The 57,200-nt window shown below is 71.3% G+C and carries 48 protein-coding genes (1 of these 48 running past the window's edge); 32 read left to right on the plus strand and 16 right to left on the minus strand.

Going from position 1 to position 57,200, the window contains the following annotated elements:
• A protein-coding gene (locus AC2XR2_RS35540) for an SGNH/GDSL hydrolase family protein (RefSeq protein ID WP_491517289.1) crosses the window boundary here: on the minus strand, window positions 1-866 show its 5' portion. It extends 904 nt beyond the left edge of the window; the window shows 866 of its 1,770 coding nt (coding positions 1-866); its start codon is at window positions 864-866; the stop codon falls past the left edge of the window.
• A gap of 163 nt (window positions 867-1,029) precedes the next feature.
• On the opposite strand from AC2XR2_RS35540, the gene AC2XR2_RS35545 reads away from it, so the two are divergent.
• Entirely contained in the window at window positions 1,030-1,437 is a 408-nt protein-coding gene (locus AC2XR2_RS35545; protein ID WP_330263545.1) for a DUF6278 family protein, read from the plus strand.
• Window positions 1,438-1,563: 126 nt separating this feature from the next.
• Complete coding sequence (locus AC2XR2_RS35550) at window positions 1,564-2,310, plus strand: amino acid ABC transporter ATP-binding protein (protein WP_381301132.1); 747 nt, start codon at window positions 1,564-1,566, stop codon at window positions 2,308-2,310.
• Between the two features lie 170 nt (window positions 2,311-2,480).
• Here AC2XR2_RS35550 and AC2XR2_RS35555 read toward each other — a convergent pair whose 3' ends face one another.
• A complete protein-coding gene (locus AC2XR2_RS35555) occupies window positions 2,481-4,046 on the minus strand; it encodes a CocE/NonD family hydrolase (RefSeq protein WP_491517290.1) in 1,566 nt (521 codons plus the stop codon).
• 116 nt (window positions 4,047-4,162) lie between these two features.
• On the minus strand, window positions 4,163-4,921 hold the full coding sequence (locus tag AC2XR2_RS35560; RefSeq protein ID WP_330263542.1) for a hypothetical protein: 759 nt from the start codon (window positions 4,919-4,921) through the stop codon (window positions 4,163-4,165).
• Window positions 4,922-5,065: 144 nt separating this feature from the next.
• Here AC2XR2_RS35560 and ggt point away from each other — a divergent pair, with 144 nt between their 5' ends.
• Window positions 5,066-6,862, plus strand: a complete 1,797-nt coding sequence (ggt, locus tag AC2XR2_RS35565; protein WP_491517291.1) for a gamma-glutamyltransferase — start codon at window positions 5,066-5,068, stop codon at window positions 6,860-6,862.
• Window positions 6,863-6,916: 54 nt separating this feature from the next.
• On the opposite strand, the gene AC2XR2_RS35570 is transcribed toward ggt, so the two are convergent.
• The 3 genes from AC2XR2_RS35570 to map form a co-directional block, all read right to left on the minus strand.
• Window positions 6,917-9,424, minus strand: a complete 2,508-nt coding sequence (locus AC2XR2_RS35570; protein ID WP_449349274.1) for an ATP-dependent Clp protease ATP-binding subunit — start codon at window positions 9,422-9,424, stop codon at window positions 6,917-6,919.
• Window positions 9,425-9,658: 234 nt separating this feature from the next.
• A complete protein-coding gene (locus tag AC2XR2_RS35575; RefSeq protein ID WP_491517292.1) occupies window positions 9,659-10,324 on the minus strand; it encodes a sporulation protein in 666 nt (221 codons plus the stop codon).
• Window positions 10,325-10,369: 45 nt separating this feature from the next.
• The gene (map, locus tag AC2XR2_RS35580) at window positions 10,370-11,137 is read right to left on the minus strand and encodes a type I methionyl aminopeptidase (RefSeq protein ID WP_491517293.1); all 768 of its coding nucleotides are present in this window, start codon (window positions 11,135-11,137) and stop codon (window positions 10,370-10,372) included.
• A gap of 33 nt (window positions 11,138-11,170) precedes the next feature.
• On the opposite strand from map, the gene AC2XR2_RS35585 reads away from it, so the two are divergent.
• The 9 genes from AC2XR2_RS35585 to AC2XR2_RS35625 all read left to right on the plus strand — a co-directional run bounded on the left by AC2XR2_RS35585 (window position 11,171) and on the right by AC2XR2_RS35625 (window position 22,596).
• Entirely contained in the window at window positions 11,171-11,422 is a 252-nt protein-coding gene (locus AC2XR2_RS35585) for a helix-turn-helix domain-containing protein (protein ID WP_381301123.1), read from the plus strand.
• Window positions 11,423-11,556: 134 nt separating this feature from the next.
• Window positions 11,557-13,524, plus strand: a complete 1,968-nt coding sequence (locus AC2XR2_RS35590; RefSeq protein WP_491517294.1) for a hypothetical protein — start codon at window positions 11,557-11,559, stop codon at window positions 13,522-13,524.
• 181 nt (window positions 13,525-13,705) lie between these two features.
• Window positions 13,706-14,548 carry a nitrilase-related carbon-nitrogen hydrolase gene (locus AC2XR2_RS35595; protein WP_330263535.1) on the plus strand — a complete coding sequence of 281 codons (843 nt, stop codon included), beginning with the start codon at window positions 13,706-13,708 and terminating at the stop codon, window positions 14,546-14,548.
• Window positions 14,545-15,834 (plus strand): aspartate aminotransferase family protein, encoded by a 1,290-nt coding sequence (locus AC2XR2_RS35600; protein WP_449350985.1) that lies wholly within the window; start codon window positions 14,545-14,547, stop codon window positions 15,832-15,834. Before AC2XR2_RS35595 ends, AC2XR2_RS35600 begins: the two co-directional genes overlap by 4 nt.
• A gap of 23 nt (window positions 15,835-15,857) precedes the next feature.
• On the plus strand, window positions 15,858-17,420 hold the full coding sequence (locus AC2XR2_RS35605; protein ID WP_381301115.1) for a PucR family transcriptional regulator: 1,563 nt from the start codon (window positions 15,858-15,860) through the stop codon (window positions 17,418-17,420).
• 155 nt (window positions 17,421-17,575) lie between these two features.
• The gene (locus tag AC2XR2_RS35610) at window positions 17,576-18,418 is read left to right on the plus strand and encodes a nitrilase-related carbon-nitrogen hydrolase (RefSeq protein WP_125193952.1); all 843 of its coding nucleotides are present in this window, start codon (window positions 17,576-17,578) and stop codon (window positions 18,416-18,418) included.
• A gap of 31 nt (window positions 18,419-18,449) precedes the next feature.
• Window positions 18,450-19,844, plus strand: coding sequence for a dihydropyrimidinase (hydA, locus tag AC2XR2_RS35615; protein ID WP_381301114.1), 1,395 nt, complete (start codon window positions 18,450-18,452; stop codon window positions 19,842-19,844).
• A gap of 11 nt (window positions 19,845-19,855) precedes the next feature.
• Window positions 19,856-20,875 (plus strand): TIGR03842 family LLM class F420-dependent oxidoreductase, encoded by a 1,020-nt coding sequence (locus AC2XR2_RS35620; protein ID WP_491517295.1) that lies wholly within the window; start codon window positions 19,856-19,858, stop codon window positions 20,873-20,875.
• 164 nt (window positions 20,876-21,039) lie between these two features.
• Complete coding sequence (locus AC2XR2_RS35625; protein WP_491517296.1) at window positions 21,040-22,596, plus strand: NCS1 family nucleobase:cation symporter-1; 1,557 nt, start codon at window positions 21,040-21,042, stop codon at window positions 22,594-22,596.
• Between the two features lie 42 nt (window positions 22,597-22,638).
• Here the strand turns inward: AC2XR2_RS35625 and AC2XR2_RS35630 are convergent, their stop codons facing one another.
• Together AC2XR2_RS35630 and AC2XR2_RS35635 are read right to left on the minus strand one after the other, a co-directional pair.
• A complete protein-coding gene (locus AC2XR2_RS35630) occupies window positions 22,639-23,304 on the minus strand; it encodes a hypothetical protein (protein ID WP_491517297.1) in 666 nt (221 codons plus the stop codon).
• 186 nt (window positions 23,305-23,490) lie between these two features.
• Window positions 23,491-24,495 (minus strand): carboxymuconolactone decarboxylase family protein, encoded by a 1,005-nt coding sequence (locus tag AC2XR2_RS35635; protein ID WP_491517298.1) that lies wholly within the window; start codon window positions 24,493-24,495, stop codon window positions 23,491-23,493.
• Between the two features lie 167 nt (window positions 24,496-24,662).
• Here AC2XR2_RS35635 and AC2XR2_RS35640 point away from each other — a divergent pair, with 167 nt between their 5' ends.
• Genes AC2XR2_RS35640 through AC2XR2_RS35650 form a run of 3 tightly spaced genes read left to right on the plus strand, consistent with a single transcriptional unit; the run spans window position 24,663 to window position 27,344 of the window.
• Complete coding sequence (locus AC2XR2_RS35640) at window positions 24,663-25,829, plus strand: sensor histidine kinase (protein ID WP_491517299.1); 1,167 nt, start codon at window positions 24,663-24,665, stop codon at window positions 25,827-25,829.
• Window positions 25,826-26,488: a response regulator gene (locus AC2XR2_RS35645; protein ID WP_356460013.1), complete on the plus strand. Its 663-nt coding sequence runs from the start codon at window positions 25,826-25,828 to the stop codon at window positions 26,486-26,488. The genes AC2XR2_RS35640 and AC2XR2_RS35645 overlap by 4 nt, the downstream gene beginning before the upstream one ends.
• Before the next feature lie 37 nt (window positions 26,489-26,525).
• On the plus strand, window positions 26,526-27,344 hold the full coding sequence (locus AC2XR2_RS35650; RefSeq protein ID WP_491517300.1) for a class I SAM-dependent methyltransferase: 819 nt from the start codon (window positions 26,526-26,528) through the stop codon (window positions 27,342-27,344).
• Between the two features lie 52 nt (window positions 27,345-27,396).
• On the opposite strand, the gene AC2XR2_RS35655 is transcribed toward AC2XR2_RS35650, so the two are convergent.
• Window positions 27,397-28,392 (minus strand): phospholipase D-like domain-containing protein, encoded by a 996-nt coding sequence (locus tag AC2XR2_RS35655; RefSeq protein WP_491517301.1) that lies wholly within the window; start codon window positions 28,390-28,392, stop codon window positions 27,397-27,399.
• 274 nt (window positions 28,393-28,666) lie between these two features.
• Between AC2XR2_RS35655 and AC2XR2_RS35660 the strand changes: the two genes are divergently transcribed.
• The 6 genes from AC2XR2_RS35660 to AC2XR2_RS35685 all read left to right on the plus strand — a co-directional run bounded on the left by AC2XR2_RS35660 (window position 28,667) and on the right by AC2XR2_RS35685 (window position 38,633).
• On the plus strand, window positions 28,667-30,496 hold the full coding sequence (locus AC2XR2_RS35660) for a gamma-glutamyltransferase family protein (protein ID WP_491517302.1): 1,830 nt from the start codon (window positions 28,667-28,669) through the stop codon (window positions 30,494-30,496).
• Between the two features lie 104 nt (window positions 30,497-30,600).
• A complete protein-coding gene (locus tag AC2XR2_RS35665; protein ID WP_330263524.1) occupies window positions 30,601-31,446 on the plus strand; it encodes an inositol monophosphatase family protein in 846 nt (281 codons plus the stop codon).
• A gap of 188 nt (window positions 31,447-31,634) precedes the next feature.
• Window positions 31,635-33,047, plus strand: coding sequence for a phytoene desaturase family protein (locus AC2XR2_RS35670; RefSeq protein WP_330263523.1), 1,413 nt, complete (start codon window positions 31,635-31,637; stop codon window positions 33,045-33,047).
• A gap of 77 nt (window positions 33,048-33,124) precedes the next feature.
• Entirely contained in the window at window positions 33,125-33,634 is a 510-nt protein-coding gene (locus AC2XR2_RS35675) for an O-acetyl-ADP-ribose deacetylase (RefSeq protein ID WP_491517303.1), read from the plus strand.
• 184 nt (window positions 33,635-33,818) lie between these two features.
• Entirely contained in the window at window positions 33,819-34,514 is a 696-nt protein-coding gene (locus AC2XR2_RS35680; protein WP_491517304.1) for a hypothetical protein, read from the plus strand.
• A gap of 258 nt (window positions 34,515-34,772) precedes the next feature.
• Entirely contained in the window at window positions 34,773-38,633 is a 3,861-nt protein-coding gene (locus AC2XR2_RS35685) for a glycoside hydrolase family 2 TIM barrel-domain containing protein (RefSeq protein WP_491517305.1), read from the plus strand.
• A 62-nt stretch (window positions 38,634-38,695) separates the two neighbouring features.
• On the opposite strand, the gene AC2XR2_RS35690 is transcribed toward AC2XR2_RS35685, so the two are convergent.
• Window positions 38,696-39,070, minus strand: coding sequence for an ArsR/SmtB family transcription factor (locus AC2XR2_RS35690; protein WP_330263519.1), 375 nt, complete (start codon window positions 39,068-39,070; stop codon window positions 38,696-38,698).
• 35 nt (window positions 39,071-39,105) lie between these two features.
• Between AC2XR2_RS35690 and AC2XR2_RS35695 the strand changes: the two genes are divergently transcribed.
• The 4 genes from AC2XR2_RS35695 (at window position 39,106) to AC2XR2_RS35710 (ending at window position 44,362) form a co-directional block, all read left to right on the plus strand.
• Window positions 39,106-41,442 carry a heavy metal translocating P-type ATPase gene (locus tag AC2XR2_RS35695; protein WP_491517306.1) on the plus strand — a complete coding sequence of 779 codons (2,337 nt, stop codon included), beginning with the start codon at window positions 39,106-39,108 and terminating at the stop codon, window positions 41,440-41,442.
• A 49-nt stretch (window positions 41,443-41,491) separates the two neighbouring features.
• Complete coding sequence (locus tag AC2XR2_RS35700; RefSeq protein WP_491517307.1) at window positions 41,492-43,030, plus strand: AlkA N-terminal domain-containing protein; 1,539 nt, start codon at window positions 41,492-41,494, stop codon at window positions 43,028-43,030.
• A gap of 9 nt (window positions 43,031-43,039) precedes the next feature.
• Entirely contained in the window at window positions 43,040-43,522 is a 483-nt protein-coding gene (locus AC2XR2_RS35705; protein ID WP_491517308.1) for a methylated-DNA--[protein]-cysteine S-methyltransferase, read from the plus strand.
• A 72-nt stretch (window positions 43,523-43,594) separates the two neighbouring features.
• Window positions 43,595-44,362, plus strand: a complete 768-nt coding sequence (locus tag AC2XR2_RS35710; protein WP_491517309.1) for a DeoR/GlpR family DNA-binding transcription regulator — start codon at window positions 43,595-43,597, stop codon at window positions 44,360-44,362.
• A 29-nt stretch (window positions 44,363-44,391) separates the two neighbouring features.
• On the opposite strand, the gene AC2XR2_RS35715 is transcribed toward AC2XR2_RS35710, so the two are convergent.
• Window positions 44,392-45,129 carry an SIR2 family NAD-dependent protein deacylase gene (locus tag AC2XR2_RS35715; protein WP_381308082.1) on the minus strand — a complete coding sequence of 246 codons (738 nt, stop codon included), beginning with the start codon at window positions 45,127-45,129 and terminating at the stop codon, window positions 44,392-44,394.
• Between the two features lie 219 nt (window positions 45,130-45,348).
• On the opposite strand from AC2XR2_RS35715, the gene AC2XR2_RS35720 reads away from it, so the two are divergent.
• A complete protein-coding gene (locus AC2XR2_RS35720) occupies window positions 45,349-45,561 on the plus strand; it encodes a hypothetical protein (RefSeq protein ID WP_381308084.1) in 213 nt (70 codons plus the stop codon).
• Window positions 45,562-45,576: 15 nt separating this feature from the next.
• On the opposite strand, the gene AC2XR2_RS35725 is transcribed toward AC2XR2_RS35720, so the two are convergent.
• From AC2XR2_RS35725 to AC2XR2_RS35740, 4 genes are all read right to left on the minus strand, one after another.
• A complete protein-coding gene (locus tag AC2XR2_RS35725; protein WP_491517310.1) occupies window positions 45,577-46,818 on the minus strand; it encodes a sugar transferase in 1,242 nt (413 codons plus the stop codon).
• On the minus strand, window positions 46,815-47,654 hold the full coding sequence (locus AC2XR2_RS35730) for an RNA polymerase sigma factor (protein ID WP_491517311.1): 840 nt from the start codon (window positions 47,652-47,654) through the stop codon (window positions 46,815-46,817). The genes AC2XR2_RS35725 and AC2XR2_RS35730 overlap by 4 nt, the downstream gene beginning before the upstream one ends.
• Before the next feature lie 273 nt (window positions 47,655-47,927).
• On the minus strand, window positions 47,928-48,425 hold the full coding sequence (locus tag AC2XR2_RS35735; RefSeq protein WP_491517312.1) for an NUDIX domain-containing protein: 498 nt from the start codon (window positions 48,423-48,425) through the stop codon (window positions 47,928-47,930).
• Window positions 48,426-48,474: 49 nt separating this feature from the next.
• The gene (locus tag AC2XR2_RS35740) at window positions 48,475-49,548 is read right to left on the minus strand and encodes an ADP-ribosylglycohydrolase family protein (protein WP_491517313.1); all 1,074 of its coding nucleotides are present in this window, start codon (window positions 49,546-49,548) and stop codon (window positions 48,475-48,477) included.
• A gap of 168 nt (window positions 49,549-49,716) precedes the next feature.
• Between AC2XR2_RS35740 and AC2XR2_RS35745 the strand changes: the two genes are divergently transcribed.
• Window positions 49,717-50,835, plus strand: a complete 1,119-nt coding sequence (locus AC2XR2_RS35745) for a glycerate kinase (RefSeq protein WP_491518562.1) — start codon at window positions 49,717-49,719, stop codon at window positions 50,833-50,835.
• A 43-nt stretch (window positions 50,836-50,878) separates the two neighbouring features.
• Here the strand turns inward: AC2XR2_RS35745 and AC2XR2_RS35750 are convergent, their stop codons facing one another.
• Window positions 50,879-52,075 (minus strand): PucR family transcriptional regulator, encoded by a 1,197-nt coding sequence (locus tag AC2XR2_RS35750; RefSeq protein WP_491517314.1) that lies wholly within the window; start codon window positions 52,073-52,075, stop codon window positions 50,879-50,881.
• 181 nt (window positions 52,076-52,256) lie between these two features.
• On the opposite strand from AC2XR2_RS35750, the gene AC2XR2_RS35755 reads away from it, so the two are divergent.
• Genes AC2XR2_RS35755 through AC2XR2_RS35775 form a run of 5 tightly spaced genes read left to right on the plus strand, consistent with a single transcriptional unit; the run spans window position 52,257 to window position 57,054 of the window.
• Complete coding sequence (locus tag AC2XR2_RS35755; RefSeq protein WP_491517315.1) at window positions 52,257-53,051, plus strand: ABC transporter ATP-binding protein; 795 nt, start codon at window positions 52,257-52,259, stop codon at window positions 53,049-53,051.
• Between the two features lie 11 nt (window positions 53,052-53,062).
• On the plus strand, window positions 53,063-53,827 hold the full coding sequence (locus tag AC2XR2_RS35760; RefSeq protein WP_381308106.1) for an ABC transporter ATP-binding protein: 765 nt from the start codon (window positions 53,063-53,065) through the stop codon (window positions 53,825-53,827).
• Window positions 53,824-54,714, plus strand: coding sequence for a branched-chain amino acid ABC transporter permease (locus tag AC2XR2_RS35765; RefSeq protein ID WP_491517316.1), 891 nt, complete (start codon window positions 53,824-53,826; stop codon window positions 54,712-54,714). Before AC2XR2_RS35760 ends, AC2XR2_RS35765 begins: the two co-directional genes overlap by 4 nt.
• A complete protein-coding gene (locus AC2XR2_RS35770) occupies window positions 54,707-55,786 on the plus strand; it encodes a branched-chain amino acid ABC transporter permease (protein WP_381308098.1) in 1,080 nt (359 codons plus the stop codon). Before AC2XR2_RS35765 ends, AC2XR2_RS35770 begins: the two co-directional genes overlap by 8 nt.
• Window positions 55,783-57,054 carry an ABC transporter substrate-binding protein gene (locus tag AC2XR2_RS35775; RefSeq protein WP_491517317.1) on the plus strand — a complete coding sequence of 424 codons (1,272 nt, stop codon included), beginning with the start codon at window positions 55,783-55,785 and terminating at the stop codon, window positions 57,052-57,054. The genes AC2XR2_RS35770 and AC2XR2_RS35775 overlap by 4 nt, the downstream gene beginning before the upstream one ends.
• Window positions 57,055-57,200: the final 146 nt, after the last annotated feature.

The following is a 57,200-nucleotide window of genomic DNA, read 5'->3' on the forward strand; positions in this document are numbered from 1 at the left end:
ACCGGTCTCTCCCGGGCCGCGGCGCCCACCGCCCGCACCGCCACACTCGCGGCGCCGATCCGCACCGGCGCCGCCGCGAAGGTGTTGTCGAACCGCAGCCGCACCCGGGGCCCGCCCACCGAGGTGTGCACCACGAGCCGCAGCGTCCGGTCGGTCCACGGCCCCACGGCCTGGAGGTTGGAGGTCGCGGCAGTCCAACTCCCGCTCCAGCCGCCTTCCTTGGCCCGCACCGACAGGGCGAAGACATGCATGCCGGGCGCCCGGGGCAGCCGTACCGAAGCCACCTCGCGGTCCGGGGCCAGCGGTACGGTCACGACGTACAGCCGTGCCTGCTCGGTGAGTTGACCCTCGGGCGTGTTCACGTGCGGCAGCGCGACCGCCTTCGTGGCGAGCGGGCCGCGCCGCCAGTCGGGGACCGACAGCCGGTAGGCCGAGCCGCCGCCGTCGGCGTAGGTCACGGTGCCGGAGCCCTCGACGGGTCCACCGCGCGTGCCCGTGGCCAGAAAGGCAAGGGCGTTTCCGCGGCCGCTCACGCGCACGTCCTGCCCGGCGGCCCGGACATGGTCGGGAGCGCCGGCCGGCCGGTCCGGCCAAGTCAGCCTTGCCGCCTGCACGGTGAGGGTGCGGCCCGGGGTCCAGCCGGCGGCGGCGAGGTCCTGGGCCGAGAGGGAGGCGCCCGAGCCGTCGAGGTCGGCCTCGCCGGGGCGGGCGTCGTCGCTGACGGCGGTGCTGTCGAAGAGCCGCTCCAGGGGCAGCGGCACCGAACTCTGCCGCACGAGCGACTCCGCCCCCGCGGCCACGCCTCCCGGCGCAAGGGCCGCGCACAGAGCGAGAACCACCGCACCACCACGGACACCTCGGTGCACAGAAGCCTCCTCGGACTCACAGGGCACAAAAACCGCATCGCGACACTAAGGAGACATCCGTGGCAGGTCAACGCGCCATGCGCGAAGGCGGCGTGAACTCGACCGGGAACGACGGTCCGCGCGCCTGTGGTGCAGGCGACCGGGTGAGTGACACGCTGGGCGTATGAAGATCCCTTTTCTGGGCGGCCGGAGTGAGAAGCCCGGGACCCGCGACGCCGAGGGCATCGCCGAACTGCTCGCCGAGTGCGAGCTGCTGCGCTCCCATGCCTCCCGGTCGGGCGTCGAACTCGACGACACGGAGGCGTCGTTGGAGGCGCTCGACCAGTTGGTGCCCGGCTGGCGCGACGACGAGGAGGTCCTGCTCTGGCTCGGCAACGACGCCGGGCTCTATCTCGGCACGGTCATCGTGCGGACCGTCCCCGGGGCGGCCTGGGATCTGCGGTCGGACGGACAGCCCGTGATCCGGCTGGAGTCCGGCCGTGAGTTCGATGTCGTGGCCGCCGGTCACGAGTGGGCCGGCAGCGGGGTGCCCGAGCTCTCCCAGCTCTACGCGGAGGTCGCCGAGGAGTGAATCCATGGCCGTAAGTACGGCGTAAATACGGCTAATGACCGAAAAGTGCGTGTCGTTCTTTATGTGCGATCTTGCCTCGATAGGTTGCGGCAACCACGACACAGCTGAGAGTGAGTAGGGCTGGGCATGGCCGTCGTCGATCCGTTGATCGAACTGCGTGACGTCAACAAGTACTACGGGGAGCTGCATGTCCTGCAGGACATCAACCTCACCGTCGGCAAGGGGGAGGTGGTCGTGGTCATCGGCCCTTCGGGGTCGGGCAAGTCCACGCTCTGCAGGACGATCAACCGCCTGGAGACCATCAAGTCCGGTTCCATCACGCTCGACGGGCAGCCGCTGCCCGAGGAGGGCAAGGCCCTCGCGAAGCTCCGTGCCGAGGTCGGCATGGTGTTCCAGTCCTTCAACCTGTTCGCCCACAAGACGGTCCTGCAGAACGTCTCCCTGGGGCAGATCAAGGTCCGCAAGCGGAAGAAGGAGCAGGCCGACCGGCGCTCCCGTGAACTCCTCGACCGGGTGGGCCTGGCCGACCAGGCCGACAAGTACCCCGCCCAGCTCTCCGGCGGCCAGCAGCAGCGGGTGGCCATCGCCCGCGCCCTCGCCATGGAGCCCAAGGCCCTGCTGTTCGACGAGCCGACCTCGGCCCTCGACCCGGAGATGATCAACGAGGTCCTGGAGGTCATGCAACAGCTGGCCCGGGAGGGCATGACCATGGTCGTCGTCACCCACGAGATGGGCTTCGCCCGTTCGGCCGCCAACCGCGTGGTGTTCATGGCGGACGGCCGTATCGTCGAGGACCGCGCCCCGGACGACTTCTTCACCCACCCGGACAGCGAGCGTGCCAGGGACTTCCTCTCCAAGATCCTCAAGCACTGAGAGGGGCGACGGCCATGCTCCCGAGCCTCGACTACGATGGTCCGTTCACCCCCACGGCGATGGCGGCCGGGCCCCCGGGGACGCCGCTGCCGGGTGGGGGTCCCCCCACGGCCCTTGAACCGTAGGGGGCAGCGGTCACAGAGCCATACCCGCCCGGCGCCGGCCGGAGATCACTGCTCGCGCAGCGGAATCGACACGTACGACGGGTCGTTCGCCGACGAGGAGAAGGTCAGCTGAGCGCCGGACGGGTTGTGCTCGATGTAGAGCGGGTCGACCGTGTCGACCACCAGGGCGAGACGGTGCCCTGCCGGGACGTCGTAGGCCGTGGAGAACAGCTCCAGGTCGACGTCGAACGGCTTCCCGGGCGTCCGCCCGTGGAAGGTGTACGGCGCGTGGGAGACCAGCTTGCCGAGGCCGAGCGGCCCCACGTCGTACAGGTAGGCGACGAGGGTGCCGCTCTCCTTGGTGGGAGTGAGCGTGGTGTGCAACTCGGCGGTGCCGCGCACCTGTTGGGCGGTGGCGTACTTGCCCGACTGCCATACGGCGGCCCAGCGGCGGGGCAGCAGGGGGATCGAGGCGACCGGGGGAACCCGGGCGATCTGGTCGAGGATGCTGGACAGGAAGACGATCCCGCCGTCCGCGCCCGAGTTCACGTTGGTGTGGATCGTGGTGGTGCCCGCCAGGGCGATCTTCTTCCGTGTGGCGCCGACGGACTTCCAGTCCGGGTAGCCCTCGTAGCCGCCCGTGGAACGGGACTTGAGCCGGACCGGCTCCTCGCGGTCGATCCCGTTGTCCTCGCCCTTGAGGTAGTGGTCGAACCAGCGCTCGGTGTCGGTCCACACGTCGTTGGGCAGGCCGAACAGCCCGGTGAGCTCGGCCGTGGCGTGGTCGCCGGGCCGGAACTCCAGTCTCTTCGGGCCCGTCAGCTTCTCGTAGAAGTCGGCGGACTGGTTGGGCGCGAAGACCGTGTCGCCCCACGCGTTGGCCATCATGACCGCGGCGCCGTTCCGGTTGAGTTGGTCGACGTAGGTCGCGGCAGAACGTTTCTTCCCCCAGTCGATCATCTCCTGTTCCTTCGACAGGTTGGACGCGTAGAAGTTGTCGAAGATCTGCCGGATCTCGGGACTCTGACGGCCGGTGACCAGGCTCGCGCCGTCCAGTACGGCCCCGGCCTGGACGTGCTGGGTGCGGCCGGAGTAGATCGAGTCGATCAGGTCGGCCCAGCCGCTCAGGGCGGCGACCGCCTTGACGCGCTTGTCCTGGGCGGCGGTGATCAGGCTGATGCCGGCGCCGTACGAGACGCCCGCCATGCCGATGCGCCGGGCGTCGGACGGGGTGTTGGCGAGTGCCCAGTCGATGACCCTGGACGCGTCGGCTATGTCGGGCGGGCCCGCGACTTCTATCTCCCCGCCCGACTGCCAGAACCCGCGCACGTTGTAACTGACCACGATGTAGCCGGAGTTCGCGAGCTTCTGGGCCTGGGCGAGGTACTCGACCTGAGGTAGCCCCCAACTCGTGGGCAGGACGAGCAGCGGGTAGCGCCGGGTGCCGTCGGCTCCGGTGGGTGTGACGACGTTGGCCTTGAGGACGGTGCCGCCGTCACCGGCGATGTCGACGAAGCGGACGGCGTCCGCCGCCTGGGCGGTCGGGGCGAGTCCGAGGGCGCTACCGGCGATCAGAGTCGCGGAGACGGCGCCCACGGTGGTCGTACGCAGGGCCTTGCGAGGGTGTCCCACGGGTCACTCCCTACTCGTGTCAGTGCAAAGTGACCAGACGGTAACCTCGCCCGCTTACCGCAAGTAACCCGTCGGTAAGTTACGTGGGAGTAACGATTGTTGTGGTGTGAATCAATTCAGGAGGCGCGGTGGGAGTTCCGTGGAGCCGCGGCCGCCGGAAGCGGTGTCTTGGCCTCCCGGGTCACGTCCGCGACCAGCTCCACGACATCCGGCCCGTACGCCCCCGAGTTGACCACCCGCAGCAGCAGCACGAAGGTGCTGTCGCCGTACTTGCGGGTCAACCGCTCGTGGTTGCGGGCGAGATAGCGGGTCGCGGCCTGGTTGGTGATCGCGGTCTGGCCGCAGAAGAGGAACACCGGCCGGGTGCCGTTGCTCTGCTCGACGGTGAGCCGGCCGAGCAGGGCGTACTCGGACTTGCCGACCTCCACCCGGTAGCGCTCGGTGCCCACCTGGAAGGCGCCGCGGTCGGGGCTCGGCTCGGCGTCGACGTTCACCCGGACACCGGGCAGCAGGGAGGAAAGGTGTGCCGCCATACGGCGGTTGGAGGCCGGGCCGCCCACACAGAACTCGGTGCGCTCGCCGAAACCCTGGCGTGCCGCGTCGTGCGGGAGGACCTGGGCGTGGGCGTTGCAGTCCTTGATGAGCGCGGCGAGTTCTAGCAGCGCGAACACGTCGTAGCGCATCACCGCGAGGTCCGGGCCGCTCGCGCCGCGGTTGACGACCAGCAGCGACTCGGAGTTGTCCGGCAGCCCGAAGAAGGCCTGCTTGCGGCGGAGTTTCCGCTTCCACAGGTAGGTACGGGCAAGCCAGCCGAGCGTGGCGCTGATGCCGGCCGCCACCACGCCCAGGACGATGTTGCGCACGTCGTCATTCATGTGCGCGCATGCTAGCGGGCCGACACCACTGGTACGTACCGGTGTTCGAAGTGTGGCATTCGCATGACACCTGTCCCGAGGAGGGGTGTCGGTGCCCCGGGGATGTGGTTACGCTGCGCGGACGGTCCTGGACTGGAGGTACGGATGCGTCGCCCTGTCGCGCGGAAACTGTCGGTCCTGGCGGTCTCGGCCGCCGTGGTGTCGGTGGGGGCGGCAGCGCCGCCGCAGGCCACCTCGGCACCGCAGAAAGTACCCGTCGCCGTCGGCTACGGGGGTGCCGTCTCCAGCGTCGACGCGGACGCCTCCGCCGCCGGCATCGAAGTCCTCAGGAAGGGCGGCAACGCGGTCGACGCGGCCGTCGCCACCGCCGCCGCGCTCGGCGTCACCGAGCCGTACTCCTCGGGCATCGGCGGGGGCGGCTACTTCGTCTACTACGACGCCAAGTCCCGCAGCGTCCACACCATCGACGGCCGCGAGACGGCACCGCTGACCGCCGACGAGAACCTGTTCGTGGAGAACGGCAAGCCGCTCGCCTTCGCCGACGCCGTCAGCAGCGGACTGAGCGTCGGAACGCCGGGCACCCCCGCCACCTGGGCCACCGCGCTCGGCAAGTGGGGCAGCAGATCCCTCGGCACCGTCCTCAAGCCCGCCGAGCGGATCGCGCGGAACGGGTTCGTCGTCGACGACACCTTCCGTTCGCAGACCGCCTCCAACGAGACGCGGTTCCGGTACTTCCCCGACACCGCGAAGCTGTTCCTGCCCGGCGGTCAGCTGCCGGTCGTCGGGTCGACCTTCAAGAACCCCGATCTCGCCCGCACCTACGCGGAGTTGGGACGCAAGGGCGTCGGCGCGATCTACCACGGCGACCTCGGCGACGACATCGTCGACACCGTGAACCACCCGCCGGTGGACCCGGCCTCGGGCTGGAACGCACGGCCGGGTGACCTCTCCGAGAAGGACCTCGCCGCCTACCGGGCCAAGCTCCAGAAGCCCACCAAGACCTCCTACCGCGGGCTCGGCGTCTACTCCATCGCGCCCTCCTCCTCCGGCGGCACGACCGTCGGTGAGGCCCTCAACATCCTTGAGCACACCGACCTTTCGAAGGCCAGTGAGGTCCAGTACCTCCATCACTTCATCGAGGCCAGCCGGATCTCCTTCGCGGACCGGGGGCGCTGGGTCGGCGACCCCGCCTTCGAGGACGTACCGACGAAGGGGCTGCTGTCACAGAAGTTCGCCGACTCGCGGGCCTGTCTCATCAAGGACGACGCGGTGCTCACGAGCCCGCTGGCGCCCGGGGACCCGCGGCATCCCGGGGACTGCGCGAACCGGGGGACGGCGGCTCCGACGACGTACGAGGGCGAGAACACCACGCATCTGACGGTGGCCGACAAGTGGGGGAACGTCGTCTCCTACACGCTGACCATCGAGCAGACCGGCGGCAGCGCGATCACCGTGCCCGGGCGCGGGTTCATCCTCAACAACGAGCTGACGGACTTCTCGTTCACCCCGGCGAACCCTGCCGTGCACGACCCGAACCTGCCCGGCCCCGGCAAGCGGCCGCGGTCGTCGATCTCGCCGACGATCGTGCTCGACCGCACCAACAAGCCTGTGGTGGCGCTGGGTTCACCCGGCGGGGCGACCATCATCACCACCGTGCTCCAGGTGCTGACCGAGTTCGTGGACCGTGGGCTGCCGCTGGTGGACGCGATCGCGGCGCCTCGGGCGAGCCAGCGGAACGCTGCGCAGACCGAGCTGGAGCCGGCGCTGTACAGCAGTGGGGTGCGGTCTCAACTGGAGGCCATCGGGCACTCGTTCAAGCTGAATCCGGAGATCGGGGCGGCTACGGGTGTGCAGCGGTTGCCTGGTGGGAAGTGGCTGGCGGCTGCTGAGACTGTTCGGAGGGGCGGGGGGTCTGCGCAAGTGGTGTACCCCGCGCCGTAGTTCGCCGCGGGCGCGTGGGGGCTGGTCGCGCAGTTCCCCGCGCCCCTAAAAGCCTCACGTGAACGTCAGCGTGCCTGCTGAGGCGTCCACCGTGACCTGGTCGCCGTCCTTGATGGTGCCGTTCAGCAGCAGGCGGGACAGCTGGTTGTCCACCTCCCGCTGGATCGTGCGGCGCAACGGGCGGGCGCCGTACTCCGGTTGGTAGCCGCGTTCCGCGAGCCAGTCGACCGCGCTGTCCGTGAAGGTGACCGTGACGCCCTGCGCCCGGAGCAGGCGGCGGGTGCTCTGCAACAACAGCTCGGTGATCTGCCGTAGTTGCTCGCCCGTGAGCTGGCGGAAGACGACCACCTCGTCGATGCGGTTCAGGAACTCCGGGCGGAAGTGGTCCCGCAGGGGGCGCAGGACCTGCTCCCGGCGGGCCTCCTCGTCCGTGCCGCCCGACCCGAAGCCGATGCCCGCGCCCCGCCGCGTGATCGCCTCCGAGCCCAGGTTGCTGGTCATGACGATCACCGTGTTGGTGAAGTCGACCGTGCGGCCCTGGGAGTCGGTGAGGCGGCCGTCGTCGAGGACCTGGAGGAGGATGTTGAAGACGTCCGGGTGGGCCTTCTCCACCTCGTCCAGGAGGAGCAGCGAGTACGGATGCCTGCGGACGACCTCCGTCAGCTGGCCCGCCTCCTCGTGCCCGACGTAGCCGGGCGGGGCGCCGATCAGACGGCTGACGGTGTGGCGCTCCTGGTACTCGCTCATGTCGAGGCGGACCATGCGCTCCTCGCTGCCGAACAGGGACTCGGCCAGGGCACGGGCCAGTTCGGTCTTCCCGACGCCGGTCGGGCCGAGGAAGAGGAAGCTGCCGATCGGCCGGTCCGGGCTGGCGAGGCCCGCGCGGGAGCGCAGGACCGCGTCGGAGACGACGCGTACGGCCTCGTCCTGGCCGACCACCCGCTCGTGCAGGTGCTGCTCCAGGCCGAGCAGCCGGTCCTTCTCCTCCTCGGTGAGGCTGCTGACCGGGATGCCGGTCAGCCGGGACACCACGTGGGCGACGGCCTCGGCGGTGACCTCCAGGTGCTGGCCCTCGTCGGCCTCGTCGCCCCCGGTGGCCTCGGCGATCCGCTGCTTCAACTCGGCGATACGGTCCCGTAGTTGTGTGGCCTGCTCGTACTGCTCGTCGGCGACCGCCTGGTCCTTGTCCCGGCTCAGCTGCTCGACCTCGCGCTCCAGGGCCCGTACATCCGTGCCCTTGGTACGCGCCCGCAGCCGTACGCGTGCTCCTGCCTGGTCGATGAGGTCGATCGCCTTGTCCGGCAGCCGGCGGTCGGTCAGGTAGCGGTCGGAGAGCTCGACGGCCGCCACCAGCGCCTCGTCGGTGTAGCGGACCTGGTGGTGGGCCTCGTAGCGGTCGCTGAGGCCGCGCAGGATCTCGATCGCGTCCGCCGCGGTGGGTTCCGGGACCAGGATCGGCTGGAAACGGCGGGCCAGGGCCGCGTCCTTCTCGATCCGGCGGAACTCCTCCAGCGTGGTCGCGCCCACGATGTGCAGCTCGCCGCGGGCCAGGGCGGGCTTGAGGATGTTGCCGGCGTCCAGGGAGCCGCCCTCGCCGCCCCCGCCCGCGCCGACGACGGTGTGCAGTTCGTCGATGAAGACGATCAGCCGGTCGGAGTTGTCGCGGATCTCGCCCACGATGTTCGTCAGGCGCTCCTCGAAGTCGCCCCGGTATCGGGTGCCGGCGACCACGCCGGTCAGGTCGAGGGCGAAGACCCGCCGCCCGGTCAGTACGTCGGGCACGTCCCCGTCGACGATCCGCTGGGCCAGGCCCTCCACGATCGCGGTCTTGCCGACGCCCGCGTCCCCGATGAGCACCGGGTTGTTCTTGCCGCGCCGGGACAGCACCTCGATGGTCTGCTCGATCTCGTCGTCCCGGCCGATCACCGGGTCGATACGGCCCTGGCGGGCGAGGTCGGTGAGGTCGCGGCCGTACTTGTCGAGGGTGGGGGTGCTCGTGGTGCGCTGTGCCTCGGCGCGGGGCTGTCCGGCGTCCGGGGCCGCCTCGGGAGGCAGACCGGTGGGGGCGAAGCGGGCCGAGTTGAGGATGTGGCCGGCCGCCGAGTCCGGGTTCGCGGCCAGGGCGCTCAGCACGTGCTCCGGGCCGATGTAGCCGGCGCCCCGGGCCCGGGCCAGTTCGTGCGCGTCCAGCAGGGCCCGCTTGGCGGCCGGGGTCAGCGACAGCGAGGTCGGCGGCGGTGCCTCCTCCGGCCGGTGCTGGACCGGGCCGGAGCGTTCGTCGATCTCCGAGGCCAGCGAGTCGGGATCGGCGCCTGCCCGGCTCAGCAGGGTCCGGGTCGGCTCGGCGGCGAGCGCGGCCCGCAGCAGGTGCTGGGTGTCCAGGTCCCGGCTGCCGTGCTCGGCGGCGTACTGCGCGGCCCCCTGCACCAGCTCCCGGGCCGGCTGGCTCAGCAGCTGGCCGATGTTGATCTGCCGGGGACCGGGACGCGGTCCGCCGAAGAAACGGGCGAGGAACTCTCCGAAGGCGTCATAGCCTTCCGATCCGCTGAATCCGCTGGTCATGGCGTTCCCATCCGGCAACCCCGCGCGGGCCGGGGTGCCCTCGCTGATCGATGTGCCGGGGCCGGGTAACCCGGGTGTCAGCCGGTTACACCTTCGCACGGATGGGGGAGTGGGGCACTTTCAGTGGTTGTCGAGCAGCGCGAGCTCGCCGAGGGACTTGCGGATACGGGGGATCCAGTCGGTCTGCCCGACCTCGTGATGCGCGGCGGTGAAGCGGCGGGCAGGCGGCTTGTCCTACCAGTCGCGCTCATCGAGCGCCGCGCGCCGTACATGGATCAGGGCCCCGACGATGTTGGTCTGGAAGACGACCTCCAGCTGCTCCGGCCGCCCCGCACCGGGCGCCCGGTCGGTGAGGACGAAGCCCTGGTAGAAGCCCCGGTGCTGCTCCGTGTTCGGGACGTAGGAGTCGACGACGTACGCCGAGTCGTAGAAGTAGCCTTCCTCCGCGAAGGCGTCCATGACGGCCTCGTGCAGGGGCAGCGCCGAGACGTGCAGCAGGTCGTTGTCCACGTCGGTGGGGTCATGGTTCCAGTCGCGGTAGAGCTGGCTCTTCACCGAGAGCACGACTCCCAGGGCCTGGCCGCCGAGTTCGCTCACCGGGGTCTCCCAGGAGAGCCGTTCCGTGAAGGTCAGCCGCTTCTCCTCGCCCCTGCCCAGGGTGAAGTGCGACGGCTGGGCGGCGCAGGTGTCGAACTCGTAGTCCCGCTCCTCGCCGTCGTAGCCCATGCAGCGGACCGACAGGCGCAGGTGGACGGAGTGGAAGGGGGTGTCGCGCGACCCGCCCCTGAGAACGACCTCTCCTCGCACGTCCCCGCCCGGATACACCGGTCCCAGGATCTGCGTGTCCACCTCGACCGCCGCGTCCGGATCCCCGATTCCGAACAGCCGCTTGAATCCCACGTACGCCCCTCCCCGAGCCCGCGATGATCAGGGATGCACACTGACTCAGCGTGCCGTCAGTACGCGTGGGCCCTGGTCGGTGATGGCCACGGTGTGCTCGACGTGTGCCGCCCGTGAGCCGTCGTTCGTCTTCAGGGTCCAGCCGTCCGGCGCCGCGTGGTACGCGTCGGTGCCGCCCGCGATGAGCATCGGCTCGATCGCGAGCACCATGCCGTGCCGCAGGGCGAGCCCCCGCCCGGGGCGCCCCTCGTTGGGGACCGGCGGGTCCTCATGCATACGGCGGCCGATGCCGTGGCCGCCGAAGTCGTCCATGATGCCGTAGCCCCCGGCCCGGCACACCGTGCCGATCGCGTGCGCGATGTCCCCGATGCGGTTGCCCACGACCGCGGCCTCGATCCCGGCCGCCAGGGCCCGCTCGGCGGTCTCGATCAGCCGTACGTCCTCGGGGCGCGGCCGGCCGACCGTGAAGCTGATCGCCGAGTCGCCCGCCCAGCCGCCGAGTTGGGCACCGCAGTCGATCGAGACGAGGTCGCCGTCGCGCAGCCGGTAACCGGTCGGGATGCCGTGCACGATCGCGTCGTTCACGGAGGCGCAGATGACGGCGGGGAAGGGGGTGGTGGCGAAGGTGGGCCGGTAGCCGAGGAAGGGCGAGGACGCCCCCGCCTCCCGCAGCACCCCGCGCGCCACCTCGTCCAGCTCCAGCAGGGACACGCCCACGTCAGCGGCCTTCTCCACGGCTGTCAGGGCACGCCCGACGACCTGTCCCGCCTCGTGCATGGCATCCATCGATGTGTCCGTCTTCAGTTCCACCATGCCAATTACTATACCGGTATTAGAATGGGGGACATGGTGCGCACCCCTCTCACCCCCGAAGAACGCGAACGCGGCGAGCGGCTCGGTCGGCTGCTGCGCGAGGCGCGTGGCGGCCGCAGCATGACCGAGGTCGCGGCGAGCGCCGGGATCTCCGCGGAGACCCTCCGGAAGATCGAGACCGGGCGGGCGCCGACCCCGGCGTTCTTCACGGTCGCCGCGCTCGCCCGGGCGCTCGGGCTGTCGATGGACGAGCTGGCCCAGCTCTGCGAGTTGGCGCGTGTGTGAAGGGAGTTCGCTCAGTGGTCGGGGCCGCGCCAGGAGACTCCTGCTGCTCCTTTGAAAACTCCCCGTAGCCCGTTCGTAACACTGCTGGTGTTCGCTTACGGACCGGAGTGCTCCGGTCTAACGGGAGTTGAGCGATGGCAGTGGATCAACTCCCGGGTCAGGTGCGGGAGTTCGTGGCCTACCTGGACGGTGTGCTGGCGCGTCTGGATCAGGGCGCCGGCTGGTGCGCGGTGTTCTGGCAGCGCGATCCGGACGGTATGCAAGCGTGCCTCGACGGCCGTGAGATCCCGCCCTGGGATGTGGTGGAGGCGCTCCTCCAGGACCTCGGTGTGGCCTACGGCTCCGAGGCGGCCCGCGCCGAGGCCGAACGGGCCCGCCCCCTGCACGCCGCCGCGCAGGCCGCCCACGACGCCCGGCCCGGCGGCCGGGACGCCCTCGGTGACCGCTTCGACGTCATGCTCCGCGAACAGCGCTATGCCGCGGAACGGCAGGCCGAACTGGGCCGTCGGCTCGCGTCGGCCACCACCCAGGAAGAGGCCGACGCCCTCCGTCTCGACCTCGCCTGGGCCCGCGACGACCACGAACGCGCGGTCCGCCGCTGCGCCGAACTCCAGTCCCGCATGACCGCGTTGGACCACCGCACGATGGGCGACCGGGCCGATGTGATCCGACGGGGGCGAGTGAGGGACGAGGGCGCGCTCCGCCGGGACCAGGCCGTGGGGCAAGAGGCATTCCGGCGGGTGCGGGTGGAGGACGCCGGGTCGGTCCACCGAGGCCACGACGGGGACGGAGGGTCGGGGGAGCGGGCCTGGGCCGACGGGCGGGTGAGCGGGGGCGCCGGGGCCGGTGAGCGCGGGGCCGCGGCCCACGGCGACGACTTCGTGGAGGGCGGTCACGGGGGTGGCGCGCGGAGAAGCGGTGTCTTCGGGGGCCGCGTGCGCGGGGGCGGCCGAGGGGACGGTGCACGCGTTGACAGCGACCAGGGAGCAGGTGACCACCTGGCACGCGCCCACAGTGCGGAGGCCGTCCGTCCCGGCGACGCCCCCGGTGCCGGGTTCCCGGACATACCCCAGCAGCGCGGCACCGCCCCTGCGGCGGCCCCGGAGACGGCCGGCACCTCCCACGCACCGCAGCGACCCGCCCCCGCGCCCGCCCCGGCCACCTCGCCTGGACCCGGAGCCACCGAAGGGGCCCACCCCGGATACGGAACACACCAGCCGAGCAGGATCGACGCGTTCGAGAGGGCGTACGACCCCCAGCAGGCGCCGACCGAAACCACCTCCGACCACGCACACGGTGCCGACACCCCCCGACAGTCACCCTCCGCCCCCCAGCCCCCGCCGCCCCCCGCCGCCAAGCAGCGCAAGCGGCGCCGCGGTGGTGCCCGTTTCGCCGGGGTGGGGGAGGCGGAGGCCGGGGGCGTTGTCGTACCGCCGACCGCCGTACCGGATCTGCCCGCCGCGCCCGCCCGACGGGGCCGTACTCCACGCGGCGCGCGCTTCGCCGGAGCGGGAGCGGTCGATGCTGCGGACGGGCGGACGCAGGCGCAGGCCGCCCCCATGGACACCGGGGACACGGCGTTGCGGGAGACCGCCGACACCGTCGCGACGCTGGTGCGGCTGCGCTCCGAGGGCCGTACCGGCGAGGCGCACGCCCTGCTCGTGGAGGTCGCCCACTGGCCCGCCGACCGCTTCCCGCTGCTCGCCGCGGAGCTCCAGCGCGCCGGGCTCGGCGCCGACTGGGCGACGCTGCTCTGGGAGGCCGCCTCGCTGCCCGCCGAGCGGCTGGTGGCCGCCGCGGACGCCCTGGTCGCGGCCGGACGGAGCACCGACGGGGAGCAGGTGCTGCGCCAGGGCGTCGCACGGCCCGCCGGGGAGATCGGCGCGGCCGTCCTTGCGCTGGTCGCCGAGGGGCGGCGCCGCGAGGTCTCCGCGCTCCTCGACGCGTACGTCCGCGTCCGCACCCCCGAGGAGGCCGCCCGCAGCGCCGAACCGGACCCGCGGACCCTCGTCCCGCTCCTCCTCACGGCCGCGAAGGCCGTCTCCCAGGAGCGGCACTGGGACCTGGTGCATGCCCTGCGCGTCGCCGGATTCTCCACCTGACAGGTCCCCCACAACCCCGCCGACCGGGCACGTCGCTCCTCCACTGGAGTGTGAAACGTGATCGACTTCGCGGGTTAACGACGATGGTCTTGGCAAGCCTCTCCAGGAGGCTTACGTTCGTCCCTCTACGGTCTGATCTACGGGCGTAGAGGCTCTGACGTCCCCGCCGAAGGAGCAGCTCATGGCCAACGTCGTACGTGCCGCTCTGGTCCAGGCCACCTGGACCGGCGACACCGATTCCATGGTGGCGAAACACGAGGAGCACGCCCGCGAGGCGGCCCGACAGGGCGCGAAGATCATCGGGTTCCAGGAAGTGTTCAACGCCCCCTACTTCTGCCAGGTCCAGGACCCCGAGCACTACCGCTGGGCGGAGCCGGTGCCGAACGGCCCCACCACCACGCGTATGCAGGACCTCGCGCGCGAGACCGGCATGGTGGTCGTCGTGCCGGTGTTCGAGGTCGAGCAGTCCGGGTTCTACTACAACACCGCGGTCGTCATCGATGCCGACGGCAGCGTCCTCGGCAAGTACCGCAAGCACCACATCCCGCAGGTCAAGGGCTTCTGGGAGAAGTACTACTTCAAGCCCGGCAACCTCGGCTGGCCGGTCTTCGACACGGCCGTGGGCAAGGTCGGCGTGTACATCTGCTACGACCGCCACTTCCCGGAGGGCTGGCGGCAGCTCGGCCTCAACGGCGCTCAGCTCGTCTACAACCCGTCCGCCACCCACCGGGGCCTGTCCTCGTACCTGTGGCGCCTGGAGCAGCCCGCGGCCGCCGTCGCCAACGAGTACTTCGTCGCCGCCATCAACCGGGTCGGCGTCGAGGAGTACGGCGACAACGACTTCTACGGCACGTCGTACTTCGTCGACCCGCGCGGCCAGTTCGTCGGGGAGACGGCGAGCGACAAGGAGGAGGAACTGGTCGTCCGCGACCTGGACTTCGACCTCATCGAGGAAGTGCGGCAGCAGTGGGCCTTCTACCGCGACCGCCGCCCCGACGCCTACGAAGGGCTGGTGCAGCCGTGACCAAGGACCTGCTGGGACGCCACCGGGCCGTGCTGCCCGACTGGCTCGCCCTGTACTACGAGGAGCCGCTCGAGATCACGCACGGCGAAGGCCGGTACGTGTGGGACTCCGAGGGCAACAGGTACCTCGACTTCTTCGGCGGCATCCTCACCACGATGACCGCGCACGCCCTGCCCGAGATCACCAAGGCGGTGAGCGAGCAGGCCGGGCGGATCATCCACTCCTCGACCCTGTACCTGAACCGGCCGATGGTCGAACTCGCCGAGCGGATCGCCCAGTTGTCCGGCATCCCGGACGCCCGGGTCTTCTTCACCACCTCCGGCACCGAGGCCAACGACACCGCCCTGCTGCTCGCCACGACCTACCGGCGCAGCAACACCATCCTGGCGATGCGCAACAGCTACCACGGCCGCTCCTTCAGCGCGGTCGGCATCACCGGCAACCGCGGCTGGTCGCCCACCTCGCTGTCCCCGCTCCAGACGCTGTACGTCCACGGCGGCGTGCGCACCCGCGGCCCGTACGCCTCGCTCAGCGACGACGACTTCATCGCGGCCTGCGTCGACGACCTGAAGGACCTCCTCGGCCACACCCGCCCGCCCGCCGCGCTGATCGCCGAGCCGATCCAGGGCGTCGGCGGCTTCACCTCCCCGCCCGACGGCCTCTACGCCGCCTTCCGCGAGGTGCTGCACGAGCGGGGCATCCTGTGGATCGCCGACGAGGTGCAGACCGGCTGGGGCCGCACCGGCGACCACTTCTGGGGCTGGCAGGCACACGCGCAGTCCGGTCCGCCGGACATCCTCACCTTCGCCAAGGGCATCGGCAACGGCATGTCCATCGGCGGGGTCGTGGCCCGCGCCGAGATCATGAACTGCCTGGACTCCAACAGCATTTCGACCTTCGGCGGCACCCAGATCACCATGGCGGCCGGTCTCGCGAACCTGTCGTACCTGCTGGAGCACGACCTCCAGGGCAACGCCCGGCGGGTCGGCGGGCTGCTGATCGAGCGGCTGCGGGCCGTCGCCGCGCAGGTCCCGGGCGTACGGGAGGTGCGTGGGCGCGGGCTCATGCTCGGCGTCGAGCTGGTCAAACCCGGCACCGACGAGGCCGATCCGCAGGCCGCGTCCGCCGTCCTGGAAGCCGCCCGCGCCGAGGGGCTGCTGCTCGGCAAGGGCGGCGGGCACAACACCAGCGCCCTCAGGATCGCCCCGCCCCTGTCCCTGACCGTCGCGGAGGCCGAAGAGGGCGCCGCGATCCTCGAACACGCTCTGAGGAGCACCATCCAGTAGGCCCACAGCGAGGGAACACCGTCATGAGCACCACCTTGGAGCCCCTGGAGTCCTCGGCGCCGACTCTGTCGGTCCGTCAGGTCCTCATGCTGGAGCGGGTCCTGGCCGGGGAACCCGAGGTGGTGGCCGGTGCCGGGCAGCTCGACCGGGCCGTGCGCTGGGTGCACGTGGCCGAGGCCGCCGACGTCGGGGTGATGCTCAGCGGCGGCGAGATGGTCCTCACCACCGGAGTGCTGCTCGCGGGTGACGAGAACAAGCAGGCCGAGTACATCCAGTCCCTGCACCGCGCCGAGGCCGCGGCCGTGGTCCTCGGGCTCGGCCGCGCCTTCCCGGCCCCGCCGGACGTGATGCGCCGGGCCGCCGAGCGGTGCGGGCTGCCCATGGTCGTCCTCCACCGGCCCTTCCCCTTCGCGGAGTTGACGGAAGAGGTCCAAGCCCGCCTGGTACGGCGGAAGTTCGCCGCCGTCAGCATGTCCGAGGCCGTCCGTACCGCCCTCACCGGACTCATCACGGCAGGGGCCCCGCTCCAGCGGATGCTCGACGAGATCGCCCACCACAGCGGCTGCCCCGTCGTCGTCACCAACCTCGCCCACCGCGTCCTCGCCACCGCGGGGGAGCGGTCCGCGGTCGACGACGTGCTGCGTGACTGGGAACGCATCGCCCGCCAGGCCGGCCTCAGCGCGGGCGACGGCTGGATCCGCGCCGAACTCGGCGGGCGCGGGGAGCGCTGGGGCCAGATCATGCTGTGCGGCTACCGCGGCGACACCGCCACCGGACGCCTGCTCGCCGACCGTGCCGCCGAGTCGCTCGTCCTGCACCGCATGCTCGGCGGCACCTCCGCCCACACCTGGGAGGAACAGTCGGCGCAGAGCCTGCTCACCGACCTGGTCAGCGGGGTCGTACCGGCACGGCAGCTGCTGCCTCGCGCGCGGGCTGCCGGGCTGCCGGTCAACCGCCGCACCTTCGTGCCGCTCGTCGTACGGGACGGCGATCCGGCCGAACTTGACCGCGTGCTACGGCTGTTGGGGCTGCCCGGGATCGTCGCCGAGCTCGCCGACGGCGCCACCGCCGTCCTGCTCAGCCTGGCCCGGGACCAGGACGCCACCGTGCTCACGGCGAACTTCGCGGCCCGGCTGACCGGGACGGTCGTGGCGGCGGCCGACCCCCGCACGGCCTGGGACGACGTGCCCGCCGGTATGCGCGAGGCCCGGCACGTCGCCGACGCCGTCGCGTCCGGGGTGCTCGACCTCCCGGCCGTCGTACGCCTCAAGGACGTCCATCTGCGGGGCCTGATCAGGCTGTTGCGGGACGACCCGCATGTGCAGTCCTTCGCGGAGCGCGAGCTGGACGGGCTGCTGTGCGACGCGGGCTCCGGGTCCGCGGACGATCTGCTCGCCGTGCTGCGCACCTATCTCGCCACCGGCCGCAACAAGTCCCGCACCGCCCAGCTCCACCACGTCTCCCGCCCCGCGCTCTACCGGCGCCTGGAGGCGATACAGGGCCGGCTCGGCGTCGACCTCGACGACTTCGAGCAGGCCGCCTCGGTGCACATCGCGCTCCTCGCGCACGACGCGCAACAGAGCTGAAACACGCCACGACCTGGGAAAACGGCGGTGAAACATGGGCCCACGAAAGGGTGACACCGTGGCACGCCACGCCCCCGCAGACGTGACACCGTGCAACTCAAAGCCGCTTTTCCGACTTCCTAGTCTTCTCGCACACCGAGCGACCGGAGGTCCCGATGAGCAGAGTGATTCGTGCCGCCCTCTTCCAGACCGCGTGGACGGGCGACAAGGAGTCGATGATCCAGGTACACGAGCAGGCGGCCCGGGACGCGGCCGCGCAGGGTGCTCAGGTCCTGTGCTTCCAGGAGCTGTTCTACGGGCCCTACTTCTGCCAGGTCCAGGACAAGGCGTTCTACGAGTACGCCGAGCAGATCCCGGACGGGCCGATCGTCAAGCGGTTCCAGGCGCTGGCCAAGGAACTGGGCATCGTCCTGATCCTGCCGATGTACGAGGAGGAGCAGCCCGGCGTCCTCTACAACACCGCCGCCGTGATCGACGCGGACGGCTCGTACCTCGGCAAGTACCGCAAGCACCACATCCCCCAAGTCCCGGGATTCTGGGAGAAGTTCTACTTCCGCCCCGGCAACCTCGGGTGGCCGGTCTTCGACACCAAGGTCGGGAGGATCGGCGTCTACATCTGCTACGACCGCCACTTCCCGGAGGGCTGGCGGGCGTTGGGCCTCGCGGGTGCCGAGATCGTCTTCAACCCGTCGGCCACCTCGCGCGGTCTCTCGGCCTACCTCTGGCAGCTGGAGCAGCCGGCGGCGGCCGTCGCCAACGAGTACTTCGTGGGCGCGATCAACCGGGTGGGCGTGGAGGAGCTGGGCGACAACGACTTCTACGGCACGACGTACTTCGTCGACCCGGAGGCCCAGTTCGTCGGCGAGGTGGCGAGCGACAAGGAGACCGAACTCGTCGTACGGGACCTGGACATGGCCAAGCTGCGGGAAGTCCGCGACCGCTGGCAGTTCTACCGCGACCGCCGTCCGGACGCGTACCCGCCGCTGACCGCACCCTGACCGAACCGACCACCCTGGCAGGAGAGGGAACATGAGCAGCCGTACCGTCATCAGCGGTGGTCTCGTCATCACCGCGTCCGACGAGATCCACGCAGACGTGCTGATCGAGGACGGCCGCATCGCCGCCCTCGCCGTGCCCGGTACCCAGAGCTGGACCGCGGACCGCACGATCGACGCCACCGGGAAGTACGTCATCCCCGGTGGTGTCGACGCCCACACCCACATGGAGCTGCCGTTCGGCGGCACCTTCGCCTCCGACACCTTCGAGACCGGCACCCGGGCCGCCGCCTGGGGCGGCACGACGACCATCGTCGACTTCGCGGTGCAGAGCGTCGGCCACACCCTGCGCGAGGGCCTGGACGCCTGGCACGCCAAGGCCGAGGGCAACTGCGCCATCGACTACGGCTTCCACATGATCGTCTCCGATGTGAACCAGGAGACGCTCAAGGAGATGGACCTGCTGGTGGAGGAAGGGGTCACCTCCTTCAAGCAGTTCATGGCGTACCCCGGCGTCTTCTACTCCGACGACGGCCAGATCCTGCGCGCCATGCAGCGCTCCGCCGAGAACGGCGGCCTGATCATGATGCACGCCGAGAACGGCATCGCGATCGACGTGCTGGTGGAACAGGCGCTGGCCCGCGGGGAGACGGATCCGAGGTATCACGGAGAGGTCCGCAAGGCCCTCCTCGAAGCCGAGGCCACCCACCGTGCCATCAAGCTCGCGCAGGTCGCGGGCGCTCCGCTCTACGTCGTGCACGTCTCGGCCATGGAGGCAGTGGCCGAGCTGGCACGCGCACGCGACGAAGGGCTCAACGTCTTCGGCGAGACCTGCCCGCAGTACCTGTTCCTGTCGACGGACAACCTCGCCGAGCCGGACTTCGAGGGCTCGAAGTACGTGTGCTCGACGCCCCTGCGTCCGAAGGAGCACCAGGCCAAGCTGTGGCAGGGCCTGAGGACCAACGATCTCCAGGTCGTCTCCACCGACCACTGCCCCTTCTGCTTCGTGGGCCAGAAGGAGCTCGGCCGGGGCGACTTCTCGAAGATCCCCAACGGCCTCCCCGGCGTCGAGAACCGCATGGACCTGCTCCACCAGGCCGTCGTCGACGGGCACATCTCGCGCCGCCGCTGGATCGAGATCGCCTGCGCCACCCCGGCCCGGATGTTCGGCATGTACCCGAAGAAGGGCACCATCGCCCCGGGCGCCGACGCGGACGTCGTCATCTACGACCCGAACGCGGAGCAGATCGTCTCCGCCGAGACCCATCACATGAACGTCGACTACTCGGCGTACGAAGGAAAGCGCCTGACCGGCCGGGTCGAGACGGTTCTCTCGCGCGGCGAACTCGTCATCACCGAGCGGGAGTACACCGGGCACGCCGGGCACGGCGCCTACACCCCCCGCTCCACCTGTCAGTACCTCAACTAGGAGTGGCGCCAATGGACTTCGGACTCGTCCTGCAGACGGATCCGCCCGCCTCGAAGGTCATCAGCCTGATGAAGCGGGCCGAACGCAACGGCTTCACCTACGGGTGGACCTTCGACTCCGCCGTGCTCTGGCAGGAGCCGTTCGTGATCTACAGCCAGATCCTTTCCAACACCTCGAAGTTGACGGTCGGCCCGATGGTCACCAACCCGGGCACCCGTACCTGGGAGGTCACCGCCTCCACCTTCGCCACCCTCAACGACATGTTCGGCAACCGCACGGTCTGCGGCATCGGCCGCGGCGACTCCGCGATGCGCGTGGCGGGTCGTACGCCCAACACGCTGGCCCGGATCAGCGAGGCCATGAAGGTCATCAGGGCGCTCGGCTCCGGCCAGGAGGCCGACCTCGGCGGCACGGTCGTCAAGTTCCCGTGGATCAAGGAGGGCGCCCAACTCCCCGTATGGATGGCGGCGTACGGCCCCAAGGCGCTGAAGATGACCGGCGAGGAGGCCGACGGGTTCATCCTCCAGCTCGCTGACCTGTACCTCACCGAGTACATGGTGAAGGCCGTCAAGGACGCGGCCGTGGCCGCCGGCCGGAACCCGGCGGACGTGAAGATCTGCGTGGCCGCCCCGGCCTACGTCACCGAGGACGACTCGCCCGAGGCGCTCGCCCACGCGCGGGAGCAGTGCCGGTGGTTCGGCGGGATGGTCGGCAACCACGTCGCCGACCTCGTCTCGAAGTACGGCGAGCACTCCGCCGCCGTACCGGACGAGCTCACCGACTACATCAAGGCACGCGAGGGGTACGACTACTCGCACCACGGACGGGCCGACAACCCCGACACCGCGTTCGTGCCCGACGAGATCGTCGACCGGTTCTGTGTCATCGGACCCGTCGAGAAGCACATCGAGAAGCTGAACGCGCTGCGCGAGCTGGGTGTCGACCAGTTCGCCGTCTACGACATGCACGACGCCCAGGAAGCGACCATCGACGCCTACGGCTCCGAGGTCATCCCCGCCCTCAACTCCTGATCCGTACCGCCCGACCGCTCGACCGACCCCCCACTCCTTGTCCCCCCTCCCCGCCGTTCCGGGAAGGGGTGGCGGGACCGGGAAAGGCCTCCCCGCCCGTCCCGGTCCCGCCCGAGGCCCCCGCACGGCCTATCCCGTTCCGTCCTGATTCGATTGGCCTGCCCATGACCGAAACAGTCCCCACGGGGTCGTCGATACCGCAGTCCGCCGGCACCGGCGGTCGCGTCGAGCTCGCCCCCGATGCCATCCCCGCCGACAGTCCCTTCGCCAACGAGGACCTGCGTCCCGTACCGGTCGCCGAGCGCAAGTGGACGACGTACAACTTCGCGGCCCTGTGGATCTCCATGGCGCACTGCATCCCCAGCTGGACCCTGGCCTCCGGCCTGGTCGCGCTCGGCATGGACTGGAAGCAGGCCGTCTTCACCATCGCCCTGGCCAACGTCATCGTGCTGCTGCCGATGCTGGCCACCGGGCACGCGGGACCCAAGTACGGCATCCCCTTCCCGGTGCTCGCCCGCGCCTCCTTCGGGCTGCGCGGTGCCAACATCCCGGCGCTGATCCGGGCCGCCGTGGCCTGCGGCTGGTTCGGCATCCAGACCTGGATCGGCGGCAGCGGCATCTTCGCGCTGGGCTCCAAGCTCACCGGCGGACACTGGGAGGACGCGGGCAAGATCGCGGGCAACCCCTGGCCGCTGTGGCTCTGCTTCATCCTGTTCTGGGCGCTCCAGATTGCGATCATCTACCGCGGCATGGACTTCCTGCGGCACTTCGAGAACTGGGCCGCGCCCTTCGTGATCGCCGGCGCGCTCGTCCTGCTGATCTGGATCGCGGTCAAGGCCGACGGCTTCGGCGCGCTGCTCGACCAGCCCTCGAAGCTCGGGTGGGGTGCCGACTTCTGGCCGGTCTTCTTCCCGTCCCTCATGGGCATGATCGGCTTCTGGGCGACTCTGTCCCTGAACATCCCGGACTTCACCCGGTTCGGCGCCAGTCAGAAGGCGCAGACGTGGGGACAGGCCCTGGGGCTTCCCACGACCATGACCCTGTTCGCGATCCTCGCCGTGCTGGTCACCTCCGGCTCCGAGGTCGTCTACGGCGAGGCCATCTGGGACCCGGTCGCGCTGGCGGCCAAGACGGACAACGCCTTCGGGCTGCTCTTCGCGCTGGTCGTCGTCCTGGTCGCCACGATCTCCGTGAACATCGCGGCGAACGTGGTCTCACCGGCGTACGACCTGTCCAACCTGGCCCCGAAGTTCGTCAACTTCCGTACGGGCGCGCTGATCACCGGTGTCGTCGGCATCCTGATCTTCCCGTGGAAGCTGATCTCCACGCCGGAGTTCTACATCTTCACCTGGCTCGGCGTGGTCGGCGGTCTGCTCGGCACGGTCGCGGGCATCCTCATCGCCGACTACTGGGTCGTGCGGCGCACGGTCCTGCACCTCGCGGACCTCTACACGCCGGGCGGGCGCTACTGGTACGCGAACGGCTGGAACTGGCGGGCGATCGTCGCCTTCGTGGTCGGCGGACTGCTCGCGGTCGGCGGCTCGTACTCGGGCGTGGGCGCGGACGGCAAGAAGACCGGGCCGTTCCCGACCGACGGGCTGATCCCGTTCCTCAAGCCGCTGGCCGACTACGGCTGGGCGGTGGGTCTGGGCACGTCGCTGGTGCTGTACGTGGCGCTGATGCTGCCGAAGGGGAAGGAACAGGAGGGCATCGCGGCCTGACATCGCCTTGCCCGCGGGGAGGGCGGTCGGGAGAACCTGGGATCAGGTCTTCTGACCGCTCTCCAGCGCTTTCACCGCCTCCTTGGCGGCCCTGATGGCACCCTTGTTGATCTCGTCCGTGCTGGGCGCCTTCTTCGACTCGAAGTCGCTGCCGTTGTACGTCACGGTCACCAGCGCGTTGGACGCCTGGACGATGACCACGCCCTCACGGGTCTGCTGCTTGTCCTCGGTGGTCAGGTTCACCACCGAGTACCCGGCGTCACCGACCCCGGGCACGGTGCCGCCGCCGCTCTTCTCGGCGATGTTCTCCTTGTACGACTTCGCGGCCGCCTGGTCGGACTCCGTGATCTCGAAGGAGACGTCGAGCCAGCGGTAGTCGTAGCCCTTGAGCGCGTTCCAGGAGCAGGTGCGGCGCAGGGACGTGTCCGTGGAGGGGATCTCCTTGCCGGCCGTCTTGGCGCCCGGCACCAGCGACTTGATCGTCGCCGCGCTGATGCTGCCGCAGGGGGCGGGGGAGGTGGCGTACGCCTTCGAGGGCGCCGCCGTGGACGTGCCCGAGGGCGACTCGTCGGCGGACCGCGGTGCCGACTCCTTCTGGGCGGCCGGCGTCGCGGCCGGGCCTGACGTCAGCGCCCAGCCCGCCGCGGCGAGCACGACGACGGGCGAGATGCGCGCGGTGAGGGCGAGCGGCAGGGAAAGAGTTCGCACGGCGCACTTTTCGTGGGGGACGGACGGTGCGGACGGGTCCGCACTGCGGACGGTACGCCAGTTTCACATGTCTCCCTGTGGGGTGGAAGTGCGAACTCGCTCCGTGGCGGGGCCGTCACTGGGGCCTGCCGTTGATGTGTCATGTGTCCGTTTATGTCCGGGAGGTGGGGCTGGTCTCCGGTCCGCTCAGGTCCTCGCGGTGGGACGGTAGAGGGCTGATTCGATGCGGTCCACGGCCAGGAACGCCCCGTAGGCCACGAGGTGCACCAGGCAGTGGTCGGTGCGTTCCGGGCGCCGCCAGGCCGCCACGTCCTCGTCCGTGATCCGGTACGGCGCGAGCGCCGCCAGCAGCACCAGCCGCGCCCCGGGACGCTCCCGACGGTCGGGGAAGGCGCTCAGGTCGAGCGGCGGATGCGAGCCGTCCCAGTCCAGCAGGGCTTCCTCCACGAGATCCTGGTCGTCGGTGCCGAGGAGTCCGGCGCCCGTCATGGCGGCCCGGAGCAGCGCCGCGTACGCGAGCCCCACCGGTGTGCCGTCCGCCCAGGCGGGTGCCTCGCCGGGGTCGGGCAGGTCGAGCAGGGCGAGGGACGCTCCCGGCCGCACCGGTCGGCGCACGGTCCGGGCGAGCGTGCGGCCCGCGAGACTGCGCACCACCCTGAAGCGCTGGGCGTTGCCCGGCAGGAGGTTCTCGGTGAGCAGGGCGGACGCGATCCGGTTGATGAAGTGGAAGGCGAACGCGGTGCCGAGGTAGCCGGGGGCGTGCTCGCGCGGGAACGGGTACGGTTCGGCGCCCAGGCCGCCCGGCACGCGCGTGTGCCTGCCCCAGTCCAGCACGCGCGCGTGCTCCTCGTCCTCCGGCCGCTCTCCTCGGGCGAGCCGCTCGGCGAGCGCGTGGTCGCCGGTGGCGTGCAGCAGCATGGTGTGGGCGTCCACGCAGAACGGGCAGCGGTTGGCCAGCGAGACCCCGAGCGCCGCCAGCTCCTTGCCGGTACGGCTGCCGGGACCCGCGATCAGTGACTCGCGCATCAGCGCCCAGGCGGCGGCGAGGAGTTCCGGCGCGGAGGACAGGACCACGAAGGTGACGGGTTCGTCGATGCCGAAGTCGCGGGACAGCTGCTCGTAGACCTCGGCGACACGGCCGGTGGCGGCCTTGGGCGGTAGGGGCCGGGTGTACCGGAAGGGTGTGGGCATGGACAGCAGCGTGCGCCCCGGGCCCGGTGGTGGTCGTCGTACCGCCGAAGGGAGTTGGCGCTGCGTCCGGGAGGGCGGACCGGGCGGAGGACTACTCCCCCGGGAGTAGCGGGGGAGTTGTCCACAGGGCTGACGCCGGTGTCGGTGCGGCCGTCTAGCGTGTGGGCATGAGCGGGCACCCGGTCGACTCGGCCATCTCCCAGCGGCTCGCCGACCTGGCCCTCGCGGTCGTGGTCGGCGCCCTCGTCGTGGTCGCGGCGGCCCTCGACCCGGACACGACCGCCCTCGATTACGGCCTCCTCGTGGTGAGTTCGGCGGCCCTCGCCTTCTACCGGGCGGCCCCGGTGGCGGTGCTGGCGGTGTCGACCGCCGGCGGAGCGGCCTACGTCCTGCACGCCCACCCGGGCGCCCTCGGCGCGCTGTCCGTCTTCGCCGCCGTGCACCTGGCCTCCCAGCTGGGCCGCCGCGGGTGGGCGGCCGGGGCGAGCGGGGTGTTCCTCGCGGCATACGCGGCAACCGGCCCTACGGCCCAGGAGGCCGTCGAGAAGACCGGGCTGCTCGCGGGCTGGTTCGTGTGCGCGGTCGTCACGGGCCTCGCCGGCCGCAACTGGCAGGCCTATCTGCGCCAGACCGAGCAGCGAGCCCTGGAGGCCGAACGGACCCGCGAGGAGGCCGCTCTGCGCCGGGCAGGTGAGGAACGCCTGCGCATAGCCCGGGAGTTGCACGACTCCCTCACCCACAGCATCTCCATCGTCAAGCTCCAGGCGGGCGTGGCCGTCCATCTGGCCCGCAAGCGGGGCGAGGAGGTGCCGCCCGCTCTGCTCGCCATCCAGGAGGCGGGCGGCGAGGCCATGCGCGAGCTGCGGGCGACGCTGGAGGTCCTGCGCACGGACGAGCCCACCGGCACCCCCGCGCTGCTCGTGGAGCGGGCGCGAGCGGCCGGGCTCGCCGTCGACCTGAGCGTCACGGGCGAGGAGTGCGCCCTGCCGGCACCGCTGGACCGGGCCGTCTACCGGATCGTCCAGGAGTCCCTGACGAACGCGGCGCGGCACGCGGGACCGGCGAAGGTGCGGGTCGAACTGGCCTACGGCGAGGACGACGTGACGATCCGGGTGGAGGACGACGGAGCGGCCTGTCCGGACCGCCCGCCGCAGCCCGGCCACGGCCTCACCGGCATGCGCGAGCGGGTCACCGCCCTGGGCGGCACGCTCAGCGCCGGGCCGCGGGACGAGGGAGGGTTCGCGGTGTGCGCGCACCTGCCGTTGGGGCCGGGGCCGCAGCTGCCATGGGAGGCGGGGCCGCACCTGTCCGCGGGGCCGGGGGAGTCGACGTGATCAGGGTGGCTCTCGTCGACGACCAGGCGCTGATGCGGGCCGGCTTCCGGGCCCTGCTCGACGCCGAGGACGGCATCGAGGTGGTCGGGGAGGCGCCGGACGGGAAGCGGGGCGTGGAGCTGGTGCGCGCCCAGGTGCCCGACATCGCGCTGATCGACGTGCAGATGCCGGTGATGACGGGCATCGAGGCCACCCGGCAGATCGCCGAGGACCCGGAGCTGGCCTCGGTCCGCGTGGTGATCCTCACCAACTACGGCCTCGACGAGTACGTCTTCGAGGCACTGCGGGCCGGCGCGAGTGGCTTCCTGCTGAAGGACACCGAACCGGCCGACCTGCTCCAGGCCATCGAAGTGGTGGCCAGGGGCGAGGCGCTGCTGTCCCCCGCGGTCACCCGCACCCTGATCGGCGAGTTCGTGTCCCGGCCGCCCGACCGGTCCACCGCCCCCGGCCTGGAATGCCTCACCCGCCGCGAACGCGAGGTCACGGCCCTGGCCGCCCGGGGTCTGACCAACGAGGAGATCGCCGAGCACATGGTGATCAGCCCCCTCACGGCCAAGACCCACATCAGCCGCGCCATGACCAAGCTGGGCGCCCGCGACCGCGCCCAACTGGTCGTGTTCGCCTACGAGTCGGGTCTGGTGACGGCACGGGGGAACTGAGTTGCGGACCAGGGGCGGTGATCAGCACCCTGAGGTGATGACCGAGACGACACCGCGGGTGCGTGCAGAGATCCTCGCCTACTACGCCCAGGGCAAGGAGGACGCCCGTCTGAGAGACGGTGGGGCCACTGCCGGGCGGCTGGAGTTCTGGCGTACCCAGGACGTGCTGCGACGGCTGCTGCCCGCCGCACCCGCGCGCGTGCTGGACGTGGGCGGCGGCAGCGGGGTGCACGCGGAATGGCTCGCCGGGGACGGGTATCAGGTCGCACTCGTCGACCCCGTGCCGCTCCACGTGGAGCAGGCCGCGCGACTGTCCGGGGTGACCGCCCGCCTCGGGGACGCCCGTGAACTGGCCGACACCGACGCCTCGTACGACGTGGTGCTCCTGCTGGGCCCGCTGTACCACCTGACCGAACCGGCCGACAGAGTAAGGGCGTTGGCCGAGGCGGAGCGGGTCGTCCGGCCCGGAGGGCTGGTGGTCGCGGCCACCATCAACCGGTACGCCCAACTGCACGACCTGCTGCGCGAGGAGCGCTACTTCACCCCGTCGGTCCGTGCCCACACCGACGCGGTCCTCGTGGACGGCAGGCACCCCTACCAGGAGGGCGGATTCTTCACCGTCGCGCACTTCGCCCAACCCGACGAGGTGACGGCGGAGTTCACCGAGGCGGGGCTGTCCGTCGAGGGCCAGTACGGCGTCGAGGGCGTCGCCTGGCTGATGGACGGTGTCGAGGACTGGCTGGACGACCCCGAGCGGCGCGAGGCGGTCCTGGCGGCCTGCCGGCACGTCGAGTCCGAGCCGACACTGCTGGGAACGAGCGGGCATCTGCTCACGGCGGGCAGACGGCCGCGGTGACCGCCTGCCCACCGGAGATTGCGCGGCCGCGATGACCGCCTCCCAGCGGCGACTACGCGGCCGTACCGCCCGAGTAGTCGCTGCTGAAGGTGGTCTCGACCGTGGTGGCCACGGACTGGGCCACCCCCGTGCCGGTCAGGATGATGCCCAACTCACGGTTGTTGGTGAGCGAGTTGCTGCTGAGGTTCATGGAGCCCGCCTCCACCTCCTGGGTGGCGAGACCGTAGTCGGCGACCATGGCCTTGGCGTGGATGTAGAAGCCGTTGGGGTCGGAGTACCCGACGACGGTGCCGCCGGCCGCCTTGATCTCGGAGACCTCGCTCGCGTAGTCGCCCGGGGTCTCCAGCACCACCCGCACCTTCACCCCCGCCTTCGCGCGCGCCGCGATGGCGTCGACCACCGCGCTGTCGCTGAACTCCAGTTCCTCGACGTCCAGGGTCTTCGTGGCCGCGTTCACCACGGACAGCAGCCGGTTGCGGGAGTCCGTGGGCGACCAGAGCAGGTGGTCACCGTCGGTGGGGGTGACCGAGGTGCCGGCGTAGTCCGCGGCGAACACCTTCTCGATCGCGGCGACATCGCGGGTGTCGTCGGTGAACACGCCGTAGTCGCGGCCGGTGGCGTAGTACTGGGAGGTCAGATTGCCGGTCAGGACAAGGGACTTGGTGCCGTCCACGGTGATCGTCTTCTGGTGTGTGTAGACGAAGCTCGACGGCGACCAGGCCACGCCCACGCCCGCGTTCGTCAGTGCCGTGTACGCGGAGCTGTTGGCGCTCTGGTGCGCCTGGTCCAGGACGACCCGGACGGTGACGCCCTTGTTCTTCAGGGCTATCAGGTCGTTGACGGCCGTGGTGTCCTCGAGCTCGTACATGGTCATGTCGAGGGACGCGGTGGCCGAGTTGATGAAGTCGTAGATCGTGGGCTGGGTGGTGCCGCTCCGCGAGAAGGCGAAGGCGGTGTAGGTCGCGGCGTTCGCGGGGACGGAGGCGGCGAGCACGGCGGCGCCGGCGGCGAGCGTGACGCCCGCGCGGGCGAGGACCTTCGACAACATGGGTGACTCCTGGTCGAGTTGGGGCCCGCGTGGGGGTCGCGGGCGTTCGCATGGCACCACGCGCGTAGACCACGGAGGAAGGGTGGACCGGTGAACACGGGGTTACCGACGGTCCGCGCGATCGGGCAAAAGGGACTCTGTGCAGGTGGGGGGCGGTTCATGGAGTTCTCGTGTGATCGCAAAGACTTCGTAGGCCGGTCGGTGTGGAATGAAAGGATCGACACAGGCGACCGCTTCGGACCGGCCGAGGCGGGCCCGAACCGCGAGGTGAGAGATGTCGTTCACCACCCGGCCGACCCTCCAGGGCACCTTCGGCATGGTGTCCTCCACCCACTGGCTGGCCTCGCAGTCGGCGATGGCGGTGCTGGAGGACGGCGGCAACGCCTACGACGCCGCGGTGGCCGGTGCGTTCGTGCTGCACGTCGTCGAGCCGCACCTGAACGGCCCCGCCGGCGAGGTGCCGATCCTGCTCGCGCCGGCCGGCGGGGAGGTGCGGGTGCTGTGCGGACAGGGCGTCGCACCGGCCGGGGCGACCGTGACCCACTACCGGGGGCTCGGCCTGGAGCTCGTGCCCGGCACCGGCCCCCTCGCCGCCGCCGTCCCCGGCGCCTTCGACGCCTGGATGCTGCTCCTGCGCGACCACGGCACCAAGTCCCTCGCCGACGTCCTCACCTACGCCATCGGGTACGCCGAGGACGGGCACGCGCCCGTGGAGAACGTCGGCGCGACGGTCGAGAGCGTGCGGGAGCTGTTCGAGACGGAGTGGACCTCGTCGGCGGAGGTCTACCTTCCGGGCGGGAAGTCCCCGCGGCCCGGCGAGCTGTTCCGCAACCCCGCCCTCGCCGCGACCTGGAGGCGGCTGATCGACGAGGTGGCCGGGGCGGGCGACCGGGTCGCGCAGATCGACGCGGCCCGCGAGGTGTGGCGTACCGGATTCATCGCCGAGGCGCTCGTACGGCAGTCGCGGAAGCCCACCCTGGACACCAGCGGCACGCGGCACACCGGCACGCTCACGGCCGCCGATCTCGCCGGGTGGTCCGCGAGCTACGAGGCGCCGGCGACGTACGAGTGGAACGGCTGGACCCTGTGCAAGGCCGGCCCCTGGAGCCAGGGCCCGGTGCTGCTCCAGCAGCTCGCGCTGCTGCCGCCCGAGCTGCCCCGGTACGGGTCCGCCGAGTACGTCCATCTGCTGGTCGAGGGCTGCAAGCTGGCCATGGCCGACCGGGAGGCCTGGTACGGGGACGCGGCCGAAGTACCGCTCGGGGAGCTGCTGTCGGCGGAGTACAACGCGGAGCGGCGTGCACTCGTCGGCGACCGGGCCTCGTACGAGCTGCGGCCGGGCAGTCCCGGCGGGCGGGAGCCGCGACTCAGCGCACACGCGCGCGTGGTCGTCACCGACGAGCCCGGGTTCAGCCCGATGGGCGTCGGGGAGCCGACCGTCGCGAAGAACCCCACGTCCCCCGTGCCGGGCGAGCCCGAGGTCGGGTCCGACGGCACGACCCGGGGCGACACCTGCCACCTGGACGTCGTCGACCGCTGGGGCAACATGGTGGCCGCCACGCCCAGCGGAGGCTGGCTCCAGTCCAACCCCGTCGTACCGGAACTGGGCTTCCCGCTCGGCACCCGGCTCCAGATGACCTGGCTGGAGGAGGGCCTGCCGAACTCCCTCACCCCCGGCCGCCGCCCCCGCACCACCCTGACCCCCTCCATCGCACTGCGCGACGGCGTGCCCGTCCTGGCCTTCGGCACGCCCGGCGGGGACCAGCAGGACCAGTGGCAGCTGCACTTCTTCCTCGCCGTCGCCCTGCGCTCCCCGGTCCGCGGCGGCCTCGACCTCCAGGGCGCGATCGACGCCCCGAACTGGCACAACGACAGCTTCCCCGGCTCCTTCTACCCGCGCGGTATGCGGCCGGGGAGCGTCACGGTGGAGGCCCGGACGTCTCCCGAGGTGGTGGCGGAGCTACGGCGACGGGGGCACGACGTGACGGTGGGGGAGCCGTGGTCGGAGGGGCGGCTGTGCGCGGTGGCGCGGGACCCGGAGACGGGGGTGCTGTCGGCCGCGGCGAATCCGCGGGGGATGCAGGGGTATGCGGTGGGGCGGTGAGGGTCCTGGTGAACGGCGTCCCCGGAACCCGGTGTTCACGGTGATTCCAGCCGGTGTCCATCAGGCGGGTGGGGATTGTCAGTCCTGCGTGCTCTCATGGAGTCATGATCGGAGACACGGAAACCATCGACGAGTTTCTCGACCTGCACGCGGGTGACGTGGAAGAGGCGGTACGCAAGGCGGCCGCGGCCGAGGTCATGCCGCGCTTCCGGCGGCTCGCCGCGCACGAGATCGACCAGAAGGCCGGCCCGCACGACCTGGTGACGGACGCCGACCGGCTCGCCGAGCAGTACCTCACCGAGGTGCTCGGCGCCCTGCTGCCGGGCTCGGTGGTGGTCGGCGAGGAGGCGGTGCACGCCAACCCGGCCTCGTACGAGGCGATACGGGACGACACCCCGGTCTGGATCGTCGACCCCGTCGACGGAACCCGGCAGTTCGTGCACGGAGACCCCGGCTTCTGCATGCTGGTCGCCCTGGCGAAGAGCGGCGTCCTGCTGGCCTCCTGGACCTACGCGCCGGCGCGGGACCAACTCGCCACGGCGATACGGGGCCGGGGCGCGTTCCTCGACGGCGAGCGGCTGCACGCGGGCGCGCCCGCACCGGGGCGGGACCTCCAAGTGGCCACCTCCCATCCCGACTACACGACGGAGGACCAGAAGCGCGGTCTGCTGGGACTGTGGACGGACGGCGTCGCACCGCGTCCGTGCGGCTCGGCGGGCCTGGAGTATCTCGCCGTCGCCCGCGGGGAGTTGGACGCGACGGCGTTCTCCTGGGAGGCGGCCTGGGACCATGCGGCGGGCCTGCTGCTGGTCGAGGAGGCGGGCGGCACCCACCTGACCCTCACCGGCGAGCCCTTCCGCATCACGGGAGGCAACACCCTGCCCTTCACAGCGGCCCGCGATGCGGCGACAGCGGGGAGGGTGCGGGGGTTGCTGGCGGGGGAGGGGTGACGGTGCCGCCCAGGGGGACCTGAGCTCACGGGACCTGCGCGGAGGGGCCTGAGGGCAGCGCGTCCCCACGGACCCGCACGAGGACACCCACACCCCCCGACTTACCCCCGAACCCCAGGACTGTCGGTCCCCCGGCATATCCTGAGGCTCTGGCCATCGGCTGACGAAGGGGTCCGAAGGTGCCGTCGATGTTCGATGCGGTCGTGGTGGGTGCGGGGCCGAACGGACTGACGGCTGCCGTGGAGCTGGCCCGGCGCGGCTTCTCCGTGGCCGTGTTCGAGGCCCGCGAGACCGTGGGCGGAGGCGCCCGCACCGAGGAGCTGACCCTCCCGGGGTTCCGGCACGACCCGTGCTCCGCCGCCCACCCCCTCGGCATCAACTCCCCGGCGTTCCGCGCCCTGCCCCTGGAGCGCTACGGGCTGGAGTGGCTGCACGCGGAGCTGCCCATGGCGCACCCCTTCACCGACGGCACCGCCGCCGTGCTGTCGAGGTCGGTCGCCGAGACGGCCGCCTCCTTCGGGCCCCGTGACGCGGGGACGTACCGAAGGCTCGTCGAGCCGTTCCTGCCCAAGTGGGACACCCTGGTCCGCGACTTCATGTCCCTGCCCCTGACCGCGCTGCCCCGCGACCCGGTCACCCTGGCCCGCTTCGGCCTCCTCGGACTGCCCCCGTCCACCCTGCTGATGCGCCGCTTCCGCGACGAGCGGGCCAAGACCCTGTTCGCCGGCCTGGTCGCGCATGTCATGGCCCCGCTCAGCGGCGTCGCCACCGGCGCCATCGGCCTGGTCTTCGCCCTCGCGGCCCACGCCCGCGGCTGGCCCGTGGCCCGCGGCGGCTCCCAATCCATCTCCGACGCGCTCGCCGCGTACCTCAAGGACCTGGGCGGCACCCTCCACACCGACTACGAGGTCAAGCGGCTGGACGACCTGCCGCCCGCGCGGGCCTACGTCTTCGACACCTCGCCCACCGCGCTCGCCCGCATCGCCGGTTTCGGGAACTACTACGAGGGCTACCGCTACGGCCCGGGCGTCTTCAAGGTCGACTACGCCCTCGACGGTCCGGTGCCGTGGACCGCGAAGGAGGCGCGCAGCGCGGGCACCGTGCAGATCGGCGCCGACAGCGCGGAGATCGGCCGGGCTCTGCGGGCCGCGTCCCGGGAGGGCAGGGCCCCCGACAGACCGTTCATGATCACCGTGCAGCCCAGTGTCGTGGACCCCGGCCGGGCCCCCGCCGGCAAGCATGTGTTCTGGGCCTACGGGCATGTCCCCAGCGGCTGGACCGGTGACCTCACCGACGCGCTCGAGCGCCAACTGGAGCGTTTCGCCCCGGGGTTCCGTGACCGCGTCCTCGCCCGCGCCACCGCGGGACCGCCCGAACTGGCCACCCGCAACGCCAACTACATCGGCGGCGACATCGGCTCCGGCGCGGTCACCGGCCTCCAGATCATGCTGCGCCCCAAGCTCTCCCTGTTCCCCTACGGCACCCCCCACCCGGCCGTCTTCATCTGCTCCTCGGCGACCCCACCGGGTCCCGGTGTGCACGGCATGTCGGGCCACAACGCCGCGAAGGCGGTGTGGCGACGCCTCCGCCAGGAGACCTGAAGGGCACGGGACCGGCCTCGGCGAGCCCGGCGACTTGAGCCGGCCACGGTGTGCCGGAACCTGGAAGAGTGGTGGTCATGACCACCATCCGACTCGTCCAGGGCGACATCACACGGGAGAGCGCCGACGCGATCGTCAACGCCGCGAACTCCTCCCTCCTCGGCGGGGGAGGGGTCGACGGCGCCATCCACCGACGCGGCGGCCCCGCGATCCTGGCCGACTGCCGCAGGCTGCGCGCCGGGCACTACGGCAAGGGCCTGCCCACCGGCAAGGCCGTCGCCACCACCGCGGGCGCCCTGGACGCGCGCTGGGTGATCCACACCGTCGGTCCCCGTTACAGCCGCGACGAGGACCGCTCGGAGCTGCTGGCCTCCTGCTACCGCGAGTCCCTGCGCGTCGCCGACGAACTCGGCGCCCGGACGGTCGCCTTCCCGGCCGTCTCCGCGGGCATCTACGGCTGGCCGATCGACGACGCCGCCCGGATCGCGGTGGAGACCGTAAGGGGGACGGAGACCGCGGTCGAGGAAGTCCGCTTCGTGCTCTTCGACGAGCAGGCGTTCGACGCGTTCGCCCAGCAGGTCGGCTGACGCCCGAGTCCTCTGACGGCCGAACGCCCCCGGGCCCGGGAAGGGCGCCTGCGACCGAGGAAAGTAGCAGGTCAGGCCGGTTCTGGTGGGAGGTGCGGGCCGGGGGCGGGGCGCCGGACCGGTTGCGCGGTGCCGGGGCGCTTCCCACGGTGGGGCCAACGAAGTCATTTCGAAAGGAACGTGCATGCGCCCCCTCGTCTCCCGCGGCCTTCTCCTGCCGCCCCTGGTCTGTGCCGCGCTGATCCTCGGCCCGGTCGGCACCGCGGCCGCCGTCACCGACGCGGGTCGCGCAGCGTCGAATCCCGGGGTGTCGCAGCCGGCCACTCCGTACGACACCGCCACCCTGGTGGACCGCCTCGGCACACTGCACCGTGCCGGGCACGGCACCGTCCTCGAGCCCCTCCTGGACGCGGTCACCGACCTCACCACGCTGGACGCCACCACCCTCGACGCGGACCGTGCGGCCGCCCACGCCAAGGCCGTCGAGGCCGCGAACGCCCGGGTCCAGCAGGAGCTGCGGCGGCTGAGCGGTACCGAACGGTCCACCGCCGCCGACCGGTCCGTGGCCGCCGCCGACCCGGTCTCCGACCTCCTGGCCTCGCTCCAGTCCACGGTCGACGACCTGCTCTCGTCGCTCACCTCGCTGGACGTGGGCGGTGTGCTGAGCGCGGTCACCGGACTCCTGGGCGGTGTGCTCGGCGCCGTCACCGGCCTCCTCGGCGGCGGCCTGCCCGACACGAGCACGCTGCCCACCGACACGGCCCTGCCGTCCACGAGCACGCTGCCCACCGAGACCGCCCTGCCGCCCACCAGCACGCTGCCCGACACGAGCACGCTGCCCCCCGTCACCACCCTCCCCGCCCTGCCTGCCACCGGCTGACACGGCGGCCCCGGCGTCCACTCCGCCGAGGGCGACGACACACGGCACCCCCGCGTGATCCCACGCGGGGGTGCCGTATGTCGTCATGTCCCCAGGACCTCACAAAGTCCTACACAGTCATTGCCAAGTCATTGCCCAGGAAGCCTTCGGGATCTAGGTTGAGTCGCATCCTGTGCCTCGAAGTCCCCATTAGCGCACAGGAATTGACGCACCCCTCAGTACGTACACCGCACTGTCGTCCCGAGGAAGGTTCCGCTCATGCCCCACCCGTACCTGCCCGCCCCCATCAGCCGCAGGCGCCTGCTGGAGGGAGGGGCGGCCGTCCTGGGAGCCCTCGCCCTCTCCTCCGGCCCCCTGGCCGGCCGCGGCCACGCGGCGGAGGGTTCCCCGGAGTGGAACGGCGCCATCGACCTCTTCCGGGTGGGGACCGAGCCCCCGCACTCCACCCTCATGCCGTACGCCACCGTCGGCCAGGCGCTCGCCGCCGACCGCACCCGCTCGCCGTACCGGCTGAGCCTCGACGGCAAGTGGAAGTTCGCCTACGCCGACCGGCCCGCCGACCGCGACACCGACTTCTACCGCACCGATGTCGACGACAGGGACTGGGACACCATTCCCGTCCCCTCGGCATGGCAGGTGCATGGCTACGACTTCCCGATCTACATCAACATCACCTACCCCTGGTGGGGCCCCAACGGCCTGGGCGAGGAGGCCCAGCCGCCGGCCGCGCCCACCCGCTACAACCCCGTGGGGCAGTACCGGCGCACGTTCACCGTCCCGAAGGACTGGTCGGGGCGGCGGACCTTCCTGCACTTCGAGGGCGTCAAGTCGGCGCACTACGTGTGGATCAACGGCGAACTCGTCGGCTACCACGAGGACTCCTACACCCCCGCCGAGTACGACATCACCCCGCACCTGAAGCCGGGCACCAACCAGATAGCCGTCGAGGTCTACCGCTACTCCGACGGCGACTGGCTGGAGGACCAGGACATGATCCGGCTGAGCGGCATCTTCCGCTCGGTCTACCTGTACTCCACCCCGGCCGTGCACCTGCGCGACTTCAAGCTGGACACCCCGCTCGGCGACGACTACACCTCCGCCGAACTCTCCGTCACCGCGAGCGTGCGCGACTACGGCGGCGACAACGCGGGCCGCTACACGGTCGAGACGCAGCTCTACGACAGCGGCGGCCACGCGGTCTGGTCCCGGCCGCTCCAGCAGGCCGTAACCCTCGACGCCGGCGACGAGACGACCGTACAGGCGGCGAAGGCCGTGCCGTCCCCCGAGCTGTGGTCGGCGGAGCATCCGAACCTGTACACCGCCGTCCTGCGGCTGCGCGATCCGGCCGGCAAGGTGATCGAGACGCTCTCGCACCGGGTCGGGCTGAGGGAGTTCGCCCTGAAGGACGGGCTCATGCGCATCAACGGCAAGCCCGTCTCCTTCCGCGGCACCAACCGCCACGAGATGCACCCCGACCGCGGCACCGCGCTCACCCGCGCGGACCTCGTGAAGGACATCACGATCATCAAGCGGCTGAACATCAACTCCGTGCGCACCTCGCACTACCCCAACAACCCGCAGTGGCTCGAACTCGCCGACGAGTACGGCCTCTACCTCGTCGACGAGACCAACCTGGAGACCCACGGCATACGCGGCGAGTACCCCGGCAACCACCCCGACTGGAGCAGGGCCTGTGTGGCCCGCGCCCAGAACATGGTCCACCGCGACAAGAACCACGCCTCGGTGGTCATCTGGTCGCTGGGCAACGAGGCCGGCGGCGGCAGCACGTTCGTGAACATGCGCGACTGGATCAAGTCGTACGACACCACCCGCGTCGTCCAGTACGAGGGCGACGACCGGCCCACCATCAGCGACATCCGCTCGGAGATGTACGACAGTCCGGCACGCGTGGAACAGCACGCGAAGAACACCGCCGACACCCGGCCGTACGTGATGATCGAGTACTGCCACGCGATGGGGAACTCCAACGGCAACTTCAAGAAGTACTGGGACATCATCCGCCGCTACCCGGTCCTCCAGGGCGGCTGGATCTGGGACTTCGTCGACCAGTCCCTCACCGAGCCCGTCCCGGTGCGGCAGTTGCTCACCGAGAGCGGACCGGGTGCGCTGAGGGGCGAAGTCCTGCCCGCCAGCGCCCGGTTCGACCGTGACAAGGGTGTCTCCGGCGCCACGGTCTTCGCCCGCGACCCCCGCCTCGACCTCACCGGCTCGCTCACCCTGGAGGCCTGGGTCACCCCGAAGGTGACGGGTTATCACCAGCCCCTAATTGCCAAGGGCGACACCCAGTACGCCCTCAAACAGTCCGGGAAAACACTGGAGTTCTTCATCTATGGCGGCGGCCAGTGGATCACCGCCTCCTGGACCGTCCCGGACGACTGGACCGGCCGGGAACACCACATCGCCGGAGTCTTCGACGCGACCGCGGGCACCCTGACCCTCCACGTCGACGGCCAGGTCAGAGCCACCCGGACCACCACCCAGAAGCCCAGCAGCAACACCGCGCCGCTCGCGCTGGCCGTCGATGTCGACAACCCCACCAGGGAGTTCAGCGGCACGATCAGGAAGGCGCGCGTCTACGGCCGTGCCCTGAGCGCCGCCGAACTGGCCTCCGACGGCCGTGGACCGGGTGACGAGGGCGTGCGGTTCTGGTTCGACGCGGCGACCGTGGGGCTCACCGAGAAGCGGCCCGACCAGAAGACCTTCTTCGCGTTCGGCGGCGACTGGGGAGACAACCCCAACGACGGCGCCTTCGTCGCGGACGGCATCGTCACCGCGGACCGCGGCCACACCGGCAAGGCCGCGGAGGTCAAGCGGATCTACCAGACGGTCCAGGCGAGTTGGGCCCCCGGCGGGACGGCGGTGATCCTCACCAACGAGAACCTGTTCACCAACCTCCGTGAATTCGACGGCAGTTGGACACTCACCGCCGACGGCAAGGTGGTGCAGCGCGGGAAGCTCACCCGGGACCAGCTCAACGTGGCCCCGCTGGCGAGCAAGGACATCACCGTCCCCTACAAGCTCCCGAGCACCCCCGCGCCCGGCGCCGAGTACTTCCTCCGGTTCTCCTTCACCACCAGGGAGCCCACGCCCTGGGCCCGCGCGGGCTTCGAGGTGGCCGCGCAGCAGCTCGCCGTGGACGCGGGCAGTCCGGCGGTGACGCCGGTGCCGCTCGCGAAGGTCCCGGCGCTCAGGTACCAGGGCGCCTCCGGCCAAGTAGCCGTCACCGGCAAGGACTTCTCCGTCGTCGTCGACAAGGGCACCGGCACCATCACGTCGTACCGGGCCCATGGCACCCGGCTGCTGACCTCCGGTCCCGTGCCCAACTTCTGGCGGGCGCCCACCGACAACGACCACGGCAACGGGCAGCACACCCGCAACCAGACCTGGCGCGACGCCGGGGCGAACCGCGAGGTCACCGACGTGGGCGTGCGGGCGCTGGGGGACCGGGCCGTCGAGATCAGGGTGAGCGGCACCCTGCCGACGACCACCGAGTCGGCGTACACCACGACCTACACGGTCTTCGGCAACGGCGAGATCAAGGTGGACAACACCCTGCACCCGGGGGCGAGTTCACTGCCGTACATCCCGGAGGTCGGCACGATCCTGTTCCTGCCGCGTCGGCTCGACCGGCTGCACTACTACGGGCGCGGACCCGAGGAGAACCACTGGGACCGCAACAACGGTACGGACGTGGGCCTTTGGTCCGGGACCGTCGCCGAGCAGTGGACCTCCTACATCCGCCCCCAGGAGAACGGCAACAAGACCGACGTCCGCTGGGCCGCGCTGACCGGCCCCGACGGCGTGGGACTGCTCGTCTCCGGTGAGCCCCTGCTGGAGGTCAACGCCTCGCACTTCACCCCCGAGGACCTGTCCAACGGGGTGCGTCACGACTACCAGCTCACCCCGCGCGACGCGGTCGTGCTCAGGGTGAACCACCGGCAGATGGGCGTCGGCGGTGACAACAGCTGGGGCGCGCACACCCACGACGAGTACAAGCTGTTCGCCAACCGGGACTACTCGTACACGTACCGGCTGCGGCCGCTGACGGATGTGAGCCACGCCACGGCAACCTCACGGCGGCCGACGGCGACCACCTGATACGCCGGGGGTTCAGGAGACACGCGGCGTGCGAGGAGTGAGGCGTCCCGTTGCGGGGCGCCTCACTCTGCTTCTCCTTCTGCCTCCGCCGTGTCGCTGAGGCCCAGCCGCAGATGCTCCACGTGGTACACGGCCTGGTCGAGGAGTTCGGCGACGTGGTGGTCGTGCAGCGCGTACACCACCGACCGGCCCCGGCGCTCGCCCACGACCAGGCCCAGATTGCGCAGCAGCCGCAGCTGGTGCGAGCACGCCGACTGCTCCATGCCCACCTCGGCGGCCAACTCCGTGGCCGGCAGCGGTCCTTCACGCAGCCTGGCGAGGATCAGCAGCCGGGACGGGGTGGAGAGGGCCTGGAGCGTGGTGGCCACCTTGGCGACATTGGCCGCGTCCAGGCGTACGCGCTCTTCGGCGGTGGTGGTGACGGCTCCATGACCCATGGGCGGTATCTTACCCACCGTACATGAACAGATGAATGAGTCTTCATGTGTTCCTGTATGGTGCTGGGGTGTCCACGACTCTCACCCCTGTCCGTGCCCCCTTGCCCACCCACCGGACGCCCCGTCGCCGCACCCGCGTCCTGGCCCTGGCCGAGTCCCGCTGGGCGCTGGCGTCGACCGTCGCGTTCCTGCTCGGCCTGGCGCTGGATCTCAGTGGCGTGCCGTGGTGGGCGTACGGCCCGCTGTACGCCGTCGCCTACGCGACCGGCGGCTGGGAGCCGGCGCTCGAAGGGCTCAGGGCGCTGCGCGAGCGGACCCTGGACGTCGATCTGCTGATGATCGTGGCGGCACTGGGCGCGGCCGCGATCGGGCAGGTTCTGGACGGGGCCCTGCTGATCGTCATCTTCGCCACCTCCGGCGCCCTGGAGGCGCTGGCCACCGCCCGTACGGCCGACTCGGTGCGCGGACTGCTCGACCTCGCGCCCGCGATGGCGACCCGGGTCACCGAAAACGGCGAGGAGACCGTCCCCACGAGTGAACTCACCCTGGGAGACGTCCTGTTGGTCCGGCCCGGTGAGCGCATCGGTGCCGACGGCGTGGTGGTGGACGGGGCGAGCGAGGCCGACCAGGCCACCATCACCGGGGAACCCCTGCCGGTCGCCAAGGGCCCCGGCGACGAGGTCTTCGCCGGCACCCTCAACGGCATCGGCGCCCTGCGCGTGCGGGTCGGGCGCGACCCCGCTGACTCAGTCATCGCCCGCATCGTGACCCTCGTGGAGGAGGCCTCGCGCACCAAGGCGCCGACCCAGCTGTTCATCGAGAAGGTCGAGCAGCGGTACGCGGTGGGGATCGTCCTCGCCACGCTCGCCGTGTTCGGCGTGCCCCTGCTGTTCGGCGCCTACCTCACGGACGCGCTGCTCCGCGCGATGACCTTCATGATCGTCGCCTCGCCGTGCGCGGTCGTCCTCGCGACCATGCCGCCCCTGCTCTCCGCCATCGCCAACGCCGGCCGGCACGGGGTCCTGGTCAAGTCGGCGGTCGCGATGGAACGGCTGGGGGAGGTGGACGCCGTCGCCCTCGACAAGACGGGGACCCTGACGGAGGGCGCGCCGGAGGTGACAGCGGTACGGCCCCTGCCGGGGGCCGACCTCGACGAGGCCGAGCTCCTCGCCCTGGCCGCCGCGGCCGAGCACCCCAGTGAGCATCCGCTCGCGCGGGCGATCGTGGGGGCGGCGCGGGCGAGGGGGCTGCGGATCGACACGGCGACGGATTTCATGGCGACACCGGGGCGCGGGGTGACGGCGGTGGTGGGTGGCCGGGTGATCGGGGTCGGGCGTTTGGAGGAAGCGGGGGGTGCGGGCCGTGGGTTCGTGGAGAGTGCTGGTGCCGGGGAGGGTGGTCCTGGGGAGCGCGCGGGTCTTGGGGAGGGTGCGGGTTCTGGCGAGGGCGCGGGTCTCGGCTACACCGCGGGTCTCGGCGACGCCGCCGGTCTCGGGGGCACCGCCGGTCTCGCGGAGGTGGCCGGTCTCGTGGAAGGTCCGGGTCTCGGCAACGCCGCCGGTCTCGGGGGCACCGCCGGTCTCGCGGAGGTGGCCGGTCTCGTGGAAGGTGCGGGTCTCGGCAACGCCGCCGGTCTCGGGGGCACCGCCGGTCTCGCAGAGGTGGCCGGTCTCGTGGAAGGTGCGGGTCTCGTGGAAGGTGCCGGGCTCGGGGCATGTGCCCGGCTCGCCGGGCCGGGTGGTGTCACCGTCGTGCTCGTGACCGGAGACGGTGTGCCGCTCGGTGTTCTCGCTCTCGCCGACCGGCTGCGACCCGGCGCCCCCGCCATGACCGCCGCGCTCACCGCACTGACCGGCGCCGCCCCCGTCCTGCTCACCGGCGACAACGCGCGGGCCGCCGCCCGGGTCGCCGAGGCCACCGGGCTGGTGGACGTCCGCGCGGACCTGCTGCCCGAGGGCAAGGTGGACGCCGTACGGGAGCTCCAGGACGCCGGTCGCAAGGTGCTGTTCGTCGGGGACGGCGTCAACGACGCGCCCGCGCTCGCCGCCGCCCACTCCGGCATCGCGATGGGCCGCGCGGGCTCCGACCTGGCGTTGGAGACGGCGGACGCGGTCGTCGTGCGCGACGAGCTCGCGACCGTCCCGGCGGTCGTACGGCTGTCCCGGACCGCCCGCCGGCTGGTGGTCCAGAACCTGGTGATCGCGGGCACCTTCATCACCGGACTCGTCCTGTGGGACCTCCTCGGCCACCTCCCGCTGCCGCTCGGCGTCGCCGGGCACGAGGGCTCGACGGTGCTCGTCGGTCTGAACGGGCTGCGGCTGCTGCGCGAGTCCGCCTGGCGGTCCGGGCAGGCCCGGGGTACACGAGGTTGATGTCGGATTCTCGCCAGCCCTGCTCCGGGCGGTGGCCGATGCTGGACTCATGCAGACGGGGATGTACACCGAGACCGAGCGCTGTGTGCGCGCCGTGCAGTCCAAGGACGCACGGTTCGACGGATGGTTCTTCACGGCTGTTCTGACGACCCGCATCTACTGCCGGCCGAGCTGTCCCGTCGTACCGCCCAAGCCGGAGAACATGACGTTCTACCCGAGCGCGGCGGCCTGCCAGCAGGCGGGTTTCCGGGCCTGCAAGCGGTGCCGGCCCGACACCAGCCCGGGTTCCCCGGAGTGGAACCAGCGCGCCGACCTCGTGGCCCGCGCGATGCGGCTCATCGCCGACGGCGTGGTCGACCGCGAGGGCGTGCCGGGGCTCGCCGCCCGGCTCGGCTACAGCACCCGGCAGATCGAACGCCAGCTGCTCGCCGAGCTGGGCGCGGGTCCGCTCGCCCTCGCCCGGGCCCAGCGGGCCCAGACGGCGAGGATCCTCATAGAGACCACCGCCCTCCCGATGGCCGACGTCGCCTTCGCGGCCGGCTTCTCCGCGATCCGCACCTTCAACGACACCGTGCGCGAGGTCTTCGCGCTCTCCCCGAGCGACCTGCGCGCCCGGGTGCCGAGGCGGGCCACGGCGACCACGAGCCCGACCCCGAGCGCCGGACCGGGCCGGCCCGCGCGGGCGGCCGGACCCGGCACACCCGGCGTGCTGAACCTGCGCCTGCCGTTCCGCGCCCCGCTCAACCCGGACAACCTCTTCGGCCACCTCGCGGCCACCGCGGTCCCGGGGGTGGAGGAGTGGCGGGACGGCGCGTACCGGCGCACGCTGCGGCTGCCGTACGGGCACGGCGTGGTGGCCCTCACCCCGCGGCCCGACCACATCGCGTGCCGGCTGATGCTGAGCGACCTGCGTGACCTGACCGTCGCCATCAGCCGCTGCCGTCGGCTGCTCGACCTGGACGCCGACCCGGTGGCGATCGACGACCAGCTGCGCACGGACCCGCTGCTGGCGCCGCTGGTGGACAAGGCGCCCGGCAGGCGGGTCCCGCGCACGGTCGACGAGGCGGAGTTCGCCGTCCGTGCCGTGCTGGGACAGCAGGTCTCCACGGCCGCCGCCCGCACCCACGCGGGCCGTCTGGTCGCCGCGCACGGCGAGCCGGTGGACGACCCGGAGGGCGGTCTCACCCACCTCTTCCCGTCGCCCGAGGCCCTGGCCGCTCTCGACCCGGCCTCGCTCGCGATGCCCCGCACGCGCCGCACGACCTTCACCACACTGGTCGGCCAACTGGCGGACGGAACGCTCCGGTTGGGCGTCGAATGCGACTGGACGGAGACCAGGGCCCGACTGCTCTCGCTGCCCGGCTTCGGCCCCTGGACGGTCGACGTCATCGCCATGCGAGCCCTCGGCGACCCGGACGCCTTCCTCCCGACCGACCTCGGAATCCGCCGCGCCGCACAGGAGTTGGGTCTGCCCTCCACCCCGGCCGCGCTGACGGCCCGCGCGGCGGCCTGGCAGCCCTGGCGGGCCTACGCGGTCCAGTATCTGTGGGCGACCGACAGCCACCCCATCAACTTCCTTCCCGTCTGAGGACGTCCAGTGAAACAGCACACCGTGATCGACAGCCCCTACGGCCCGCTGACCCTCGTCGCCGAGGACGGCGTCCTGTGCGGCCTCTACATGACCGACCAGCGCCACCGCCCGCCGCAGGAGTCCTTCGGCACACCGTTCGACGAGCCCTTCGGGGAGGCGGAAGAGCAGCTGGAGGCCTACTTCGCGGGCGAGTTGAAGGAGTTCACCCTGGAACTGCGCCTGCACGGAACGCCGTTCCAGCGCACGGTGTGGGACCGGCTCCGCCGCATCCCCTACGGCGAGACCCGCGGCTACGGCGAACTCGCCGACGCCCTCGGCAACCCCAAGGCCTCCCGCGCGGTCGGTCTCGCCAACGGCAAGAACCCGATCGGCATCATCGTCCCCTGCCACCGCGTGGTCGGGGCGAACGGCAGCCTGACGGGTTACGGCGGCGGCCTGGAGCGCAAGCAGCGGCTGCTGGACTTCGAGCGGGGAGCGGCCCTGTTCTGAGGGAGGCCGGTGCGGGCCGTATCCCAAAGCGCCCTGCGGGGAGCCGAGTTGTGACGTGTAGTGTTCGCTCGCGTGCTGGCCGAACAACGACACCAACTCATCCTCCGGGCCTTGCGATCCGGGGGCACCGTCACCGTGACGGACCTCGCCGAGCAGCTGGGGGCCAGCGCCGCGACGGTCCGCCGGGACCTCCTCAAGCTGGAGGAGGACGGACTGCTCACCCGCGTTCACGGGGGAGCGGTCGTCGAGGACAGGCCCGCGCCCTTCGCCGAGGCGGCCGAGGCGCAGGTGCCGGAGAAGGACGCGATAGCCGCCCGGGCCGCCGAGCTGATCGAGGACGGCCAGTCGGTCATCCTCGACTCCGGCACCACCGTGCACCGCCTGGCTCGCGCACTGCACGGGCGCCGCGTCACCGTCATCACCAACAACCTCGGTGTGTACGAGGAACTGCTGCCCGACGAGAGCGTCGAACTGATGCTGCTGGGCGGCATGGTCGTCCGCGAGTCACGCATGCTGGACGGCTTCATGGCCGAGGACAACCTCCGTCAGGTCCACGCGGACTGGCTCTTCATGGGCGCCTGCGGTGTCCGCCCGGGCGGCCAGGTCATGGACACCACGGTCGCCGAGGTCCCCGCCCGCCGAGCCATGATCAGCGCCGGCGACAAGGTCGTACTGCTCGCGGACGCCACCAAGTTCCCCGGCACCGGGATGGTGAAGATCTGCGATCCCGGCGAGTTGGACCTCGTCATCACCACCACGTCCGCCCACGACGCCACGTGTACGGCACTTGAGGAGGCCGGGGTGAGGGTGGAACGGGTGGACGCGGACCGTCGCTCCTAGACTGCGCCCTCAGCCCTCAGCCCTCATCCTCAGCCCTCGGCTTCGCCCCGCAGCCTCATCAGCAGTGCCGGCAAGGCCGTCCCGATCGGTTCGCGGATCACCTCGTCGGCGCGGTCGTCGTACGGTGTGGGCTCCGCGTTGACGATGACCAGGCGTGCCCCGTGGTCCGCGGCGACGCCCGCGAGGCCGGCCGCGGGCTGGACCTGGAGGGTGGTGCCGACGGCGATGAACACCTGGCAGGCCTTGGTGACGGCGACCGCCTCGCCGAGGACGACGGGATCCAGGTGCTCGCCGAACATGACGGTCGCGGACTTGAGGATCCCCCCGCAGTCGAGGCATGCCGGGTCGTCCTCCCCGGCGTCCAGCCGGGCCAGCGCGTCCTCCATCGGGCTGCGCGCGCGGCACTTCGTGCACACCACCCGCCGTGCGGTGCCGTGCAGTTCGAGGACCTTGCGGGCGGGCATCCCGGCGAGCTGGTGCAGACCGTCCACGTTCTGCGTGATCACCCGCACCGGCACCCCGGCCCGTTCCAGATCCGCAACCGCCACATGCGCGGCGTTCGGCTCGACGGCCGACGCCCGGTGCTCCCGCCGCATCTGCCACGAACGGCGACGGATCTCCGGATCGCCCATGTAGAAGTCGTACGTCACGAGCTTCTCCGCCTCCGGATCCCGCCGCCACAGCCCGTTGGGACCGCGGTAGTCGGGGATCCCGGAGTCGGTGGAGATTCCGGCACCGCTGAGGAGCGCGACGAGGGGCTTGTTCATGGGCCGAGGGTAGGTCGGCCGCTCGGGGAGGGCCAGCGGATATCGGGAGGGTGACCGGCGCGCCGCCGCGTATAACAAGTTCGCGAGTTCCGGCTCAGTGCCGTCGGGCGTTGCACATAACGACGGGCCCGCGTCACTCACTTGCAACAAACAAGAAAAACGCGGCCCGGGTCGGTCGAGGACCCGAGCCGCGATCTGCACCCCTTGGAGAGGGCTGTCATGGGAAAGCCCGTCAACCGCCGGAAAACGAACGGGAATTCTGCACGCTCGAAGATCACCCCTGGATCGGTCGGAGCGACTTTCAGTTCGGTCACCGTCAGCGTGGCCAGTGCTTATGCTGCCACCGGGTCAGTCGTGATCACCTGTGTGGCCGGTGGTCTGGGCCTCGCGGTGGTGATCCTGCTTCTCATGATATTCGCGGCCGTTCATTAGGCCGGACCGCCGGGGTCACTGCCACACGGTGAGGCAGAGCTGATGCTGATGTGCCAGGCGGTGGCCCCGGGCCGGATCGGGTTTACTGGTGAAGGGATTTGAGCTGAACAGCATCCGGGCCACGAGGCGCGCGGTCATCAGTCCTGAAAGACCGTCGTAAAAGGCTCTGTTCGCCGTGACGCGGTGCGGGACCACGTTGTCGAGGTAGTGGTGCCAGGCGTCCGAGCCCTTCGGCAGAACAGCATCGGGCCCGACCGGTTCGTTCCACAACGGCCCGATGATGCCAGGACGGCACGCGAACACCCAGCGGTACTTCTCGGAATAGGCCTCGGCCATCGCCGGATGCTCGGCCGGTGGTCCGAGCAGAGTGACATCGCCCCGGAGCAGGTTCCACAGTCGCGGCAACGCGTCCAGACCGGATTCCTGGAGCAGTGCGCCGACCCGGGTCCTGTTCCCCGTGCTGTCCTGGGTTCTGAAGTCGTAAAGATGAAAGAGACGTCCGCCGGCCCCCACCCGGGGACGTCGGACCAGTGTGGGCCCCACTGACGTCATCCGGATTCCCGCCGTGGCGGCCACCAGCATCGGAAGGGACGTCCACAGCAACGAGACGGAGACGATCACGTCCAGGGCGCGCCGGCCTCTGCGCAGGGGCGCGGGACTGTCGGCCTGCGCGAGCGGTCGGGAGCCGTCCACCGTCAGGGCCTCGGGCCGGAGATCCTCCGACCGGCGTTCGCGCAGGCCCCGGAAGTGGATGACGGCGAGCAGAACGGCGGGGCCGGACATGCCGAGGGCGACACTCGGGAGCAAGGTCTCACACCACTGGGGCAGGATTCCCTGCCCCAGTGGTGTGAGCGCCAGGCTGAGCAGTGCGACCAGCAGGCCTGTCCCGAGCCGGAACCACCAGTGCCTTCTGCCGGTCCGGGCCGGCGGCGTGCGCGGGGCGCGCCCTTCGGACCTCCCCCCGTCACGCTCCGCCACCGCGGCCAGGTTGAGGAACTCCTGAAGAGCCGTGCTCCCCGACTCGTGGTCCCGGAGCACGGCTCGACGAGCCGCCTCCAGCTTGATCTCCAGGAGTTTCTGGTCGACCTCGGTGTCCGGGATCTCCGCCTCGATCCGCGCGTCCAGCGCATCCCGGAATTCCTGGATCCGCTGTCCGACACCGCTCCCTTCCAGGTCGGGTCCCGGAGTGTGCGCGCCGATCGATGTAAGGAGATCATGAATCGTCGCGGCGATGTTGTCGTCATTCCGGGTGCTCATCGTTCCTCCTTACTGCCGTGTCCGTCGACCGCAGCGCTGTTCTCCTGAAGAATGCGATCGAGATTGATTCTCGCCGACCGCAGATTGGACCGGACCGTCGCCGGGTTGTCGCCGATGAGGTCGGCTATTTCGGTGGGACCGAATCCGTCGATGTAATAGGCCATCACCTGCCGCTGCTTGTAGCCGAGTTTGCCCAGGAGGGCGAGGACCGACTGTTCCTCGTCCCTCGACGGCGATTCCGGACAGGCCAGTTCCTCGCTGACGCCCCAGCCGCCCTTGATCGCCCGGGCGGGAGCATCGAGGTCCCGGACCGCCGAGCGCAGGAAGTGCCGCTCGGCGGCGGTGCGGACCCACGCTCGCGGGTGTTCGATCTCGGTCCACTTCTCGAGGGCCTTGAGCATCGCGGTCTGCGCCGAGTCCTCCGCTTCCTCCTGTGAGGCGCCGATCCATCGAAGAAACCCGACCAGTTTCCGGTATTCCTGCCGGAAGAAGCTGTCGAAGTCGTCGCCACTCGGTTCCTGTCGACGCCCCACCGTGCATCCCTCCTCAATGGTCATGCACACCTGATGCAAAGGAGTGACATGACCAAGAGGCATCGTGCGATGCGGATGGCGGCGTTCGACCGCAAGTCCCGTAAACCGTGAATCAGTTCGGGTTCTGGTGCGGTGGTGATCGATTCTTCGACGACAACGGAACGCGGGCTGTTCGGTTTCGAACAAGCGCCGGTATTCGTGATGTCGCCGAAGGGGAACGGGCCCTAGGGGCGTCCTCGACGAGATGTCCGCCGTCGCTTTCACGGTGACCCGCACGGCGCGCCGACTCGGCGAACTGTCCATGGTCGTCTCCTCCCCCCGTCCCCACCGTGCTCGGCCTCAGGCGCCGTACGGCGACGCTGTCGCGCACCGCCGCCGGCCGCTGCCGGATGAGGCGTCTGCCTGTTGCCTCCACACGTGAGTGGCACGGGGCGGGCCGAACGTGCAGTGGCGCCCGGACCTTTTTTGAAATACACAGCGTCCGGGCCCGGATTCATGGAGTGACGGCGGTGAGGAAGCAGTGGTCAGGTGGTGCCTGTCGGGGTGGAGTGATGACGGCCGAACGCGGACGCGCGGTCAGCCCACCCGCTCCCCGTCCTCCAGCTCCACCGCCCCCGCGCCCTCCGCGAGGACGTCCAGCGCGGCCGTGACCCGGCGGCCCAGGGCGCCCAGCAGGTACTCGGGAAGGTCCTCGCGTGGTACGAGGCGCCAGGAGAGGAGTTCCTGCTCCTGGAGGCGGATCGCCTTGAGGTCGTTCTCGGTGAGGACTCCCCCGTCGAAGAGGTAGGCGACCAGGGGCGGGCGGACCGTCGTACCCGGGACCCAGTCCACCGCCAGCAGGCGGCCGAGTTCGCGGTCCAGGCCGATCTCCTCCAGGGTCTCGCGGCGCGCACCCTGGCGGGGGGTCTCGCCCTGGTCGGACTCGATCGTGCCGCCCGGCAGCGCCCAGCCCTCCCGGTAGTTGGGCTCGACGAGCAGCACCCGCCCCTCCGCGTCCCGGAACAGGGCCGCGGCACCGGCGAGGACACGGGGCAGACCGGCGATGTACGCGGCGAAGTCTTCGGTGGTGGTCACCTTCGAAGGGTAGCCAGATCCGGCGGGGCCCCTTCAGGGACCGTTCCCGTCAGTCCTCCACCCCCACCAACCGCACCGTCCGCTCCGCCAGTTCGCTGATGTGCACCCCGTCGAAGCCGAACACCGCGCTGCGCACCCGGTCCTCCAGCGGCTCCGTCCACTGCGCCGGAATCGCCTCCGCCCCGGTGAGCACCCCGGCCACCGAGCCCGCGGTCGCGCCGTTGGAGTCGGTGTCCAGGCCGCCCCGGACCGTCAGCGTGATCGAGCGGGTGAAGTCGCCGTCGCCGTACAGCAGTCCGGCGGTCAGGACGGCCGCGTTGGGGATCGTGTGGATCCAGCCCAGCCCCGCGGTCTCCTCCGAGACCGTCGTCAGGGTGTCCTCCCAGGTCATCCGGGTGTCATGGAGGGAAACCACCCGCCGTACGGTCCGGGCGAGCCGGCTGCTCGCGGGGATCACCGCGAGCGCCTGGTCCACGGCCTGGCGCACGGTGTCCACCGTGAACGCCGCCGAGATCAGCGCCGCCGCCCACATCGCCCCGTACACGCCGTTCCCGGTGTGTGAGAGCACCGCGTCCCGGCGGGCCAGCGCGGCCGCGCGGCGCGGGGCGCCGGGGCAGGTCCAGCCGTAGATGTCGGCGCGGATGAGGGCCCCGATCCACTCCTGGCAGGGGTTGTCGTACGTCGCCGTCAGCGGCGGCTTCAGTCCGTTCGCGAGGTTGCGGTAGGCGGCCCGCTCGGCGGTGAACGTCTGGAGGTACGGCAGCCTGAGCAGCCACAGGTCGCCGACCTGCTCGGTGCTGAAGCCGAAGCCGTGGGTCTCCAGGAGATGCAGGCCCAGGATGGCGTAGTCGACGTCGTCGTCGCGGCAGCTGCCGTGGATACGGCCGCGCACGCACTCGCGCCACTCGGGCCGCAGCTCGAAGCCGTCGCTCTCGCCGACGGGCTCGGGAAGGTAGTCGGTCAGGGGCAGGGCGGCGGCCTGCCGCAGATAGCGGTCGATCCGGTCCCGCGTCCACAGGTCGCCCTGCTCGACCGGCTTGCCGAGCATGTTGCCCGCGATCCGGCCCAGCCAGCCCCCGAGGACGCGGTCGGCGAGCTCTGGCTCAGTGCCCACAGGGGTCATAGCTCCGGTTTACCCCATTCCGGAGAACCGCACAGAGGGTTCGCAGGGCCTTCTCAGGGTCTGGTCGGTGCATGACGCCGGGGGCCGTCTCCGGTTAAGGTCGCAGCGGCGCGACTGGCCTTGACGTGCACGAGGCCCGGAGAGCAAGGGGAAGACGTGACACAGCGCGTGCTCATCGCCGCGGACAAGTTCAAGGGCTCGCTCACGGCCGTACAGGTCGCCGAGCGGGTGACGGCGGGGCTGCGCCGGGTCGTGCCGCACCTGGAGGTCGAGGCGCTGCCCGTCGCCGACGGCGGTGACGGCACCGTCGCCGCCGCGGTCGCGGCCGGATTCGAGCGTCGGGAAGTGGCGGTCGCCGGGCCCCTCGGGCAGGAGATCACCGCCGCCTTCGCGGTGCGCGCGGAGACCGCCGTCGTCGAGATGGCCGAGGCCAGCGGTCTCCAGCGGCTGCCCGCCGGCGTCTTCGCCCCGCTCACGGCGTCCACGTACGGCTCCGGCGAGCTGCTGCGCGCCGCGCTGGACGCGGGCGCCCGCACCATCGTGTTCGGAGTCGGCGGCAGCGCCACCACGGACGGCGGCGCCGGCATGCTCTCGGCCCTCGGCGCCCGTTTCCTGGACGCCGACGGCGAGCCCGTGGCCCCCGGCGGCGGAGGCCTCGCCGACCTCGCCACGGCCGACCTGTCGGGTCTGGACCCGCGGCTCGCGGCCGTCGAGTTCATCCTGGCCAGCGATGTCGACAACCCGCTGACCGGCCCCAAGGGCGCGCCCGCGGTCTACGGCCCGCAGAAGGGCGCCTCCCCGGACGACGTCGAGGCCCTGGACAGCGCCCTCGCCCACTACGCGAAGGTCCTGGAGGACGCCGTCGGCGCGAAGGCCGCCGAGTACGCGGCCTCACCGGGTGCGGGCGCGGCCGGCGGCATCGGCTACGGCGCCCTCCTGATCGGCGCCCGGTTCCGCCCCGGCATCGACGTCATGCTCGACGTCCTCGGCTTCGCGCCCGCACTGGAATGGGCCGACCTGGTGATCACCGGCGAGGGCTCCCTCGACGAGCAGACCCTGCACGGCAAGGCCCCGGCGGGCGTCGCCGCGGCCGCCCGCGCCAAGGGCAAGGAGGTCGTCGCCGTGTGCGGCCGCCTCGCGCTGCCGCCGGAGGCCATCGGCCGGGCGGGCATCCGCCGCGCCTACCCGCTCACCGACGCCGAGCCGGACATCCAGAAGTGCATCGCGGAGGCGGGCCCGATCCTGGAGGACGTGGCGGAGCGGATCGGCCGGGACTTCCTGGTCTGAGACCGGCCAGGACGTCCTCTGCGGTGTCCTCAGTCCTCCGAATTCAGCGCCGCCCGCCCGACAACCGGTACGCGTCCAGCGCCAGGGTCATCTCGATCAGGTCCCGCGGCCGGGCCAGCGACCGGGACGTGAGCTGTTCCAGTCGCCGCAACCGGTTGAAGACCGTGTTGCGGTGGCAGTACAGGCGTCCGGCGGCCCGCCCCGCCGAGCCCTCGCACAGCAGCCACACGTCGAGGGTCTCCAGGAGCACGGCCCGGTCGGCGGGCTCCAGCTCCAGGAGCCCCCCGAACACGTCCGACACCAGCCGGTCGGCCAGCTCCGGCTGGCTCACCACCAGCGCGGTCGGCATCCGCTGATCAAGGCGTACGACCGCGGTGCCGTCCGGCGGACACGTGCGCAGCGCCAGCTCGGCGAGCCGCCGGGCCCGCCCCAGCTCGGCCAGGCCCGGCACCACCGGACTGATCCCGCCCGGCCCCGCACAACGCCCCTCCAGCGACCGCACCACCGCGTCCAGTCCCTGACCGGGCGTGAGCGCCACGACCGCCACCTCGCCGTCGGCCCGCATCCGCCAGATGAACCGGAACCCGGCACCCCGCAGCGGCCGCTCGGCGGACTCCCGCCGCTCGGCCCGCAGCACCACCACCGCGTACGGCCCGTGCTCCGGCAGATCGAGGCCCGCCGCCGCCCGCGCCGCGAGCCCGGGTGTCGCCTGCCCCTCCAGCAGGGCGTCCAGGAGCGCCTGCAACTGCTCGTCGGTGCGCCGCCGCAGCTCGGCCTCGGTGGCCCGGTACGCCTCCGAGGCAGTCTGCGCCTGTGCGTCCACCGCCGACCACACCATCGTCGTCGACCGCATCAGCGCCGCGAGCCGCTCCGGCTCCCGCCCGGTCGTCCCCTCCACGAGCGCGTCCCACACCAGGTAGCCGGCGTTCCGGTAGGCGTGCACCAGGAGGTCCAGCGGCAGCCCCTGGTGGGCCCGGCGCCGGCCCGCGTCCTCGGCGTACTCCAGGTCGCGGCGCGGTGAGTCCCGGGGCGCGGAGATCGTCTCGATGCCGATCCGCATCGCCTCCTCGGCCTCCCGCCACTGCTGGTCGTACGGCAGCACCTGCCCGTAGACGGGGGAGTGGTCGGTGAGTTGGCGCAGGTGCTCGTCGACGAGCTCCGGCACCCGTTCCAGCAGAGCCGTGCAGGACTCCGCGAGCAGCTTCCAGTCATGACCGGTCCGCGGTCGTCGCCCTCCCATTCCCGGAGGATGCCACCCGGACCCGACCTCGCACAGGCCCCTGACACGCGGTGTTGTGCGCGCGCACAACGGCGGCACCGGCCCGCTGGGCACCCGCAGCGATTCCGCCGGGGGCCGTGGACGCACGCCCCCGCCGGTGCTGGGGTGAGCGCCACACCGAGTACGGACAAGGGGGGAGTCGATGACCGGAGCCGGACTGGTCGTCCAGGACCTGTCGGTCGGATACGGCCCCGTGCGCGCCCTGCGCCGGGTGTCCCTGGAGGTGCCCGAGGGGTCCGTGGTGACGCTGCTCGGCGGAAACGGTGCCGGCAAGTCGACCCTGCTGAGGGCGATCAGCCGGACCCTCTCCTTCCACGGCGGCGCGGTCACCGGGGGCACGGTGACCCTGGACGGCCGCCGCCTCGACCACCTGGCCCCGGACCGGGTGGTCGCCGCCGGGGTCTCCCAAGTCCCGGAGGGCAGACGGGTGTTCGCCCGCATGACGGTCGCCGACAACCTCCGTGCCGGCGCCCTCGGCGGCAGCAGATCGGGCCGCTCCATGGCCCTCGACCGCGTCCACGACCTCTTCCCCGTCCTTGCCGAACGCGCCGCGCAGCGCGCCGGACTCCTCTCCGGCGGCGAACAGCAGATGCTCGCCGTCGCCCGCGCCCTGATGGCCGGCCCACGCGTCCTGCTCCTCGACGAACCCTCCCTCGGCCTCGCCCCGCTCATGGCCCGGCGCATCGCCGACACCGTCCGCGAGATCAACGCCCAGGGCACCTCGGTCCTCCTCGTCGAACAGAACGCGGCCCTCGCCCTGAGCCTCGCCACCCGCGCGTACGTCCTCGAAGTCGGCGAGGTCACCCTGTCGGGCCCGGCCGCGGAACTCGCCGCCTCCGACGAGGTCCGCCGCCGCTACCTCGGCGTGGTCGACGAGGACGCGGCGGCGGACGCGGCTCAGGCCACCGGACGGACCCTGGCGAGGTGGGAAGGGTGAACAAGCCGGACATCCCGCCCCTGGACGTACGTCACCTCACCGTCCGCTTCGCCGGACTCACCGCCCTCGACGACGTCGACCTCACCGTCCGCCCCGGCACCGTCCACGCCCTCATCGGCCCCAACGGGGCAGGAAAGTCGACCTGCTTCAACGTCCTGTCCGGCGTCTACCGGGCCACCGCGGGCAGTGTCCGCTTCGGCGCACACGAGCTCACCGGCCTGCCCGCGCACCGCATCGCCGCGCTCGGCGTGGCCCGCATCTTCCAGAACCTCGCGCTGCCGCCCCGCGCCTCCGTCGAGGACTGCCTGCTGCTGGGCCGTCACCGGCTCACCCGAACCGGCTTCCTGGCCGCGGGACTTCGACTGCCGTCGGCGGCCCGGGAGGAGCACCGGCACCGTGAACGCGTCCGGGAGATCGCCGAGTTCGTCGGCATCGCGGACTGCCTGGACCGTCCGGCGGGCTCCCTGCCGTACGGGCAGCAGAAGCTCGCCGAACTCGCCCGCGCGCTCTGCATGGAACCGCGGCTGCTGCTCCTCGACGAGCCGGTCGCGGGCATGACCGCCGACGAACGGCGTCGGACGGCCGCGGTGATCGCGGGCGTCCGCGACTCCCTCGGCATCTCGATCGTGCTGGTGGAACACGACATGGGGGTGGTGATGCGGCTCGCAGACGCGGTGACCGTACTGGACTTCGGGCGCCGGATCGCCGACGGCGCCCCCGCGGACGTACAGAACGATCCCGCGGTCGTACAGGCGTACTTGGGGACGGCGTCATGAGCACCTTCGCCGAGATCCTGCTGAACGGCGTCTCGTTGGGGTCGGTGTACGCACTGATCGCGCTCGGTTTCGTGGTGATCTTCCGGGCCACCGAGGTCGTCAACTTCGCCCACGCCTCCCTGCTGTTGGCGGGCGGATACGTCACCGCGAGCCTCCACGACGACCTCGGGTTCTGGCCCGCGCTGCTCGTCGGGATCGCGGGGGCCGCGCTGGTCGGGGCCGCCGTGGAGTTCCTGGTGATGCGGCGGTACCGGGGGAGCGACCACAGCGTGCTGGCGATCGTCACCATCGGCGTCGACATCCTGCTCACCACCGAACTGACCCGCCGTATCGGCACCGACGTCCTCGCCCTCGGCGACCCGTGGGGCGACGCCGTGCTGCGGCTCGGCCCGATCTCCCTCGCGCACACCCGGATCGCCGCGTTCGTGGCCGCCGCGCTGCTCATCACGGCGTTCCTGCTGGCCTTCCGGTACACGGCGTGGGGCGTGGCGATGCGGGCGGCGGCGGAGAGCGCGGAGACGGCCGCGCTGATGGGCGTACGGCTCGGCCGGGTGTCGCTCGGCGCGTGGGCGGTGGCGGGCGGACTCGCCGCCGTGGCCGCCCTGTTCCTCACCGTCTTCCCGACCCCGGGACTGGAACGGGCCACCTCGCTCGCCGCCCTCAAGGCCTTCCCGGCGGCCATCCTCGGCGGCCTCGACTCGACGACGGGCGCCCTGGTCGGCGGCCTGCTGGTCGGGGTCACGGAATCCCTGGCCACCGGCTACCAGAGCGATCTGACCTTCCTGGGCCGGGGGCTGGGGGACCTGGCCCCCTACCTCGTGATGGTCGCGATCCTGCTCATACGGCCCGCGGGGCTGTTCGGCACCAAGGAGCTCGCCCGTGTCTGAGGCCCTGGTGAGACCGCTCAGGCTGCTGGGCGCGCGGACCTACCTCTGGACCGCGGCGGCCGTCCTGCTCCTCGCCCTGCCCTTCTACCTGGACCGCTTCTGGCTCCAGGCGGGGCTGTTCGCGATGGCCGCCGCGATCGGCGCGATCGGCATCAACCTCCTCACCGGCGCGACCGGACAGCTCTCGATGGGTCACGCCTTCTTCCTCGCCGTCGGGGCCTACGGCTACTGCGTGTTCGCGGCCGACGGCGGCGACGGGCTGACCGGGCTCGGCCTGCCCACCTGGCTCGCGGCCGTGCTCGCGGTGCTGGTCGCCGGGGTCGCGGGCGGGCTGTTCAGCCCCATCTCCGGGCGGCTCAGCGGCGCCTACCTGGGCATCGCCACGCTCGCGCTGGTTTTCATCGGCCAGCACGTGATGTTCAACGCGCACGACCTCACGGGCGGCGCCAACGGCCGTGACGTGCCGCCGCTGAGCCTGTTCGGCCTCACCTTCGACGACCGTGAACTCCTCGTCGCCGCGGTGCCGTTCGGGTCGGCGGAGAAGCTCTGGTACGCGGGTCTGGTCCTGCTGGCGGCGGGCGCCCTGTTCGCACGCGGTGTCCTGCGCGGCCGTCCGGGACGGGCCATGAACGCCATCCGCGACCACCGCATCGCGGCCGGGGTGCTCGGCGTGCCGGTCGCCCGCCGGCGGGCCGCGGTCTTCGTGCTGTCGTCGATGTACGCGGGCCTCGCGGGCGTCCTGCTCGCGCTGGTCTTCCAGCGGACGGTGCCCGACTACTTCGGCATCACGCTCTCGCTCGAATACCTCGCGATGATCGTCATCGGCGGGCTCGGCTCGGTCTCCGGGGCGGTGGCCGGAGCCGTCTTCGTGTCCCTGCTGCCACAGCTGCTGACCCGATGGAGCGACGCGCTGCCGCTCGTCTCCGCCCCCGGCACGGGCGGGATCGCACCGGGCGAGGCGTCCCGGTACCTCTACGGCGCCGCCGTCGTGCTGGTGGTGCTGTTCCTGCCCGGCGGTCTGGTCAGCGTGGCCGCCCGGCGTCGCACCAGAACCCACACGGAGGAACGATGATCACGACGACATACGTGACCAGGACCGCCGCCGGTGCCCTCGCCGCGCTGCTGGTACTCGCCGGGTGCAGCTCCAAGGCCAAGGACTCCGACGGGGACGGCGACAAGGCGGCCGCGGGCGGGGTGAGGACCGGGGAGGGCGTCTCCGGGAAGACGATCACCCTCGGCGCCCTCACCGACATGACCGGCGTCTACGCGACCCTCGGCAAGAGCGTCACCCAGGCCCAGCAGCTGTACGTGAAGCAGCTCAACGCCGCCGGGGGCGTCTGCGGCCACAAGGTGGCGCTCTCGGTCCGCGACCACGGCTACGACCCGCAGAAGGCCGTCTCCGGCTACACCGAGCTGGAACCGAAGGTGCTGGGCTTCACGCAGTTCATCGGCTCGCCCTTCGTCGCCGCGGTCAAGCAGCGGATCGACGGCCAGGACAAGGGGCTGGTGCTGCCGCAGGCCTGGTCGTCGGCGCTGCTCGGCAGCCCCTACATCCGGGTCATCGGATCGACGTACGACATCGAGACCATCAACGCGGTCGACTTCCTGATCAAGGAGAAGGGGATCAACAAGGGCGACAAGATCGGCCATGTGTACTTCGAGGGCGACTACGGCGAGAGCGCGCTGGCCGGTTCGCGGCACATCGCGAAGGAGGCCGGGCTGACCGTCGTCGAGCAGAAGATCAAGCCGACCGACAACGACATGACGGCCCAGGTCACCGCGCTCAAGCAGGCCGGGGTCAAGGCGATCGTGATCAGCGCCGGGCCGCGGCAGGCGGCCTCGCTGGTCGGGGTGGCGGCGGCGAGCGGCTTCGGCGTGCCGGTCATCGGCAACAACTCGGCGTTCGCGCCACAGCTCCTGGCGACCCAGGCGGGCCCGGCCCTGATGAAGAACTACTACGTGGCCTCGCCCTCGCTCCCCATCGGCGCGGACACGCCCGAGGCGAAGAAGCTGGTCGCCGACTACCGGGCCGCGTACCCGGACGACGCCCTGGACAACGGCATCGTCGCCGGCTGGACCGCCGCGTCGGCCTTCGGCGAGGCCCTGAAGAAGGCCTGCACGAACAAGGACCTCACCAGGGAGGGCGTCGGCAAGGCCCTGCTGTCGATCAACTCCTACGACATCGGCTTCGGCGTCACCCAGGACTTCACCGACCCGAAGACCCCGTCGTCCCGCGAGAGCGTGATCCTCCAGCCCGACAAGAGCGTCACGGGCGGCATGAAGGTCGTACGGGAGGCGGGGGCGTCGGAGACGGCGGAGGGGTACACGCCGGGGGCGTGAGCGACTGAGGGTGGGTGCTGGGCGGACCAGGTGAGGGGCCGTATCCCGGTCGCGGTGCCGGAGGTGCGCTCGGCGGCCGAGACGCGGATCCCTCCGAACGCCTCCAGGGCTCCTGGGGCTCCTGCGGTCGGCAGCCCGCTGCACTC

Source organism: Streptomyces sp. LS-MS-L19, from assembly GCF_058382285.1.

Bases quoted from the DNA above. Each gene is read 5' to 3' on its own strand.
- AC2XR2_RS35775 (WP_491517317.1), top strand. From the start codon at position 55,783: ATGATCACGACGACATACGTGACCAGGACCGCCGCCGGTGCCCTCGCC.
- AC2XR2_RS35635 (WP_491517298.1), bottom strand. From the start codon at position 24,495: ATGCCCACACCCTTCCGGTACACCCGGCCCCTACCGCCCAAGGCCGCC.
- AC2XR2_RS35640 (WP_491517299.1), top strand. From the start codon at position 24,663: ATGAGCGGGCACCCGGTCGACTCGGCCATCTCCCAGCGGCTCGCCGAC.
- AC2XR2_RS35725 (WP_491517310.1), bottom strand. From the start codon at position 46,818: ATGAGCACCCGGAATGACGACAACATCGCCGCGACGATTCATGATCTC.
- AC2XR2_RS35715 (WP_381308082.1), bottom strand. From the start codon at position 45,129: ATGAACAAGCCCCTCGTCGCGCTCCTCAGCGGTGCCGGAATCTCCACC.
- ggt (WP_491517291.1), top strand. From the start codon at position 5,066: ATGCGTCGCCCTGTCGCGCGGAAACTGTCGGTCCTGGCGGTCTCGGCC.
- AC2XR2_RS35560 (WP_330263542.1), bottom strand. From the start codon at position 4,921: ATGAATGACGACGTGCGCAACATCGTCCTGGGCGTGGTGGCGGCCGGC.
- AC2XR2_RS35750 (WP_491517314.1), bottom strand. From the start codon at position 52,075: ATGGGAGGGCGACGACCGCGGACCGGTCATGACTGGAAGCTGCTCGCG.
- map (WP_491517293.1), bottom strand. From the start codon at position 11,137: ATGGTGGAACTGAAGACGGACACATCGATGGATGCCATGCACGAGGCG.
- hydA (WP_381301114.1), top strand. From the start codon at position 18,450: ATGAGCAGCCGTACCGTCATCAGCGGTGGTCTCGTCATCACCGCGTCC.
- AC2XR2_RS35585 (WP_381301123.1), top strand. From the start codon at position 11,171: ATGGTGCGCACCCCTCTCACCCCCGAAGAACGCGAACGCGGCGAGCGG.
- AC2XR2_RS35730 (WP_491517311.1), bottom strand. From the start codon at position 47,654: ATGGACAGTTCGCCGAGTCGGCGCGCCGTGCGGGTCACCGTGAAAGCG.
- AC2XR2_RS35755 (WP_491517315.1), top strand. From the start codon at position 52,257: ATGACCGGAGCCGGACTGGTCGTCCAGGACCTGTCGGTCGGATACGGC.
- AC2XR2_RS35740 (WP_491517313.1), bottom strand. From the start codon at position 49,548: ATGACCCCTGTGGGCACTGAGCCAGAGCTCGCCGACCGCGTCCTCGGG.
- AC2XR2_RS35660 (WP_491517302.1), top strand. From the start codon at position 28,667: ATGTCGTTCACCACCCGGCCGACCCTCCAGGGCACCTTCGGCATGGTG.
- AC2XR2_RS35680 (WP_491517304.1), top strand. From the start codon at position 33,819: ATGCGCCCCCTCGTCTCCCGCGGCCTTCTCCTGCCGCCCCTGGTCTGT.
- AC2XR2_RS35695 (WP_491517306.1), top strand. From the start codon at position 39,106: ATGAGTCTTCATGTGTTCCTGTATGGTGCTGGGGTGTCCACGACTCTC.
- AC2XR2_RS35625 (WP_491517296.1), top strand. From the start codon at position 21,040: ATGACCGAAACAGTCCCCACGGGGTCGTCGATACCGCAGTCCGCCGGC.
- AC2XR2_RS35570 (WP_449349274.1), bottom strand. From the start codon at position 9,424: ATGACCAGCGGATTCAGCGGATCGGAAGGCTATGACGCCTTCGGAGAG.
- AC2XR2_RS35665 (WP_330263524.1), top strand. From the start codon at position 30,601: ATGATCGGAGACACGGAAACCATCGACGAGTTTCTCGACCTGCACGCG.
- AC2XR2_RS35685 (WP_491517305.1), top strand. From the start codon at position 34,773: ATGCCCCACCCGTACCTGCCCGCCCCCATCAGCCGCAGGCGCCTGCTG.
- AC2XR2_RS35620 (WP_491517295.1), top strand. From the start codon at position 19,856: ATGGACTTCGGACTCGTCCTGCAGACGGATCCGCCCGCCTCGAAGGTC.
- AC2XR2_RS35590 (WP_491517294.1), top strand. From the start codon at position 11,557: ATGGCAGTGGATCAACTCCCGGGTCAGGTGCGGGAGTTCGTGGCCTAC.
- AC2XR2_RS35545 (WP_330263545.1), top strand. From the start codon at position 1,030: ATGAAGATCCCTTTTCTGGGCGGCCGGAGTGAGAAGCCCGGGACCCGC.
- AC2XR2_RS35650 (WP_491517300.1), top strand. From the start codon at position 26,526: ATGACCGAGACGACACCGCGGGTGCGTGCAGAGATCCTCGCCTACTAC.
- AC2XR2_RS35765 (WP_491517316.1), top strand. From the start codon at position 53,824: ATGAGCACCTTCGCCGAGATCCTGCTGAACGGCGTCTCGTTGGGGTCG.
- AC2XR2_RS35655 (WP_491517301.1), bottom strand. From the start codon at position 28,392: ATGTTGTCGAAGGTCCTCGCCCGCGCGGGCGTCACGCTCGCCGCCGGC.
- AC2XR2_RS35610 (WP_125193952.1), top strand. From the start codon at position 17,576: ATGAGCAGAGTGATTCGTGCCGCCCTCTTCCAGACCGCGTGGACGGGC.
- AC2XR2_RS35550 (WP_381301132.1), top strand. From the start codon at position 1,564: ATGGCCGTCGTCGATCCGTTGATCGAACTGCGTGACGTCAACAAGTAC.
- AC2XR2_RS35675 (WP_491517303.1), top strand. From the start codon at position 33,125: ATGACCACCATCCGACTCGTCCAGGGCGACATCACACGGGAGAGCGCC.
- AC2XR2_RS35670 (WP_330263523.1), top strand. From the start codon at position 31,635: ATGTTCGATGCGGTCGTGGTGGGTGCGGGGCCGAACGGACTGACGGCT.
- AC2XR2_RS35690 (WP_330263519.1), bottom strand. From the start codon at position 39,070: ATGGGTCATGGAGCCGTCACCACCACCGCCGAAGAGCGCGTACGCCTG.
- AC2XR2_RS35605 (WP_381301115.1), top strand. From the start codon at position 15,858: ATGAGCACCACCTTGGAGCCCCTGGAGTCCTCGGCGCCGACTCTGTCG.
- AC2XR2_RS35720 (WP_381308084.1), top strand. From the start codon at position 45,349: ATGGGAAAGCCCGTCAACCGCCGGAAAACGAACGGGAATTCTGCACGC.
- AC2XR2_RS35595 (WP_330263535.1), top strand. From the start codon at position 13,706: ATGGCCAACGTCGTACGTGCCGCTCTGGTCCAGGCCACCTGGACCGGC.
- AC2XR2_RS35700 (WP_491517307.1), top strand. From the start codon at position 41,492: ATGCAGACGGGGATGTACACCGAGACCGAGCGCTGTGTGCGCGCCGTG.